We start from the raw sequence: 56,717 nt of genomic DNA, 5'->3' as shown, positions 1-56,717 counted from the left end.
CTGGTTCTTCAAGGGCGTCCCCTCGCGTCTCGGCTACCTGCTGGACCTGGCGCCGAAGGACCTGGAGAAGGTCATCTACTTCGCCGCCTACATGATCACGTCGGTCGACGACGAGGCGCGCCAGGAGGACCTGCCCAACCTGCAGAACGAGATCGACCTCGAGAAGAAGGAGATCACCGACCGCAGGGACAACGAGATCAATGCCCGGGCCACCAAGCTCGAGCAGGATCTCGCCGAGCTGGAGGCCGAGGGCGCCAAGGCCGACGCGCGCCGCAAGGTCCGCGACTCCGCCGAGCGTGAGATGGCCCAGCTGCGCAAGCGGGCGGACCAGGAGCTGGACCGCCTGGAGCAGGTCTGGGACCGCTTCAAGAACCTCAAGGTCGCCGACCTCGAGGGCGACGAGCTGCTCTACCGCGCCCTCCAGGACCGCTACGGCACGTACTTCGAGGGTGCCATGGGCGCGTCCGCGATCCAGAAGCGCCTGGAGACCTTCGACCTGGAGGCCGAGTCCGAGGCGCTGAAGGAGACCATCCGCACCGGCAAGGGCCAGCGCAAGACGCGTGCGCTCAAGCGTCTGAAGGTCGTCAACGCGTTCCTCACCACGACGAACTCGCCCACGGCCATGGTGCTCGACGCCGTCCCGGTGATCCCGCCGGACCTGCGCCCGATGGTGCAGCTCGACGGTGGCCGCTTCGCGACGTCGGACCTGAACGACCTCTACCGCCGCGTGATCAACCGGAACAACCGCCTCAAGCGGCTCCTGGACCTGGGCGCGCCGGAGATCATCGTCAACAACGAGAAGCGGATGCTCCAGGAGGCCGTGGACTCGCTGTTCGACAACGGCCGTCGTGGCCGGCCCGTCACGGGTCCGGGCAACCGTCCGCTGAAGTCGATCTCCGACATGCTCAAGGGTAAGCAGGGCCGGTTCCGCCAGAACCTGCTCGGCAAGCGCGTCGACTACTCGGGCCGTTCGGTCATCGTGGTCGGCCCGCAGCTCAAGCTGCACCAGTGTGGTCTGCCCAAGCAGATGGCCCTCGAACTGTTCAAGCCGTTCGTGATGAAGCGCCTGGTCGAGCTGAACCACGCGCAGAACATCAAGTCGGCCAAGCGCATGGTCGAGCGCACCCGCCCCGTCGTGTGGGACGTGCTCGAAGAGGTCATCACCGAGCACCCGGTGCTGCTGAACCGTGCGCCGACGCTGCACCGTCTGGGTATCCAGGCGTTCGAGCCGCAGCTCGTCGAGGGCAAGGCCATCCACCTGCACCCGCTCGTGTGTGCCGCGTTCAACGCGGACTTCGACGGCGACCAGATGGCGGTGCACCTGCCGCTGAGCGCCGAGGCGCAGGCCGAGGCCCGCATCCTCATGCTGTCCAGCAACAACATCCTCAAGCCGTCGGACGGCCGTCCGGTGACCATGCCCTCCCAGGACATGATCATCGGTCTGCACCACCTGACGAGCGACCGTCCGGGCGCCGTCGGCGAGGGCCGGGCGTTCGCGTCGGTGGCCGAGGCCCTCATGGCCTTCGACCACCACGAGCTGGACATCAACGCCGTCATCAAGCTGCGTATCGACGACCTGGTGCCGCCGAAGGGCTTCGAGACCCCGGAGGGCTGGGAAGAGGGTCAGCCGATCCTCTTCGAGACGACGCTCGGGCGCTACCTGTTCAACGAGACGCTGCCGGTCGACTACCCGTACGAGAACGGCGTGGCCGACAAGAAGCGCCTCTCGGCGATCGTCAACGACCTGGCGGAGCGCTACCCGAAGGTCGAGGTCGCCGCGGCGCTGGACGCGCTGAAGGACGCCGGCTACTACTGGGCCACGCGCTCGGGCGTCACGATCGCGATCAGCGACGTGGCCGCGCCCGAGGAGAAGGTCGCCATCCTCGACGAGCACGAGGCTCGCGCCCTGAAGGTGCAGCAGCAGTTCGAACGCGGTCTGATCACCGATGACGAGCGCCGTCAGGAGCTCATCGAGCTGTGGACCCAGGCGACCGACAAGGTTGCGCAGGTCATGCGGGAGAACCTCGAGTCGGACTCGCGCAACACCGTGCTGCGCATGGTCGGGTCCGGTGCGCGTGGTAACTGGATGCAGGTGCGTCAGATCGCGGGTATGCGTGGTCTCGTGGCGAACCCGAAGGGCGAGATCATCCCTCGCCCGATCAAGTCCAACTACCGTGAGGGTCTGTCGGTCCTCGAGTACTTCATCGCGACGCACGGTGCCCGCAAGGGTCTGGCCGACACGGCCCTCCGTACGGCGGACTCGGGCTACCTGACCCGTCGTCTGGTGGACGTCTCGCAGGACGTCATCATCCGCGAGGAGGACTGCGGCACCCAGCGCGGCCTGACCCACCCGGTCGCCGAGAAGCTCGACGACGGTTCGCTGATTCCGCACCCGCTGGTGGAGACGAGCGTCTACGGCCGCACGTTCGCGACCGATGTGCTCGACTCCGACGGGAACGTCGTGGCGGGTGCCGGCGAGGACTGCGGCGACGTGGCCATCGCGGCCGTCGTCGCGGCGGGCGTCGCGGACGTCAAGGTCCGCTCGGTGCTGACCTGCGAGTCGCGTGTCGGTGCCTGCGCCAAGTGCTACGGCCGCTCCCTGGCCACGGGCAAGCTCGTGGACATCGGCGAGGCCGTCGGCATCATCGCCGCGCAGTCCATCGGTGAGCCCGGCACCCAGCTGACGATGCGTACGTTCCACACCGGTGGTGTGGCTGCCGCGGAGGACATCACCCAGGGTCTGCCGCGTGTCACCGAGCTCTTCGAGGCACGTACCCCCAAGGGTGAGGCGCCCATCGCGGAGTTCACCGGTACGGTCGAGATCGAGGACACGGAGCGGACGAGGCACATCGTCCTCAAGCCGGACGACGGCGCCGAGGAGATCAAGTACCCGGTCACCAAGCGCGCGACGCTGCTCGTGCACGACGGCGACCACGTGGCGGTCGGTACCCAGTTCGTCAAGGGTGCCGTCGACCCGAAGAAGGTGCTGCGCATCCTCGGTCCGCGTGCCACGCAGAGCCACCTGGTGGAGCAGGTCCAGGAGACCTACCGCTCGCAGGGTGTGGACATCCACGACAAGCACATCGAGGTCATCGTGCGGCAGATGCTGCGCCGCGTGACCGTGCTGGACTCTGGTGACTCCGAGCTTCTGCCGGGTGAGCTCGCCGAGCGCATGCGGTTCGAGGACGCGAACCGCAAGGCCGTGGCGGAGGGTGGCCAGCCGGCCGCCGGCCGCCCGGAACTGATGGGTATCACCAAGGCCTCGCTCGCCACCGACTCGTGGCTCTCGGCGGCCTCCTTCCAGGAGACCACCCGCGTGCTCACCGAGGCGTCGATGAGCGGCCGGCGCGACCCGCTGCTCGGCCTCAAGGAGAACGTCATCATCGGTAAGCTCATCCCCTCCGGCACGGGCCTGTCCCGTTACCGGAACGTGGAGGTCGAGCCGACCGAGCAGGCGAAGGCGGAACTGTACCCGAGCTTCGGGTACGACGACATCGACTTCCCGACCCTCGGTATGGGTTCGGGCGAGGCGATCCCGCTGGAGGACCTGGACTTCGGCGACTTCCGCTGACCCGTCATTGCACCGTTCGACGGCGGTCGGGGGGACGTTCCGTACGGAACGTACCCACGGCCGCCGTCGGCCGTCCGAGGTCATGGATCTCACAGTCAATTCGTTTTGACCGCCCGCGAGGCCGCGGGTAGCCTTGTTCAACGTGCCAGCGCCGTCTGGCCGCATCATTCTGCGGGTCGCCTTGCCGCGACCTCGCCGGAGCGGCAGACGTGAGTGCGCAGGCATCCCGGAGACGTCTCCCGCAGCACGCGTGCTGCCGGTGAGATCGACCGGGCCATCGAGCCGGTGGTAGGTGGCGTTGCGGACCCGTGAGGGCCGCGGGTGCCGCGTGCGATCGGCACGCACCAGCCACAGACCAACGAAGGGCGTCGGCGGCACCCGCCGGCACCACCAGCTCGAGAGACGACGGAGACGTAGTGCCTACGATCCAGCAGCTCGTCCGCAAGGGCCGGAGCTCCAAGGCCGGGAAGTCGAAGACCCCGGCGCTCAAGGGTTCCCCCCAGCGGCGCGGCGTGTGCACCCGCGTGTACACCACCACCCCCAAGAAGCCGAACTCCGCCCTCCGCAAGGTCGCGCGCGTGAAGCTCTCCACCGGCATCGAGGTCACCGCGTACATTCCCGGTGTCGGCCACAACCTGCAGGAGCACTCGATCGTGCTCGTCCGCGGTGGCCGTGTGAAGGACCTCCCGGGTGTTCGTTACAAGATCATCCGTGGTGCCCTCGACACGCAGGGCGTGAAGGGCCGCCAGCAGGCGCGCTCCCGCTACGGCGCCAAGAAGGAGAAGAGCTGATGCCCCGCAAGGGACCGGCCCCGAAGCGGCCGCTCATCGTCGACCCGGTGTACGGGTCCCCGGTTGTCACGCAGCTGATCAACAAGGTGCTGCTGGACGGCAAGAAGTCCACCGCCGAGGCGATCGTCTACGGCGCCCTCGAGGGCGTCCGTGACAAGACCGACCAGGACCCTGTCGTCGTGCTCAAGCGCGCGCTCGACAACGTCCGTCCTGCGCTCGAGGTCCGCTCCCGCCGCGTCGGTGGCGCCACCTACCAGGTGCCTGTCGAGGTGCGCCCCTCGCGCTCCACGACCCTCGCGCTGCGCTGGCTCACCGACTTCTCGCGGGCTCGCCGCGAGAAGACGATGACCGAGCGTCTGATGAACGAGATCCTCGACGCGTCGAACGGTCTCGGTGCGGCGGTCAAGCGTCGCGAGGACATGCACAAGATGGCTGAGTCCAACAGGGCGTTCGCGCACTACCGCTGGTAATTGTTGCTCCGAACGGCCCCGGTCACCACCGGGGCCTTCGGTGGATCCGCCTCGGCGGACCCGACCCACAGAGGGGTAAGAGACCGTGGCACTCGACGTGCTGACCGACCTGAAGAAGGTCCGCAACATCGGCATCATGGCCCACATCGATGCCGGCAAGACGACTACGACAGAGCGCATCCTGTTCTACACGGGTGTGAACTACAAGATCGGTGAGACGCACGACGGCGCCTCGACGATGGACTGGATGGCCCAGGAGCAGGAGCGCGGCATCACGATCACGTCCGCCGCGACGACGTGCTACTGGAACGACAACCAGATCAACATCATCGACACGCCCGGCCACGTCGACTTCACGGTCGAGGTGGAGCGCTCGCTTCGCGTGCTCGACGGCGCCGTCGCGGTGTTCGACGGCAAGGAGGGCGTGGAGCCGCAGTCCGAGACGGTGTGGCGCCAGGCCGACAAGTACGACGTGCCGCGCATCTGCTTCGTCAACAAGATGGACAAGCTCGGTGCGGACTTCTACTTCACCGTGAAGACGATCGTGGAGCGCCTCAAGGCGAAGCCGCTCGTGATCCAGCTGCCGATCGGCGCGGAGAACGACTTCGAGGGCGTCGTCGACCTCATCGAGATGAAGGCGCTCACCTGGCGCGGCGACACGAAGATGGGCGAGGAGTACGAGGTCGAGGACATCCCGGCCGATCTCCAGGAGCGGGCCGAGCAGTACCGCGAGGAGCTCGTCGAGGCCGTCGCCGAGGCGGACGACGAACTCATGGAGAAGTACCTCGGTGGCGAGGCGCTGACCAAGGACGAGATCAAGGCGGGCATCCGCAAGCTGGTCATCTCGTCCGAGGCGTTCCCGGTCCTGTGCGGTTCGGCGTACAAGAACAAGGGCGTCCAGCCCATGCTCGACGCCGTGATCGACTACCTGCCGTCCCCGCTCGACGTGCCCTCGATCCAGGGTCACGACGTCAAGGACGCGGAGAAGATCGTCGAGCGTCACGCCGACGCCACGGAGCCGTTCTCGGGTCTGGCGTTCAAGGTTGCGACCCACCCGTTCTTCGGGAAGCTCACGTACGTGCGCGTTTACTCCGGCAAGGTCTCCCAGGGTGCCCAGGTGTACAACACCACCAAGGGCAAGAAGGAGCGCATCGGGAAGATGTTCCAGATGCACTCCAACAAGGAGAACCCCGTCGAGGAGGCCCAGGCGGGCCACATCTACGCGTTCATCGGCCTCAAGGACGTCACCACCGGTGACACCCTGAGTGACCCGAGCAACCAGGTCATCCTGGAGTCGATGTCCTTCCCGGAGCCCGTCATCGACGTGGCGATCGAGCCGAAGACGAAGGCCGACCAGGAGAAGATGTCCACGGCGATCCAGAAGCTCCTCGACGAGGACCCGACGTATCGCATCTCGCTGGACGAGGAGACCGGCCAAACCGTCGTGGGCGGTATGGGCGAGCTCCACCTCGACATCCTCGTGGACCGTATGCGTCGCGAGTTCAAGGTCGAGGCCAATGTCGGCAAGCCTCAGGTGGCGTACCGCGAGACGATCCGTCGCAAGGCGGAGAAGATCGACTACACGCACAAGAAGCAGACGGGTGGCTCGGGCCAGTTCGCAAAGGTCCAGGTGACCTTCGAGCCGCTGGAGACCACGGAGGGCGAGCTCTACGAGTTCTCCAACGAGGTCACCGGTGGGCGGATCCCGCGCGAGTACATCCCGTCGGTGGACGCCGGTATCCAGTCGGCCATGGAACAGGGTGTCCTGGCCGGGTTCCCGGTGGTCGGCATCAAGGCGACGCTGCTCGACGGCGCGTACCACGACGTCGACTCCTCGGAGATGGCGTTCAAGATCGCCGGCTCGATGGTGTTCAAGGAGGGTGTGCGGCGGGCCGACCCGGTGCTGCTCGAGCCCGTCATGGCCGTCGAGGTCCGTACCCCCGAGGAGTACATGGGCGACGTCATCGGCGACCTGAACTCGCGTCGTGGGATGATCCAGTCCATGGAGGACGCCACCGGTGTCAAGGTCGTTCGTGCCAACGTACCGTTGAGCGAGATGTTCGGGTACATCGGCGACCTTCGGTCCAAGACCCAGGGGCGTGCCGTGTACTCGATGCAGTTCGACAGCTATGCCGAGGTTCCCAAGGCGGTTGCCGACGAGATCATCAAGAAGACCCGGGGCGAGTAAGTCCCCACAGGTCGAACCGTACTACCAACCTGTAGGAAGCCCGACGCCCCGCGGTTGTAGGCTCGTTGGCCGACACCCGCAACGTTCGGAACATCTACCCAAGTCCCAGGAGGACCCAAGTGGCTAAGGCCAAGTTCGAGCGGACCAAGCCGCACGTCAACATCGGCACGATCGGTCACGTCGACCACGGCAAGACGACGCTGACCGCCGCGATCTCGAAGACCCTCGCGGACAAGTACCCGGACCTTCCGGCGAACACGCAGCGCAACTTCGACGAGATCGACGCCGCGCCGGAGGAGAAGCAGCGCGGTATCACGATCAACATCGCGCACATCGAGTACGAGACGCCGAAGCGCCACTACGCGCACGTTGACGCGCCCGGTCACGCCGACTACATCAAGAACATGATCACCGGTGCCGCCCAGATGGACGGCGCGATCCTGGTGGTCGCCGCGACCGACGGTCCGATGGCCCAGACGCGCGAGCACGTGCTGCTCGCCCGCCAGGTTGGCGTGCCCTACCTGCTCGTGGCGCTGAACAAGGCCGACATGGTCGAGGACGAGGAGCTCCTCGAGCTCGTCGAGATGGAGGTCCGCGAGCTGCTGTCGTCGCAGGAGTTCCCCGGCGACGACGTCCCGGTGATCCGGGTCTCCGGCCTCAAGGCCCTCGAGGGTGACCCCGAGTGGACCGAGAAGATCGTCGAGCTGATGGACGCGGTCGACGAGAACGTCCCCGAGCCGCAGCGCGACCTGGACAAGCCGTTCCTGATGCCGATCGAGGACGTCTTCACGATCACGGGTCGTGGCACCGTCGTCACCGGCAAGGTGGAGCGCGGCACGCTCGACATCAACTCCGAGGTCGAGATCGTGGGTATCCGCGAGCCGCAGAAGACCACGGTCACCGGTATCGAGACGTTCCACAAGCAGATGGACCAGGCGCAGGCCGGCGACAACACCGGTCTGCTGCTGCGCGGTACCAAGCGCGAGGACGTCGAGCGTGGCCAGGTCGTCGTGAAGCCGGGTTCGATCACGCCGCACACCAACTTCGAGGCTCAGGTCTACATCCTGGGCAAGGACGAGGGTGGCCGTCACAACCCGTTCTTCTCGAACTACCGCCCGCAGTTCTACTTCCGCACCACGGACGTCACCGGCGTCATCACGCTGCCCGAGGGCACCGAGATGGTCATGCCGGGCGACAACACCGAGATGACGGTCGAGCTGATTCAGCCGATCGCCATGGAAGAGGGCCTCGGCTTCGCCATCCGCGAGGGTGGCCGCACGGTCGGTTCCGGCCGCGTCACCAAGATCCTCAAGTGATCTTGGTCTGACTGCCAGCGAAGGGCCCGGACGCCTCGGCGTCCGGGCCCTTCGTCGTGGGCGTGCCATATCACACCGGCTCCGCTTGGAATTCCGCGGATCTGTGTGGCAGACTTGAGCAGTTGCCTGTTACGGGCGCGCTCTTTCTTGTGTCGAACAGTGTGCGAAGCCGCAGCCACGAAGTTGGCTGGGCGGTCCTCTCCCCAGGAGAGGCTGCGGGGTTTTGCGTCTGAGTTTCGACGCCAGGAATGCACCCCGCGGAGCACACGCCGTCGGTTTTCACCGATGGCGCTGTTCTGAGCAGGCTCGGCAAACGTCGTGGTCCGAGCGAGATATCTCGCAGGAGATCACTTCCCAACGGCCCCGCACCGGGTAGGTGCGTGTGCACGGTTGCGTCGCACAGCGCGACACGCCCGAGCGCGGGGGTCGGACAGTAGCGGTTCGAGAGAGAGAGTCAGACGACGCCATGGCGGGACAGAAGATCCGCATCCGGCTCAAGTCCTACGACCACGAGGTGATCGACAGCTCGGCGCGCAAGATCGTCGACACGGTCACTCGCGCTGGTGCGACGGTCGTGGGCCCGGTGCCGCTGCCGACGGAGAAGAATGTCTTCACCGTCATCCGGTCGCCTCACAAGTACAAGGACAGCCGCGAGCACTTCGAGATGCGTACGCACAAGCGGCTCATCGACATCGTCGACCCGACGCCCAAGGCCGTCGATTCGCTCATGCGTCTCGACCTGCCTGCGGACGTGAACATCGAGATCAAGCTCTGAGGCTGGAGGACATCATCATGACCAACCAGCAGAAGAACGTGACCGCGGTGCTCGGGACGAAGCTCGGCATGACCCAGACCTGGGACGAGGCCGGTCGCCTCGTGCCGGTGACGGTCGTGTCGGTGGGCACGAACGTCGTGACCCAGATCCGTACCGAGGAGGCGGACGGCTACGCCGCCGTCCAGCTCGCGTACGGGCAGATCGACCCTCGCAAGGTCACCAAGCCGATGAAGGGCCACTTCGACAAGGCCGGCGTGACGCCGCGCCGTCACGTGGCCGAGGTGCGCACCGAGAACTCTGCCGAGTTCGCGCTGGGTCAGGAGATCACCGCCGAGGCCTTCGAGGCCGGCGTCGTGGTCGACGTGACCGGCACGACCAAGGGCAAGGGCACCGCGGGTGTCATGAAGCGCCACGGGTTCTCCGGTGTCGGCGCCTCGCACGGCTCGCACCGCAACCACCGCAAGCCCGGTTCGATCGGTGGCGCTTCGACGCCGTCGCGCGTGTTCAAGGGCCTGCGCATGGCCGGTCGGATGGGCAACGCCCGCAAGACCGTCCAGAACCTGACCGTTCACGCGGTCGACGTCGAGAAGGGGCTGCTGCTCGTCAAGGGCGCGGTTCCCGGTAACAAGGGCGGCGTCGTCCTCGTCCGTACCGCCGCGAAGGGAGCGTGACGCCACCATGTCTGCTCAGACCGCACTGTCGGTGGACATCCTCGACGCGAAGGGCGAGAAGTCGGGCACGGCGGAGCTTCCCGCCGACGTCTTCGACGTCGCCGTGAACGTCCCGCTGATCCACCAGGTCGTCGTCGCCCAGCGCGCGGCGGCCCGTCAGGGCACGCACTCCACCAAGACCCGCGGCGAGGTCCGCGGTGGTGGCAGGAAGCCGTACAAGCAGAAGGGCACCGGCCGCGCCCGCCAGGGTTCGACGCGCGCCCCGCAGTTCGCCGGTGGTGGCACCGTCCACGGCCCGCAGCCGCGCTCGTACGACCAGCGCACCCCGAAGAAGATGAAGGCCGCCGCGCTCCGCGGTGCCCTGTCGGACCGTGCCCGTGCGGGCCGCGTCCACGTCGTGGCCGGTTTCGGTGTCGACGGCACGCCGTCCACGAAGAAGGCGCTCGCCTCCCTCAAGTCCCTGACTCCCCGCGAGCACGTGCTCGTCGTGCTGGACCGCTCGGACGAGGTGTCGCGCAAGTCACTGCGCAACGCGCCTGAGGTGCACGTCCTGGTCGCAGACCAGCTGAACACCTACGACGTGCTCATCTCCGACGACGTCGTCTTCACCGAGTCCGCGCTGTCGGCCTTCCTGGCCGGCCCTGCCACGGGCAAGGGCGCGAAGGCCGTCGCCACCGAGTCCGAGGCTGCCGAGGAGGGCTCCAAGTGACCACCGTGCAGAAGGACCCGCGCGACATCCTGATCGCGCCGGTCGTCTCCGAGAAGAGCTACAACCTCCTCGACGAGGGCAAGTACACCTTCATCGTGGACCCGAACGCCAACAAGACCGAGATCAAGATCGCCATCGAGAAGGTCTTCGATGTCAAGGTCGCCTCGGTGAACACGATCAACCGCAAGGGCAAGACGCGGCGCACGCGTTACGGCCTTGGCAAGCGCAAGGACACCAAGCGTGCGATCGTCACCCTCCGTGAGGGGTCGATCGACATCTTCGGCGGGCCGGTCGGCTGAGCCGGACGAGAGCAGATTGAGGACAGGCTTCCATGGGAATCCGTAAGTACAAGCCGACGACGCCGGGGCGCCGCGGCGCAAGCGTCGCCGACTTCGTCGAGATCACGCGCTCGCAGCCGGAGAAGTCGCTGCTCCGCCCGCTGTCCAAGACGGGTGGTCGCAACAACTCCGGCCGCATCACGACGCGTCACAAGGGCGGCGGTCACAAGCGCGCGTACCGCGTCATCGACTTCCGTCGCCACGACAAGGACGGCGTGCCGGCCAAGGTCGCTCACATCGAGTACGACCCGAACCGCACCGCTCGTATCGCGCTGCTGCACTACGCGGACGGCGAGAAGCGCTACATCGTTGCCCCGAACCGACTGAGCCAGGGCGATGTCGTCGAGGCCGGGGCCGGCGCGGACATCAAGCCGGGCAACAACCTGCCGATGCGCAACATCCCGACCGGTACGGTCATCCACGCCGTCGAGCTGCGGCCCGGTGGCGGTGCGAAGATCGCCCGCTCGGCCGGCGCCTCCGTGCAGCTCGTCGCGAAGGACGGCCCGTACGCGCAGCTGCGCATGCCGTCCGGCGAGATCCGGAACGTCGACCTGCGCTGCCGTGCCACGGTCGGCGAGGTCGGCAACGCCGAGCAGTCGAACATCAACTGGGGCAAGGCCGGCCGCAACCGTTGGAAGGGCAAGCGCCCGACCGTCCGCGGTGTGGTCATGAACCCGATCGACCACCCGCACGGTGGTGGTGAGGGCAAGACCTCCGGTGGCCGTCACCCGGTGAGCCCGTGGGGTCAGCCCGAGGGCCGTACCCGCCGCCCGAAGAAGGCGAGCGACAAGCTGATCGTCCGCCGTCGCCGCACCGGCAAGAAGCGCTGATAGGAGCCTGACTGATGCCTCGTAGCCTGAAGAAGGGCCCCTTCGTCGACGACCACCTGCAGAAGAAGGTGGACGCCCAGAACGATAAGGGGACCAAGAACGTCATCAAGACCTGGTCCCGTCGGTCGGTCATCACGCCCGACTTCCTGGGCCACACATTTGCCGTGCACGACGGTCGCAAGCACGTCCCGGTGTTCATCACCGAGGCGATGGTCGGCCACAAGCTCGGCGAGTTCGCCCCCACGCGGACCTTCCGCGGCCACGTGAAGGACGACAAGAAGGGTCGTCGCCGCTGAGCGGAGGGCATTGCCCCTCGTGCAGCGAAGCGACAACCCCGACTGTCTGAGAAAAGGAAGCAGGACAGCAATGGAAGCCAAGGCGCAGGCGCGGTTCGTCCGTGTCACGCCCCAGAAGGCCCGGCGCGTCATCGACCTCATCCGTGGCAAGCAGGCCCAGGAGGCCGTTGCGGTGCTGAAGTTCGCGCCGCAGTCGCCTGCCGAGCCGATCCGGAAGGTCGTCGAGAGCGCCATCGCGAATGCGCGTGTGAAGGCCGACCGGGACAGTGTCCGGTTCGTCGAGGACGAGCTGGTCATCAAGGAGGCGTTCGTGGACGAGGGCCCGACGCTCAAGCGGTTCCGGCCGCGGGCGCAGGGTCGTGCGAACCGGATCCTCAAGCGCACGAGCCACATCACCGTGGTGCTCGCCGACAAGGAAGGGGCCTGACAGTGGGTCAGAAGGTACACCCGCACGGGTACCGCCTGGGCATCACCACCGACCACAAGTCGCGGTGGTTCGCCGACAGCACGAAGCCCGGTCAGCGGTACCGCGACTACGTCCGTGAGGACGTCGCGATCCGCAAGCTGATGAGCACCGGCCTCGAGCGGGCCGGTATCGCGAAGGTCGAGATCGAGCGCACCCGCGACCGCGTCCGCGTGGACATCCACACGGCGCGCCCGGGCATCGTCATCGGGCGCCGCGGCGCCGAGGCCGACCGCATCCGGGGCGAGCTCGAGAAGCTCACGGGCAAGCAGGTTCAGCTCAACATCCTCGAGGTCAAGAACGCCGAGATCGAGGCCCAGCTGGTCGCGCAGGGTATCGCCGAGCAGCTCGCGAGCCGCGTCTCGTTCCGTCGGGCCATGCGCAAGGGCATCCAGTCCGCGCAGCGCGCCGGCGCGAAGGGCATCCGCGTGCAGGTCTCCGGCCGCCTGGGTGGCGCGGAGATGAGCCGTTCGGAGTTCTACCGCGAGGGGCGCGTGCCGCTGCACACGCTTCGCGCGTACATCGACTACGGCTTCTTCGAGGCGCGTACGACCTTCGGCCGCATCGGCGTGAAGGTGTGGATCTACAAGGGCGACACCACCGAGAAGGAGTTCGCCGCGCAGCAGGCCGCTGCCGCGCCCCGTCAGGGTCGTGGCCGGGGTGGCGAGCGTGGCGACCGCCGCGGTGGCCGCCGCAACGAGCGTTCGACCGAGCGCAAGTCCGAGGCCGCTCCTGCCGCTGCTGCGGCGGAGGCTCCGGCGGCGCCGGCCGCAGAGTCCGGAACGGAGGCCTGACCATGCTGATTCCGCGCAAGGTCAAGCACCGCAAGCAGCACCACCCCAAGCGCGGTGGTGCCGCCAAGGGCGGTACGCAGATCGCCTTCGGTGACTTCGGTATCCAGGCTCTTGAGCCGGCCTACGTCACCAACCGCCAGATCGAGGCGGCGCGTATCGCGATGACCCGTCACATCAAGCGTGGCGGAAAGGTCTGGATCAACATCTACCCGGACCGTCCGCTGACCAAGAAGCCCGCCGAGGTCCGCATGGGTTCCGGTAAGGGCTCGCCCGAGTGGTGGGTCGCCAATGTCAAGCCCGGTCGCATCGTTTTCGAGCTGGCCGGTGTCGATGAGGAGCTGGCGCGCGAGGCCATGCGTCGCGCGATGCACAAGCTCCCGATGAAGTGCCGTTTCGTGGTGCGCGAGGGGGGTGCGATCTGATGGCAGTCGGTACGAAGGGCATGCAGCCCGTCGACCTCGACGGTATGGACGACGAGACTCTCGCCGCCAAGCTGAAGGAGTCGAAGGAGGAGCTCTTCAACCTCCGCTTCCAGTCGGCCACGGGTCAGCTGGAGAGTCACGGTCGGCTCAAGGCCGTGCGCCGCGACATCGCGCGGATCTACACGATCCTGCGCGAGCGTGAGCTCGGCATCCGTACGGCTCCGAGCGTGAGTGAGTGAGGCAAGGATGAGCGAGAACACCGAGGTCAAGGCGACCACAGAGCGCAACACGCGCAAGGTGCGCCGCGGCTACGTCGTCAGCGACAAGATGGCCAAGACCATCGTCGTCGAGGTCGAGGACCGCAAGAAGCACCCCCTCTACGGCAAGGTCCTGCGCACCACCACCAAGGTGAAGGCGCACGACGAGGAGAACACCGCCGGTATCGGCGACCTGGTCGAGATCATGGAGACCCGGCCCCTGTCCGCCACCAAGCGGTGGCGGCTGGTGTCGGTCCTGGAGAAGGCCAAGTAACACCTTCGCGAGGCCGTCGGCGGTAGGAGCAGTTCTGCCGCCGGCGTCCACCGAAGGAGCCACACAGTACTTATCCGTTCGGCAAGGCTCACCGTCCCCGGTGAGAACCAGCACGACGCAAGGAGATCACTCAAATGATCCAGCAGGAGTCGCGACTTCGTGTCGCCGACAACACGGGTGCCAAGGAGATCCTGTGCATCCGCGTTCTCGGTGGCTCGGGCCGTCGCTACGCCGGTATCGGCGACACGTTCGTCGCCACCGTCAAGGACGCGATCCCCGGCGGGAACGTCAAGAAGGGCGAGGTCGTCAAGGCCGTCGTCGTCCGCACCGCCAAGGAGCGCCGTCGTCCGGACGGTTCCTACATCAAGTTCGACGAGAACGCCGCCGTCATCCTCAAGAACGACGGCGAGCCTCGTGGCACCCGCATCTTCGGCCCCGTGGGCCGCGAGCTGCGCGACAAGCGTTTCATGAAGATCATCTCGCTGGCTCCGGAGGTGCTCTGACCATGGCGAAGATCAAGAAGGGCGACCAGGTCCTCGTCATCTCGGGCAAGGACAAGGGCAAGACCGGTCGTGTGCTCGAGGTCATCACCGACCGCGACCGCGTCGTCGTCGAGGGCGTCCAGCGCGTCACCAAGCACACCAAGATGGGCCAGTCGCAGCGCGGCACCCGGACGGGTGGTATCGAGACGGTCGAGGCGTCGATCCACGTGAGCAACGTGATGGTCGTCGACCCGGAGACCAAGAAGGGCACCCGCGTCGGGTACCGCCTCGAGGAGGTCGACCGCGACGGCCGCACCAAGACCGTGCGCGTCCGCGTGGCCAAGCGCTCCGGGAAGGACATCGACTGATGAGCGAGACCACGATCGAGGCCCCGGCCCTGCCGCGCCTCAAGCAGAAGTACCGCGAGGAGATCCTCTCGGCGCTGGTCGAGGAGTTCGGCCACAAGAACATCCACCAGGCGGGCGGTCTGAGCAAGATCGTCGTCAACATGGGTGTCGGCGACGCCGCCAAGGACTCGAAGCTGATCGAGGGCGCCATCCGCGACCTGACCGCGATCACCGGTCAGAAGCCGCAGGTCGCTCGCGCGAAGAAGTCGATCGCGCAGTTCAAGCTTCGTGAGGGCATGCCGATCGGCGCGCACACGACGCTCCGCGGTGACCGCATGTGGGAGTTCCTCGACCGCCTGCTGTCGATCGCGCTGCCGCGTATCCGCGACTTCCGCGGCCTGTCGCCGAAGCAGTTCGACGGCAACGGGAACTACACGTTCGGCCTCACGGAGCAGTCGATGTTCCATGAGATCGACCAGGACAAGATCGACCGTGTCCGTGGCATGGACATCACGATCGTGACCACGGCGACGACGGACGACGAGGGCCGGTCCCTCCTGCGCCGTCTCGGCTTCCCCTTCAAGGAGAACTGACATGGCGAAGAAGGCCCTGATCAACAAGGCGAACGCCAAGCCCAAGTTCGCCGTGCGCGCCTACACCCGGTGCCAGCGGTGCGGTCGTCCGCACTCCGTGTACCGCAAGTTCGGCCTGTGCCGGATCTGCTTGCGGGAGATGGCCCACCGCGGCGAGCTCCCCGGCGTCACCAAGAGCAGCTGGTAACAACTACGCCGTAGGTCCGCACCGTGCCAGGCGCGGTGCGGATACCCCGGCGAGGAAGGGCAAGTGCCCGATGACTATGACCGACCCGATCGCAGACATGCTGACCCGTCTGCGGAACGCGAACTCGGCTCACCACGACATGGTCTCCATGCCGTCGTCGAAGCTGAAGTCGAACATCGCGAAGATCCTCCAGGCCGAGGGCTACATCACGAGCTGGAACGTCGAGGACGCCCAGGTGGGCAAGACCCTCACGCTCCAGCTGAAGTACGGCCAGAACCGCGAGCGTGCCCTCTCGGGCGTGCGCCGCGTGTCGAAGCCCGGCCTGCGTGTCTACGCGAAGTCCACCAACCTGCCCAAGGTCCTGGGTGGCCTCGGCGTGGCGATCCTGTCCACGTCCTCCGGCCTCCTGACGGACCGGCAGGCCGAGTCCAAGGGCGTCGGCGGCGAAGTGCTCGCCTACGTCTGGTAATCGGAAGGGAGAAAGAAGCATGTCTCGTATCGGCAAGCTCCCCGTTCCGGTCCCGGCCGGCGTGGACGTCACCATCAGTGGTGCGCTCGTGACCGTCAAGGGCCCGAAGGGGACCCTGGACCACACGGTCGCCGCACCCATCACTGTCGCTCTGGACGACGGCGCCCTGACGGTGTCCCGCCCGGACGACGAGCGGCTCTCCAAGTCGCTGCACGGCCTCACCCGCACGCTGATCGCGAACATGATCACCGGCGTCACGAACGGCTACGAGAAGAAGCTGGAGATCGTGGGCACGGGTTATCGCGTGCTGGCGAAGGGCTCCAACCTCGAGTTCGCGCTCGGCTTCTCGCACCCGGTCGTCGTGGAGGCGCCCGAGGGCATCACGTTCAAGGTCGAGGGCGCGAACAAGTTCTCCGTCTCCGGCATCGACAAGCAGCAGGTCGGCGAGGTCGCGGCGAACATCCGCAAGATCCGCAAGCCCGAGCCCTACAAGGGCAAGGGTGTGCGCTACGCCGACGAGCACGTCCGGCGCAAGGTCGGAAAGGCTGGTAAGTGACGATGGCCATCAAGATTCTTGGCAAGGGCAAGGCTGTTGCCCGCAAGCGCCGTCACGCGCGCGCTCGCAAGAAGGTCACCGGCACCGCCGTCCGGCCCCGCCTGGTCGTGACCCGCTCCTCGCGGCACATGGTCGCCCAGGTCGTGGACGACACCGTCGGCAAGACCGTCGTGTCGGCCTCCACGCTCGAGGCGGACCTGCGCTCGTTCGACGGTGACAAGACGGCCAAGGCACGCAAGGTCGGCGAGCTGGTCGCCGAGCGCGCCAAGGCCGCCGGCGTCGAGACCGTGGTGTTCGACCGCGGTGGCAACAAGTACCACGGTCGGGTGGCGGCAGTCGCCGACGGGGCTCGCGAAGGCGGGCTGACCCTGTGACGACCGACGCACGGAAGAAGAGGACTCTCTGATGGCTGCAGGGCAGCGCAGCGGCGCCCCCCAGGGTGCCGCCAACGGGAACGAGAAGAAGAACGACGGCCGTCGTTCGGGCCGCCGTGACGACCGCCGCGGTGGCGGCCGGGGCGAGGACAAGAGCGCCTTCGTCGAGCGCGTGGTGACCATCAACCGTGTCGCCAAGGTCGTCAAGGGCGGTCGCCGCTTCAGCTTCACCGCGCTCGTCGTGGTGGGCGACGGCGACGGCACTGTCGGTGTCGGCTACGGCAAGGCCAAGGAGGTGCCCTCGGCGATCGCCAAGGGCGTCGAGGAGGCGAAGAAGAACTTCTTCCGCGTCCCTCGCATCCAGGGCACCATCCCGCACCCCATCCAGGGTGAGGCCGCCGCCGGTGTCGTGTTCCTCCGTCCGGCCTCGCCGGGTACCGGTGTGATCGCCGGTGGTCCGGTGCGCGCCGTGCTGGAGTGCGCCGGCATCCACGACGTGCTGAGCAAGTCGCTCGGTTCGTCGAACGCGATCAACATCGTGCACGCCACGGTCGCGGCGCTCCGCGGGCTCGAGCAGCCCGAGGCCGTCGCCGCGCGTCGCGGTCTGCCGCTGGAAGACGTGGCCCCCGCCGCGCTCCTCCGGGCCCAGGCTGCCGGCATCGCGGCGGCCGCCGAGGCGAAGGCAGGTGCGTGATGGCTCGACTGAAGGTCACCCAGGTGAAGTCCACCATCGGTGGCAAGTTCAAGCAGCGTGAGACGCTGCGGACCCTCGGCCTCAAGCGGATCGGCGACACCGCCGTGAAGGAGGACCGTCCGGAGGTTCGCGGCATGGTCAAGACGGTGTCGCACCTTGTCACCGTCGAGGAGGTCGAGTGATCATGGCGGACAGCAAGCCGCTGAAGGTCCACCACCTTCGTCCGGCCCCGGGCGCCAAGACCGCCAAGACCCGTGTGGGTCGTGGTGAGGCGTCGAAGGGTAAGACGGCGGGCCGTGGTACCAAGGGCACGAAGGCCCGTTACCAGGTTCCGGCGGGCTTCGAGGGCGGGCAGGTTCCCCTGCAGATGCGCCTTCCGAAGCTTCGGGGCTTCAAGAACCCGTTCCGCGTCGAGTACCAGGTCGTGAACCTGGACAAGCTCTCCGAGCTGTACCCCGCCGGTGGCTCCGTCACCGTCGAGGACCTCGTCGCCAAGGGCGCGGTTCGCAAGAACCAGCCGGTGAAGGTTCTCGGGAACGGTGACGTCACCGTCAAGCTCGAGATCGCGGTCGACCGCGTCTCGGCGTCGGCCAAGGAGAAGATCCTGGCGGCCGGCGGCTCGGTGGCCGAGCCCACCGAGGACTGAGCAGGCCGTACACGGGGCCGGCAGCGCACTCGCGCGGCCGGTCCCGTGTCGTCTACCAGGGCTGATGACGGCGCTACGCGCGCGTCCCGTGGTGGTGTCGCGCGGAAAGTCGGGCAGACTGGGCAGATGCGTGGTCCGAAGTACCCCGCAGGCAACGTAGAATCCGACAGGTCCCGCACGTCGACGGAGAACGGCGGTGGGCGACGACGACATCTCGCCGGAGAGATCCGGCGACACGAGACCCCGCGCACGCGGGCCAGGAGGACAGGGTGCTCAGCGCATTCGGCCGGGCTTTCCGGACGCCAGACCTGCGGCGCAAGCTGCTGTTCACGATTGCGATCATGGCGCTGTTCCGCGTCGGGTCGTTCATCCCCACCCCAGGCGTGAACTACGCGAACGTCCAGCAGTGTATCGAGGGGCAGCAGAACGACTCGCTGCTCGGGCTGATCAATGTGTTCAGCGGCGGCGCGCTCCTGCAGCTGTCCGTGTTCGCGCTGGGGATCATGCCGTACATCACGGCGAGCATCATCGTCCAGCTGCTGCGTGTGGTGATCCCCCGGTTCGAGGCTCTGCACAAGGAGGGCCAGTCGGGGCAGTCGAAGCTGACGCAGTACACCCGCTACCTGACGATCGCACTGGCGATCCTGCAGTCCACGACGGTCATCACGACGGCTCGCCAGGGTCTGCTGCTGCGGTGCGATCTCCCGATCATCGCCGACGACACGGTGCTCACGTCCATCCTCATGGTCATCACCATGACCGCCGGTACCGGCCTGGTCATGTGGCTCGGCGAGCTCATCACCGAGCGCGGCGTCGGCAACGGCATGTCCCTGCTGATCTTCACGTCCATCGCGGCGAGCTTCCCCACGGCGCTCTGGTCGATCGCGGGTGGCGCCAACGGCGTCGTGAACTTCGCGATCATGATCATCGTCATCGTCCTGGTGGTCGGCCTGGTCGTGTTCGTCGAGCAGTCGCAGCGCCGCATCCCGGTGCAGTACGCGAAGCGCATGGTGGGACGCCGCATGTACGGCGGAACCAGCACGTACATCCCGATCAAGATCAACATGGCCGGCGTCATCCCCGTGATCTTCGCGGCGTCCATCCTCGCGCTGCCGGGTCTGATCGCCCAGTTCGGGGACCAGCAGGCCGAGTGGGTCATCTGGATCTCGAACAACCTGGTCCAGCCGTCCGAGCCGCTGTACATCGCGCTCTACACGCTGATGATCATCTTCTTCTGCTTCTTCTACACGTCGATCACGTTCAACCCGGACGAGGTCGCGGACAACATGAAGAAGTACGGCGGCTTCATCCCGGGTATCCGGGCGGGCCGGCCCACCGCGGAGTACCTCGACTTCGTGATCACCCGGATCACCTCCGCGGGTTCCCTGTACCTCGCGCTGGTCGCGCTGATCCCGACGCTGGTGCTCGTCTTCCTGGGCGTCACCACCAACCTGCCGTTCGGCGGCAGCTCGATCCTCATCGTGGTCGGCGTCGGGCTCGAGACGGTCAAGCAGATCGACTCCCAGCTCCAGCAGCGTCACTACGAAGGATTCCTCCGTTGAGCCAGACTCCCACCACCTCTCGCAGCGACCTGCACGTCCACGAGGGTCCGGAGGGGCGTATCACACGCCTCGTCATCATGGGCCCGCAGGGCGTCGGCAAGGGCACGCAGGCTGCCCGGCTCGCCGAGACGTTCGGCATCGTGGCGATCTCCACCGGCGACATCTTCCGCGCGAACATCAAGGGCGACACCGAGCTGGGCCGCACGGTCAAGGCGTACTCCGAGAAGGGTGAGCTCGTCCCGGACGAGGTCACGAACGCCATGGTGCGGGACCGGCTCGGTCAGGGCGACGTCGTGGGGGGTTTCCTGCTCGACGGATATCCCCGCAACGCGGCTCAGGTGGCCGAGCTCGACGTCATCCTGTCGGACCTCGGATGGGAGCTTGACGGCGTCATCCAGCTGACCGCGGACCGGGACGAACTCATGGCGCGACTGGCGAAGCGTGCCGAGGAGGAGGGGCGCACCGACGACACCCCCGAGACGATCCGGAAGCGCCTCGAGATCTACGACGCCGAGACCGCACCGCTCACGGCCGCGTACGCGGAGCGTGGGCTGCTGGCCGAGGTGGACGGTGTGGGCGACATCCCCGAGGTCACGGACCGCATCGTGACGTCGCTCGCCGCGCAGCTGGGCTGAACGGCATGCTCGGACTCGGGCGGGAGCGCATCGAGTACAAGACGCCTGAGCAGGTGCGCGTCATGCGCCGCGCCGGGCTCGTGGTTGCCGAGGCTCTGGCCGCGGTCCGCGAGGCGGCTCGCCCGGGCATGAGTACCGCCGATCTCGACGACGTCGCGTCGGACGCCATCCGTGGCGCCGGCGCGACGCCGTCGTTCCTGGGGTATGAGGGCTTCCCCGCCACGATCTGCGTGTCGGTCGGGGACGAGGTGATCCATGGCATCCCGGGCGGACGGGTGCTGGGGGTCGGCGATCTGGTCTCGGTGGACTGCGGGGCGATCGTGGACGGCTGGCACGGTGACTCGGCCGTGTCCTTCCTCCTCGGGGACACCGGCGCCCTGCCGGCGGACGCCCCGGACGACGTCGTGGAGGCGGCGGGCGGTTCCGCGGCCCACGCAGGCCTGGTCCGCGCCACCGAGGCGGCGATGTGGGCCGGGATCGCCGCGCTGGACGGCGGACGCCGCCTGAACGACGTGGGTCGCGCGGTCGAGGCCAGTGTGGAGCTCGCGGGCGGCCTGGTGGGTGCCGAGTACGGGATCGTCGAGGAGTACGTGGGCCACGGCATCGGGACCGCCATGCACCAGCCGCCGGATGTCGTGAACTACCGCGTGCGCGACGCCGGTCCACGGCTCAGGCCGGGGATGTGCCTCGCGATCGAGCCGATGGTGACGCTGGGCAGCGGTGACACCCACGTGCTCGACGACGGGTGGACGGTCGTCACGGCGGACGGGTCGCGTGCGGCGCACTGGGAGCACAGTGTGGCGCTTCTCGACGGCGGCATCTGCGTGCTGACCGCCCCGGACGGGGGAGCGGCCCGGCTGGGCGAGCTCGGCGTGGACGTGGTGCCGCTCGATTGACCGGGGCGACTTCCTCCCGTTGCCGCCTGTGTCTCCGGCGTTGCCGCGGGTGTCTCCGGGCTCGTGGGACCACCCGAGTCAGATGCCGGTTTCTCGGAGCAGGTCTTACTTAGTCGGGGTCAGTTAGCTATGCTCTCGAGGCATGACCGATGACGCTCATGCTCTCCGGCGACCTTTGTCGCCCCGAAGGAACCCAGAGCGCGTGGATCCTGGGCGCGTGGAGTCCGGCCTCGCGGAGTCCGGGCGGGTGGGCTCAGAGCGGGTGGGCTCCGGACTCGTCGCCTCCCGACCTGCGGACTCCGGGCATGCCGGCACGCGGCGGCCGAGGCACCGGGGTGCGGCGGTCGCCGGAGGTGTGTTCGCACGGTTCGGCGGGTGGCTGGGTCGCTGGGCGCGGAGGCTGGTGTTCGGGGTCTGGTTCTGGGCCGGCCTCGTGATCGGGTTCGCCACGTCGTTGCAGTTGTGGGAGTCCACGCTCCTGCTGGCCGTCGCGGGCTGGATCGCCGGGGCCTGGCTGTGGCGGGGGAAGGGGCGGCTGGAGGTGGTCGCCGTGTCGGTGGGTGTCCTGCTCGGCTGGGTGCCGATGCTGATTGTGTTCGTCGGTGTCCTGCCGCACACGATGATCGGGCCGCCCGGAGTCAAGTACGACCTCTGATAAGATGACTCGTTGGGTGTAGTCCGCGCTCCCGGCGCTTCAGGACGCAGTCCTCACGGGTTCGGCCTCCAGGTGTGTTTCGGCAGGTCGATCGCTGGCGGCTCGGTCTTGGTCGGGTGCCGGTTCCGTCATCGGGCCGGTGTCTGCGGCTGCACACGACATCCTCGTCCTGACGGAGGCGTGCTTCCCGCGCGCCCGGGGTCGGGTGCGAAGAACAGGCCGACGAGAGTTAGCGGAGGATATGGCTAAGAAGGACGGTGTCATCGAGATCGAGGGCAGTGTGGTCGAGGCTCTGCCGAACGCGACGTTCCGCGTGGAGCTGGAGAACGGTCACAGGGTACTCGCCCACATCTCGGGCAAGATGCGGCAGAACTACATCCGAATCCTTCCCGAGGACCGGGTCGTGGTCGAGCTCAGCCCGTACGACCTGTCCCGCGGCCGGATCGTCTACCGCTACAAGTAGCCGGAACGGGCGGAGCCGGGTCGCTGGACCCGGGGAACGCCACGTTTCAAGACAGTCAGAGGAAACCATGAAGGTCAAGCCGAGCGTCAAGAAGATCTGCGACAAGTGCAAGGTGATTCGCCGGCACGGTCGCGTCATGGTGATCTGCGACAACCTGCGCCACAAGCAGCGCCAGGGCTGATCACCTCCCGGGACGCCCCGGGTTCGGTGGCTACGGCCACCACCAGCGCACCACCTCGAACCCGCCCCAGCGGCGGGGGAACCCTCGGTCCGGAGGCCGGGGCCCGCGAACCTCGCGGGATGGCGGTGCGGCAGACCTCCGGACGAGAAGTACAGGAGCCGTAAGGCACATGGCACGTCTTATCGGTGTCGACCTCCCCCGCGAGAAGCGGGTCGAGATCGCGCTCACCTACATCTTCGGTGTCGGGCGGACCCGCGCCAAGGAGACCCTTGCCGCGACCGGGATCAGCCCCGACGTCCGCGTGAAGGACCTCGGCGACGCCGAGCTCGTCGCGCTTCGCGACCACCTCGAGGGCAGCTACCAGCTCGAGGGTGACCTCCGCCGTGAGGTCGCGTCCGACATCCGCCGCAAGGTGGAGATCGGCACCTACCAGGGTCTGCGTCACCGTCGCGGCCTGCCGGTGCGCGGTCAGCGCACCAAGACCAACGCGCGTACCCGCAAGGGCCCCAAGCGCACCGTCGCCGGCAAGAAGAAGGCCCGCTGACAAGCAGTAGTCCGAGGTGCGGGCAGCGCCCCACGGCGAAGCGCCCGCCCCGGTCCGACCAGACCAGGAGATAGAGAGCACGTATGCCTCCCAAGACCCGTAAGCCGCGCCGCAAGGACAAGAAGAACGTCCCGCTCGGCCAGGCGCACATCAAGAGCACGTTCAACAACACGATCATCTCGATCACCGACCCCTCGGGCGCCGTGGTGTCGTGGGCGTCCGCCGGCCACGTCGGCTTCAAGGGCTCCCGCAAGTCGACGCCCTACGCCGCGCAGCTCGCCGCCGAGTCGGCCGCTCGCCGCGCCCAGGAGCACGGCGTGAAGAAGATCGACGTCTTCGTCAAGGGCCCGGGTTCCGGTCGTGAGACCGCCATCCGCTCCCTGCAGGCGACGGGCCTCGAGGTGGGCTCGATCCAGGACGTGACGCCGCAGGCGCACAACGGCTGCCGCCCCCCGAAGCGTCGCCGCGTCTGACCCCCCTCGTCGCGCCTGGCGCGCCTCCACCCTTCGGTCGGGGCGCGCCGGCCGCGACAACTGCTCACCTGCCAGGTGAGCGTCTTCGCCCGGCGAGCGGACAGAGTCTCACCGGGCCGCGAGAGATCGCGATCCGTGATGCGTCATATAGCGGGCGCACGCTGAAAGGACACCCACAGTGCTTATCGCACAGCGACCCACGCTGACCGAAGAGGTCATCTCGGAGCACCGTTCCCGGTTCTCCATCGAGCCGCTCGAGCCAGGCTTCGGCTACACGCTCGGCAACTCGTTGCGCCGCACGCTGCTGTCGTCCATCCCGGGCGCGGCCGTGACCTCCATCCGCATCGACAACGTGCTGCACGAGTTCAGCACGGTGTCGGGCGTGAAGGAGGACGTCACCGAGATCATCCTCAACATCAAGAACCTCGTGGTCTCCTCGGAGAACGACGAGCCCGTCGTGATGTACCTGCGCAAGCAGGGCGCCGGCGTGGTCACCGCCGCGGACATCGTGCCGCCGGCAGGGGTCGAGGTGCACAACCCCGACCTGCACATCGCCACGCTCAACGACAAGGGGAAGCTCGAGATCGAGCTGACCGTCGAGCGAGGCCGTGGGTACGTGTCCGCCGCGCAGAACAAGTCGTTCGACGCGGAGATCGGCCGCATCCCGGTCGACTCGATCTACTCGCCCGTTCTCAAGGTCACGTACAAGGTCGAGGCCACCCGAGTCGAGCAGCGCACCGACTTCGACAAGCTCATCGTCGACGTCGAGACCAAGTCGGCCATCGCGCCGCGTGACGCGCTCGCCTCGGCCGGCAAGACGCTCGTCGAGCTGTTCGGCCTTGCCCGTGAGCTGAACGTCGAGGCTGAGGGCATCGAGATCGGCCCGTCGCCCACGGACACCGCGCTCGCGGCGGACCTGGCGCTGCCGATCGAGGAACTCAACCTCACCATCCGGTCGTACAACTGCCTCAAGCGCGAGGGCATCCACCAGGTCGGTGAGCTCGTCGCGCGCAGCGAGGCGGACCTGCTCGACATCCGCAACTTCGGTGCGAAGTCGATCACCGAGGTGAAGGAGAAGCTCGCGGAGCTGAACCTGAGCCTGAAGGACTCGCCGCTGGACTTCGACTCCGGGGCGAACTACTTCGGCGGTGACGACGCCGCGCCGACCTACAGCGGCGGCGACGAGCAGTCGTACTGACACCCGTGCCGCGGGCGCGCTCCGGTCGCACGGAGCGCGCCGCGGTGGCGGTACATCCCTAAGGAGCACATGCAATGCCTACCCCCACCAAGGGTGCGCGCCTCGGCGGTAGCCCGGCTCACGAGCGTCTGATCCTCGCGAACCTGTCCACCGCGCTCTTCGAGCACGGCCGCATCACGACCACCGAGACGAAGGCGAAGCGCCTGCGCCCCCTGGCCGAGCGCCTCATCACCTTCGCCAAGAAGGGTGACCTGCACGCGCGTCGCCGGGTCCTGCGTGTCGTGCGCGACAAGGGCGTGGTGCACACGCTGTTCACCGAGATCGCGCCGACCATGGCGGAGCGCAACGGTGGCTACACGCGCATCACCAAGATCGGCCCGCGCAAGGGCGACAACGCGCCGATGGCCGTCATCGAGCTCATCACCGAGCCCGTGAGCCCGAAGCAGGCCGTGGTCAAGGAGGCGACGAAGGCTGCCGAGAAGGCCGCGCCCGCCGAGAAGGCCGCGCCGGCCGAGCCCGAGGTCGAGGAGACTCCGGAGGCTCCGGCCGCCGAGGCCGGGACCGAGGAGCAGAAGGAGTCCTGAGGACCCTCTTCCTCCTGCCGCGGAGCCCCCGTCACATCCTTTGATGTGACGGGGGCTCCGCCGCGTCCGGCGCCCTGTTCGCGCGGGCCCGCCGGAGAGGAACATTCTCCCGACGTGCCCGGCGTGCCCGGCGTGCCCGACGTGCCTGGCGTGCCCGGCGTGCTGGAACGCCGCGACAGTCGCCGCGCACGGCGCTCACGACTGCGGCGCCTCCGGAAGCTCCCAGGCCCTGGCCCCGCCGATCAGGCCCGCCGAGTTCGGCACGACGACGACGTCGTCGCCCAGACGGGCCAGCGCCGACGCGGTGATGTTGCGGGAGTTGCCCCGCCCAGGTACAGACGGTCCCAATGGAACACGGGCCGTAGGCCCTCGACCACGTTGACCACTCGGCGCGACCAGAGGCCGTCGCCGAGCCGACGGCGCTCCGGTTCACCGATGTACTCGTCGTAGGTGAGGCTGCGCCGGATCGGCGCCCGGGACCACTCCAGGTGCGGGGCCAGCTTGCCGCCGTGGAAGTGTGCCGACCCCAGGCCCGTCCCGAGAGTGAGCACCAGCTCCAGCCCGGAGGCCGCCACGACGCCCGCGCCGTGCACCTCGGCGTCGTTCAGCACGAGGGCGGGCATGCCCAGTCGCTCGGCCACGGCCGCCTGCATGTCGAAGTTCACCCACGCGGCGGCCAGTGTCGGATCGACGCGCGAGCGCGGCCCGGATCGCGTGATGTAGTGCGGTGTATGCACGACGACGCCGCTGCGGATCATTCCCGGCATTCCCACGGTGACCCGCTGCGCGGCCGGGAGGTCGGTGGCGATCTTCGCGATCACGTCCACCAGTAGTTCCGGAGGGAGCGGGTACGGTGTCGGGACACGCACGGATTGAGCGTGTGCCGTCCCTGCCGCGTCGAGCACGGCGGCCTTGATCCCGCTGCCGCCGCAGTCCACGGCCAGCGTCAGTACGTCGGTCACGCCCCAACGGTACGCACCGGATCGGCGCACCGGTGCCTGGCGGCCACACGGAACCGGACGCCGAGTCCTCGGGCGGAACCGGCTTCCGCCGACCGGTGCGGCGCGGAGGGGAGAATGTGACCGTGGACGACTGCATCCGGATCAGGCTCGATCTCGCCTACGACGGCACCAAGTTCTCCGGCTGGGCCCGCCAGCCCACCGAACGCACCGTCCAGGGCGTCCTCGAGGAGGGGCTTGCGACGATCCTGCGCACCGAGCCTCTCGGGCTGCCCGCGCCTCGCCTCACGGTCGCCGGACGTACCGACGCCGGTGTCCACGCGCGCGGCCAGGTCGCCCATGTGGACGTCCCCGTGAGCCGGTGGGAGCAGATGCCCGGACGGTCCGATCGCTCCCCGGGGGACGCGATGGTGGCGCGCCTGGCCGGGGTGCTTCCCGCCGACGTCGTCGTGCATCGTGCTGCCCCGGCCCCGGACGGGTTCGACGCGCGGTTCTCCGCGCTGCACCGGCGGTACGCCTACCGCATCGCCGACGACCCCTCCCGGCGCGACCCGCTACGTCGCACCCACGTGCTCCTCAGCAGGAAGCCCCTCGACGTCGCGGCCATGGACGCGGCCGTGCGGCCGCTCGTCGGGCTGCACGACTTCGCGGCCTACTGCAAGCCGCGCCCCGGCGCGACGACCATTCGTGAGCTGCTCGACGTCGGCTGGGAGCGTCCGGCATCGGGGGCGGACGAGGGACTCGTCGTCGCGCGGGTCGTCGCGGACGCGTTCTGCCACAACATGGTGCGCGCGATCGTCGGTGCCTCGATCGCCGTGGGGGAGGGGCGGCGTCCCGTCGGGTGGCCCGCCGAACTGCTGGCGAACCGGAAGCGGACCGCGGGGGCCGCGGTCGTGCCGCCGCAGGGCCTCGTGCTGGAGGAGATCACCTATCCGGCCGACGACGAACTGGCCGAGCGGGCGGAGCGAATCCGCGCCAAGCGCATGGACGAGGAAGTGCTCGGCTAGATCGAGCGCGTCTCAGGGGCCGTCCGGAACGATCACCCGGCCGACGCCGACCACGTCGTTCCGGTCGACGTGGAGGGCCGGCTCAGGGCTCCTCCACCCAGTGGACGGCCGCTTCCTCCGCGCTCGCGGCGGCGCCGTCGATGCCCGCGTCGTCGCCGTACAGATCGTTCTGGCGTCCGCCGTCCTCACCGGGATCGGCGTCGTCGTCGGCGACGAGCCGGCCCGACCGGGAGGAGTCGGGGCGGGTGAGCGGGTCGCCCTCCCAGCTCTCCGGCTCCTCCTCCGCGAGTCGCTGGTCGAGGGACTCGCCCCGGGACTCCTCCCACGCGGTCTCGCCCCAGTGGTTCTTGCGGGGGTAGTCGGGCGGGGAGTAGCCCTCGTCGAGCACGTCCGGCGTGCCTCGGTCGACCAGCGTGTCCTCCTGCTGCAACTGGTCAGTGTCGCCCTCGGCGCCGTACTCAGGATCCGGCGACGTGGCGGTCGTATCGCCGCTCATGGGTCTACGGTTGCACAATCGGCGCCGCCAGGCGAGGGGGTGTCGAACACCACGTGAGTGGCAGGCCCCCTTCGCTTTGACCCTGCTCGGAACGCACGGGTATTCTGGGTCGTCGTTGTGCTATGTCTCCGACGTCCTGCACCGGTAGCGCCCCACTCGCACGCCGATGTCTGGCCCGGACGTCACCATGAGCTCCCGCGCACAATGATCCTGACTCATCGGGCGCCGCTTCTCGCCCGACGACACCGAGAACAGAAGGTTACGAACCGTGCGTACGTACACCCCCAAGCCCGGCGACGTCCAGCGTGACTGGCACGTCGTCGACGCGACCGACGTCGTTCTGGGCCGCCTGGCGTCCCAGATCGCCACGCTGCTGCGCGGGAAGCACAAGCCGACCTTTGCTCCGCACGTGGACGGTGGCGACTTCGTCATCGTCATCAACGCGGAGAAGGTCGCCCTCAGCGGCAACAAGCGCGAGAACAAGATGGCGTACCGCCACTCCGGCTACCCGGGCGGTCTCACCGCTACGCCGTACGGCGTGCTGATCGAGAAGAGCCCGCGCAAGGCCATCGAGAAGGCCGTCCGCGGGATGCTCCCGAAGACGACGCTCGGCCGCGAGCAGATCAAGAAGCTCAAGGTCTACGCGGGTGCCGAGCACCCGCACGCGGCGCAGCAGCCGAAGCCGTTCGAGATCACCCAGGTTTCGCAGCAGGCCTGAGGCCGCTGCCGGATCGCAACGCGAAGGACGCGAGGACTACACAGTGGCTGAGACCACCGTCGACACCGAGCTGGACGAGACCACGCCCAGCACCTACACCAGCGAGACGGTCGCCCCCGCGACGGGCGGCTCGTCCCTCACCGCGCCCGGCCAGGCCGTCGGGCGCCGCAAGGAGGCCGTGGCGCGCGTGCGCCTGGTCCCCGGAACCGGCCAGTGGAAGATCAACGGCCGCACCCTCGAGGAGTACTTCCCGAACCGGGTGCACCAGCAGCTGGTCAACGACCCGCTGAAGCTGGTCGAGGTCGAGGGCCGCTTCGACGTGATCGCTCGCATCAACGGCGGCGGCAGCTCCGGCCAGGCCGGCGCGCTGCGCCTGGGCATCGCCCGTGCGCTGAACGCGATCGACGCCGAGTCGAACCGCCCGGCGCTCAAGAAGGCCGGCTTCCTCACGCGCGACGACCGCGCGGTCGAGCGCAAGAAGGCTGGTCTCAAGAAGGCCCGCAAGGCGCCGCAGTACAGCAAGCGCTGACGAACGAGTACTTCGGACAGCGGACGCTGGCCAGGGCACAGCGCCTTCCGGTGGCCCCGCACGGCACTGCCGTGCGGGGCCGCTGCGTTTTTCACCTTCTTCATGTGCCCACTAACGTGGGTCGCACATCGTTCGGCACGGAAGGACATGACACATGGGCAGGCTGTTCGGCACCGACGGCGTGCGAGGGCTCGCGAACCGCGACATCACGGCGGAGCTCGCGCTATCGCTGGGCAGCGCGGCGGCGCGGGTGCTGACCGCCCAGGGCGAGATCCTGGGCCCGCGCCCGCGAGCGGTGGTCGGGCGGGACCCGCGAGCATCCGGCGAGCTGCTCTCCGGAGCCGTCGCCTCCGGTCTTGCCTCGGCGGGTGTCGACGTGATCGACCTGGGGGTGCTGCCGACCCCGGCTCTTGCCTACCTGGTCAGCGAGTTGGACGCGGACCTGGGCGTCATGGTCTCGGCATCGCACAACGCGATGCCGGACAACGGCATCAAGTTCTTCCGGCGGGGTGGACTCAAGCTGGAGGACGCGGTCGAGGACGCGGTCGCCGCCGTGCTGGACGACCAATGGGAGCGCCCCGTCGGCGCCGATGTCGGGCGCATCCGCCTCGATCCAGGGCTCGCCGCCGCCCAGTACGTCAAGCACCTCACCGAGAGCATCGGCACCACGCTGGAGCACCGTCCGCTCGAGGGCCTGCGGATCGCGCTGGACTGCGCGAACGGCGCCGCCAGCGAGGTGGGGCCGCGGGCACTGCGCGATGCCGGTGCCGACGTCGTCGTCATCAACGCCAGTCCCGACGGGCGGAACATCAACGAGAAGTGCGGTTCCACCCATCCGGAGCAGCTGCAGGCGGTGGTCGTGGCATCCGAGGCGGACTTCGGTGTGGCGTTCGACGGCGACGCCGACCGGTGCATCGCCGTCGGGCACACCGGGGAGATCGTCGACGGGGACCAGATCCTCGGCATCCTCGCCACGGCCCTCAAGGAGGAGGAGCGTCTGCCGGAGAGCACCCTGGTCGTCACCGTGATGTCCAACCTCGGGCTGATCCTCGCGATGCGGGCCGCCGGGATCCACATCGTGCAGACCGCCGTCGGGGACCGGTACGTGCTGGAGGAGATGCGGGCGAAGGGGTACGGCCTGGGCGGGGAGCAGTCCGGGCACATCATCCTCGCCGACCATGCCACCACGGGAGACGGCGTGCTCACGGCGCTGCACCTGGCGGCACGTGTGAAGTCGGCCGGCCGGCGTCTCGCCGAGCTGGGCGCAGACATCCAGCGGCTGCCGCAGACTCTCGTGAACGTCAAGGACGTGGACAAGTTGCGCGCCGGCAGCGACGAGGGCCTCAAGGACGCGGTGGCCCGCGCGGAGGAACGCCTCGGCGACACCGGCCGGGTGCTGCTGCGGCCCAGCGGCACGGAGCCCCTGGTCCGGGTGATGGTCGAGGCGGCCACGCAGGACCAGGCGGAGGCCGAGGCGGAACGCCTGGCGTCAGTGGTGCGCGAGCGGCTGTCGCTCTGACGGACGATCGGGCGCTGACCGGCGATCGGGCGCGTCGGGGGTCGGGGAAGTATTGGTAGGGGTCTGCGTCAGGGGCACAAATCAGGGACCAACCTGGTGACAACCAGGGTGCCCTGCTGCTTACGCTTGGCACGTGCTGGAACCGATCTACGCCTTCCTGGACGCCCTGGGGCTCTGGGTCCTCGACCTGGCGGCATCGCCCTGGGTGTATGCCGCCATGTTCGGGTTCGCGACCGTGGACGGCTTCTTCCCACCGCTGCCGAGCGAGTCCGTGCTCATCACGCTCGCCGTGTCGGCGCACAGTACCGGCGTCCCGTGGCTGCCGCTGGTCCTGCTGATGGGTGCCCTCGGTGCGTGGGCGGGCGACCAGATCGCCTACCAGATCGGGCGGATGATCGGCACGCAGCGGGTGCCGTTCCTGCGTTCCGCGCGCGGCCGGCGCGCCGTGGCCCGAGCGGAGCGCCTGCTGGCACGGCGTGGCGCGTCGTTCATCCTGGCGGCGCGATACGTCCCGATCGGGCGGGTCGCGGTGAACATGACGGCGGGAGCCGTCCGATACCCCAGGCGCCGCTTCATGATCATCGCGGCGATCGCGTCGGTGATGTGGGCGCTGTACTCGGTGGGCATCGGAATCATGGCGGCGGCGTGGTTCGGGCACAATCCGCTGCTTGCGATCGGCGCCGGGATCGTCTTCGGGGTCGTGGCAGGCTTCGCCATCGACAAGATCGTGATGTGGTTCCAGCGCCGCGGCGGGGGCGACGATGACGACGATGACGACACGGTCCCGGCCGGCGCGACGGCGTCCGGCGAGCGTACGGCGGCCTGACGGCGAGCGTACGGCGGCCTGACGGCGAGCGTACGGCCGGCCGAACGGCGCGGCGGCCCGACGAACGGCGCGCGGCCCGGCGGAGGGCGTGTGAGCCAGTGCGCGAGCTGGTCCGTGCGCGTGCCGGGCGACGCCACCGGCACGCGGGTCAGAGCTTGCGCAGGCGTACCCGCTGCACCTTGTGGTCGGCGCCCTTGGTCAGGACGAGGGTGGCGCGGCCGCGGGTGGGCAGGATGTTCTGCTCCAGGTTCGGTGCGTTGATGGAGTCCCAGATGCTCTGGGCCCGGGCGATCGCCTGGTCGTCGGAGAGGTCGGCGAACTTGCGGAAATAGGACTCCGGGCGCTGGAACGCCGTACGGCGCAGTTGCAGGAACCGGTCGACGTACCACTGGCGGATGTTCCGGGTGCGGGCGTCCACGTAGATCGAGAAGTCGAAGTAGTCGCTGACGGCCACCGTCGACTCGTCGATCGCGGACGGCCGGGCCGGCTGGAGCACGTTGAGGCCCTCCACGATCAGGACGTCCGGCTTGCGGATGACGACCTCCTCACCGGGAACGATGTCGTAGATCGTGTGCGAGTAGCGCGGCGCGCGCACCTCGTCCTGGCCGGCCTTGATGCGTGACAGGAAGCGGATCAGGGCCCTTCGGTCGTACGCCTCGGGGAAGCCCTTGCGCTCCATGAGGCCACGTCGGGCCAGCTCGGCGTTCGGGTAGAGGAAGCCGTCGGTGGTGATGAGCTCGACACGTGGGGTGGACGGCCAGCGGGCGAGCATCTCGCGCAGGATGCGTGCGGTGGTGGACTTCCCGACGGCGACCGAGCCGGCGACTCCGATGACGTACGGCGTGCGCGGCGGCTGCTCGTGCAGGAACGCGGCCGTGGCTCCGTGCAGCCCGGTGACCGCGTTCACGTAGAGGTTGAGCAGACGGGAGAGCGGACGATAGACGGCGTCGACCTCGTCCAGGTCTATCGGGTCGCCGAGCCCGCGGAGCCGGTTGACGTCCTCGTCGGTCAGCGGCAGGGGGGTGGATGCGGAGAGCCGGCTCCAGGCCGTGCGGTCGAGGTCCACGTACGGCGATGCCGGCGCCAGTGCCAGCAGGTGCTCGGGCGTCGTGGTCGAAGACTGGTGTGCCACGCGCACGATTCTGCACCACGCGCGGGTGTGCCCGGCGCACCGCCTTCGTGGGGTGAAAGGCGCCCTCTCCTATTGTAAGGAGAGCGTACTTATGGTAGGGGCGCGCAGGTAGACTCGCGGCCATGTGCGGAATCGTCGGGTACACGGGTCTGAGCGGCGTCGCCGCGGACGATGGCGACGCAGGAATCGGCCGGGGTGCGGAGGGGACGGCGACACCGCTGGACGTCGTGCTCGAGGGACTGCGGCGCCTGGAGTACCGCGGGTACGACTCGGCCGGCGTGGCTCTCGTGGGGCCCGGGATCGACGGGGTCGCCTCGGCGAAGAAGGCCGGAAAGCTCGTCAACCTGGTGGAGGAACTCGAGCTGCGGCCGCTCCCGGCGGCGACGTCGGCCATCGGTCACACCCGCTGGGCCACGCACGGGGGGCCGACGGACGTCAACGCCCACCCCCACCTCGCCGACGGCGACCGGCTCGCCGTGATCCACAACGGGATCGTGGAGAACTTCAGCGAGCTGCGTGCCGAGCTCGCGTCCGAGGGCGCGCGCTTCCGTTCCGAGACCGACACCGAGGTCGCCGCCCATCTCGTGGCGCGGGAGTATCGCGCGACCGGTGACCTGACCCGTGCCATGGGACGTGCGGCGACCCGCCTGACCGGGACGTTCACCCTCCTCGCCGTCCACGCCGACGAGCCCGGGAAGGTGGTGGGCGCGCGCCACGACTCACCGCTCGTCGTCGGGATCGGCGAGGGGGAGAACTTCCTCGGGTCGGACGTGGCGGCATTCATCGCGCACACGAAAGAAGCCATGGAGCTCGGTCAGGACCAGGTCGTGACGATCACGCCGTCGTCGGTCGACGTGACGGACTTCGCCGGAAACCCCGCCGAGGCCAAGCGGTACACGGTGGACTGGGACGCGGCGGCCGCGGAGAAGGGCGGCTTCGACTCCTTCATGGACAAGGAGATCCACGACCAGCCGCAAGCCGTCGGGGACACGCTGCTCGGCCGGACCGACTCCACGGGCCGTCTCGTCCTGGACGACCTGCGGATCGACGAGTCGGTGCTGCGCGCCGTGAACAAGATCATCGTGATCGCCTGCGGGACGGCCGCCTACTCCGGGCACGTGGCCAAGTACGCGATCGAGCACTGGTGCCGCATCCCCGTGGAGGTGGAGCTCGCCCACGAGTTCCGCTACCGCGACCCGATCGTCGACGAGAGGACGCTCGTGGTCGCCGTCACCCAGTCCGGCGAGACCATGGACACGCTGATGGCCGTGCGGCACGCACGCGAGCAGGGCGCCAAGGTGATCTCCATCGTCAACACGCACGGCTCGACCATCCCGCGTGAGTCCGACGCCGTGCTCTACACCCACGCCGGGCCCGAGATCGCCGTCGCCTCCACCAAGGCCTTCCTGGCCCAGATCACCGCCGCCTACCTCCTGGGGCTGTACCTGGCGCAGCTGCGCGGCAACAAGTTCCCCGACGAGATCGCCGAACTCCTGGACGACCTGCGGGACATGCCGCGCAAGATCCACACCGTCATCGAGCGCGGCGAGTACGTGCGTGCCACGGCCCGCTCGATGCGGGCGAACGACAAGGTGCTGTTCCTGGGCCGGCACGTCGGCTTCCCGGTGGCGCTGGAGGGCGCGCTCAAGCTCAAGGAGCTGGCCTACATCCACGCCGAGGGGTTCGCCGCGGGCGAGCTGAAGCACGGGCCGATCGCGCTGATCGACTCCGGTCAGCCGGTGTTCGTCGTCGTGCCCTCGCCGCGCGGACGCGACTCGCTGCACTCCAAGGTGGTCTCGAACATCCAGGAGATCCGGGCACGCGGCGCGCGCACGCTCGTCATCGCCGAGGACGGCGACGACGAGGTGCGCAAGTACGCCGACGAGGTCTTCTGGATCCCGAAGGCACCGACGCTCCTGCAGCCGCTGCTGGCCGTCGTGCCCCTGCAGATCTTCGCGATGGCCCTGGCCACGGCCAAGGGCCTCGACGTGGACCAGCCACGCAACCTGGCCAAGTCCGTCACCGTCGAGTGAGCTGAGGCCGATCCGTCCCCGCGAGGCGGCGGGCGGTCGAACCACGGTTCACGCCACCAGGACGCGGCTGCCGGGCCTCGGTCCGACCGGAGCCCGGCAGCACCACGCTCAGCCCTCGGCGATCACCATCGCCGAGGAGATCCCCGCGTCGTGCGAGATGGTCAGGTGCCAGTGCCGGACCCCCAGTTCGGCCGCGCGCGCCGCGACCGTCCCGATGAGCTCCACCTCGGGCGGCCCTCCGACCACGCGGTGCACCGTCGCGTCGTGCCACCGCAGGCCGTCCGGGGCGCCGAGCGCCTTCGCGATCGCCTCCTTCGCGGCGAACCGCGCCGCGAGCGACGACGGCGGCAGGTCGCGTTCGGCCGGCGTGAACAGCTTCTCGCGCAGGCGCGGGGTGCGCTCCAGCGTCGCCATGAACCGTTCGACGTCGACGACGTCGATACCTACCCCGACGATCACTGCAGCTCCGGGATGACCTGCTTCTCGAACAGCTCGATGCCCGACTGGTCCCAGGCGGCCTCCAGGAAGTACGTGATGGCGTAGGTCATGCCGAGCTTCTCGAGGCCGTGCAGCTTCTCGGCGATCTGCTCCGGGGTCCCGCTCAGGTAGCTGTTGCGCCACCCGTCGATCTCGCGGTCCGCCCGCTCCGGCGCCCACCGGCGCAGGTGGTCCTCGATCCAGCCGAGCCGGTCGGCGACCTCCTTCTCGGTCTCGCCGATCACGACGTTGTAGTTGGCCGATCGGGTGATCCGGCCGAAGTCACGGCCGAGATCGTCGCAGTGCCCCCGCAGCACGGAGGACTTGTGCGTGAACCCCTCCGGGTCACCGGCGAAGTTCGTGTACTGCGCATGCTGCGCTGCGATGCGCAGCGTCTTCTTCTCGCCGCCGCCGGCGATCCACAGCGGGATGCTCGGCACCTCGGCGCCGTCGTCCCCCACCGGGAGCCGTTGCAGCGGCTGCGGGTGGCATCGCGCGCCGTCCACCTGGTAGCGCTCGCCGTCGAACGTGCCGGACGTGCCGGTGCGCCACATGTTCGCCATGATCTGCACGCCCTCGTCCAGGGCGCGCAGGCGTTCGCCCGCCGTCGGGAAGCCGTAGCCGTAGGCACGCCACTCGTGCTCGTACCAGCCGGCGCCGATGCCCATCTCGGTCCGCCCGCCGGAGATCGCGTCGACCGTCGAGGCGACCTTCGCCAGATACGTGGGCTCCCGGTAGGCCATGCACGTGCACATCTGTCCCAGGCGCACGCGCTGGGACGCCGCCGCGAACGCCGCCATCAGCGTCCAGGCCTCGTGCGTCGCCTCCTGGGTCGGTAGCGGCACCGTGTGGAAGTGGTCGTACACCCAGGCGGATTCCCAGGCGAAGCCGCCGCCGGGGACGGCCTCACCCGCCGCCTGGTTCTCGGCGCGGTGGAGCAGCGACAGCATTGTCGACCAGTGGTCCTCCGGGGCAATGCCGGCCAGGTCGAGCCGCCAGCCCTGCGGGATGAAGAGTCCGAATCGCATGCCCTGAGCCTAGGAGGTCGCACGAGCAGGTGTCGCCTGTTGTCCACACCGTTCGCACCGCCGAACGCCGCGATGGGGACGCACCGGAACGTTGCCTTACCGAACCGTGACAAAGAGCAGGCATCATAGGGCGCGTGATCGAGGCATGGACGGCAGATGAGATTCGCGCGGCGGAGAAGCCGCTGCTCGACGCGGGAACACCCCTCATGGACCGCGCCGCACGGGCACTCGCCCGGACGGTGCTCGCGGACGTGGCCCGCCGGCGGTCCGCCGGCGGAGCCCCGCCGAGGGTCCGGTTCGCGGGCTCCCTCGCCTCCGACGGCCTGTCAGGTACGGGGCGCGTCCGGCCCGCTCGCCGGTCCCGCGCGGTAGGCCGCGCCGCACAGGGTGTGCGTGTGGTCCTGCTCGTCGGCCCCGGGAACAACGGCGGCGACACCCTGTTCGCCGGTGCCCACCTGGCGACGGCGGGCGCACGCGTCACCGCCTTCCTCGTCGCCGGTACCGTGCACGGCCCGGGTCTGGCGGCGCTGGAGGCGGCCGGCGCCGAGGTGATCGCCCGGTCCGAGCTGCGCGTCCCGGCCGTCGTCGAACACGTCTCGGCGGCGGACGTCGTCCTCGACGGTCTCGTGGGTATCGGCGCGCGCGGCGCGCTCCGGCCCCCGTCCGGCGGGATCGTCCGGGCGCTCGTCGAGGCACGGGCGGCCGCGGAGGTGGCCGGATCCCCGTGGCCGTGGGTCGTCGCGGTCGACACCCCGAGCGGCATCGGGGTCGACGACGGCTCCGTGCCAGGGCCGGTGCTGGCGGCCGACCGGACGGTGACGTTCGGCGCCTACAAGCCCGGGCTGCTCCTCCCGCCGGCCGCCCACCTCGCCGGTGCGGTGGAGGTGGCCGACGTGGGCCTGCGGCGGGAGCACGGGCCGCAGGTCGCGGGCACGCTGCGGTTGCAGGACGGTGAGGTGTCCGCGGTGCTGCGGGCTCCCGGCGTGCGTGACCACAAGTACACCCGCGGCGTGGTCGGCGTCGTGGCGGGCACCGACAAGTATCCGGGTGCCGGAGTCCTCGCCACCGCAGGGGCGGTGCGGGCCGGCGCGGGCATGGTGCGCGCGCTCGGCCCGGCGGGTGTCACCGACCGGATCCTCGACCGCCATCCCGAGGTGGTCACCGCTGGGGGGCGCGTCCAGTCCTGGGTGCTCGGCCCGGGCATTCCGTCCGACGGGTCCGATGCCGGGCAGGACCGGCGGGTGTACGGCGCGCTGGCGGCCGTGACGGGCGTCCTCGACGCGGAGGTGACCGGCGGTGTCGTGCCCGCCGTCATCGACGCAGGCGCCATGGCGATGCTCGAGCACCGGCTTCCGGAGATCGCCGTCCTCACTCCCCATGCCGGGGAACTGGCCGACCTGATGCGTGGCCTCGGGCACGAGGTCGGCCGGGCCGACATCGAGGCCGAACCGGTGCGATGGGCCCGCGCCGCGCAACGTGCGACGGGTGCGACGGTCCTGCTGAAGGGTGCCGTCACGGTGGTCGTCGGTTCGGGCGTGACCTTCACGCAGGCCGACGCACCCGCCTGGCTCGCCACGGCGGGCGCCGGCGACGTCCTCTCGGGGATTCTCGGTGCGCTGCTCGCGGCGCGGGCCGGCGACGTGCTCGCGGATCCCGCGCTGACGAGCCGCATCGCGGCGGCCGCCGCCGTGCTGCACGGCCGTGCCGCGACGCTGGCCAGCGCAGGCGGGCCGACGACGGCGTCGGCCGTGGCGGACGCCGTGCCACGGGTGATGGCGGGTCTGCTGGCGGGATGACCGCGTCCGTGCGGTCCGCTGCTGGAAGGTCGGCTTGAGGAATTTTCCTCAAGTGGTGTGACATCTGGCGATCTCTCGCGTCTTGGGTGCATGAGTATGGATGCGGAGTCCCAGTTCCACGAGATCGTCGACCGTTTCGCCCGCCTGGACAGCCTTGCTCTGCGCATCCAGAACGATGCGGTCGAGATCGCCCCGGGGAACGGGGACGCCGGGCCGATCCGGGTCGACACCCTGACCGTCCATGTCACCTTGAGCGACCCCGGCGCCGCGGGACGCCTGGTCGCCCGGCACCGTCTCGTTCCGGGTCCGAGGTCGCCCCTGGAACTGAGCCGGACCTGGTGCGGCTGGCTTCCCGAGGCGTCACGTCTCCGGCCTGTCTCGGTTCGGTTGACCCTGGTATCGGGCGGATGAGGAAGCGGGGGATGCCTGCGCACAATTCCGGCAAGCGAACATTAATCCCACCCGCACCACTTGCGTAAACCAAGCAAGATCTCATTTTCGTCATACACTCGCATCGCACCCCCGGGAAAAGTAACCGCTGCCACAAAAAGGGGGTGGGTGCGCGTGAGGACCCGGACTGTACCGACTCGAGTGCTCGATGGTGAGCCTCGACAGACCGTCGACCTGTCGACAGAGAACCTGCGCGAATACGCGCTTCACGGAAGAGACCGGGAAACGCGGACGATCGCCGGGGTCGCCGGAGAGATCGATCCACGTACCTTGATGGTGATCGGCCCGAGCGGTTCCGGGAAGACGGCGACGGTCATGCACGCGCTGCGCGGTCTGGGCCCGGACGTCCCGGTGCTGCGGGTGCAGCGGATCTGGTCCCGCCGTCCGCATGCCCGGTTCCTCGGCCCGACCGAACGATCGGACCTCGTGGTCCTGCCCTCGGACGCCGACGGGAACGTCGCGACCGGCTTCTTCGAGAGCGTCACCGAGAACCTCGGCGGGAAGATCCCGCGCGTCGTCTTCGTCGACGACGCGGGAGTGCTGACGGAGAAACGCCTCGCCTGGCTGCAGCGCCTGGCCGACGAGGCGTTCGCACTGGACTGCCGGGTCGTCGTCGCCGCGGAGGAACTGGCGCCGGACGTGCTCCCGGACGAACTCGACGTCCTTCGCCTGGGGCCTCTCGGGGCGCCCGCGCTGCGCGCCTTCCTCACCGACGCGCTCGGCCTGTCGATCGCCGCGGACGTCGTCGAACGGATCACCTGGTGGAGCGAGGGGAACCCCCGGCTCGCCCTCGAACTGGCCCAGGAGCTCTCGGTGGCGCAGCTGCGCGGCGGCGCGCTCTGGCACGGGCCCGACGCGGCAGGCACCGCCGCCCGCCGGACCTACCGCCACCTCCTCGAGAGGGTCGACGAGTCCGGCGCCGACCTGCTCGCCTCCTTCGTGCTGCGCCAGGCCGGGTCGTGTCTCGGCGAGGAGCCCTGGGACGGGGCTGCCGGGCTCGGGGACGACCCGTCGTTGCGCGTGCTCGCCGGCCTCGGCCTCACCGAGGCGCACGACGGCACGTGGTTCCTGCGCCATCCGCTCGTGGCCGTGCTGTGCGCGGAGCGGAACAAGGCCGAGCCCCCTGCCGCGCCGACCGCCGAGCGCAGGAGCGAGGCGATGCTCCGCGGCCTGCACATGCAGGAGCTGAACCCGGTGCTGCGAGCAGGCCCGTTGTCCGTGGCGTGCCCGAAGAACCGTGCCCTGGCGTTCACGGTGTCGGTGCTGGCCGGCCAGACCTGGGGCGTGCCGCGCGCAGGTGCGTCGGGAGACGTTGACTGCCGGGAATGGGCCGACCACGTCTGGTGGCGGGCCGCCACCGGGATCCCCGAGCCTGCCCGCGAGTCGTCCCGGCGCCTGACGGCCGCCGCACTCCGGGTCGAGTCCGAGGGGGTCGTGCGTGACCCGGCCCGGCTCCGTGCCGACCTGGAGGCGGTGGGGGAGACGCCCGGCCAGCACTGGCTGGGACTTCAGCTGCAGATCAGGATGCGGCTCATGCTCGGGGACGTGTCGGGCGCCCGCGCGCTCGTGGCCGCGCACGTCGACGACGATGCTCGCGGGGTCGCGGAGCAGGTGGCCCGGAGCCTCAGCGTGGCCATGGTCGCCGCGGTCGAGGGCCAGTTCCACGACGTGCGACGGCAGCTCGATATCATCCGCAGGCTCCGTCCGGGGTGCGACGGCTGGCTGGTTCCGCGCGGGCTCACGGCGCTCGCCGACGCGGCCATCGACGGCCGGGTGCCGGATGTGGGTGTGCCGGACGCGCTCGGCAACTGGTCGGCACGTGCGGCCGCGGAGTTCGCCGCCGACGTCGGGGCCGCCCACCTCCTGCTCGGCCGTGCGCGCGAGGCGGTGTCGTTGCTGGCGGTGTCGGCCGAGCAGTGCCGGTGGCCGTACCAGTGCCCGGTCATGGTGCGGGCCGACCTGGTGGACGCGGCGGTGTCCGCGGGCGAGGTCCAGGCGCTGTCGGCGGCGATCGGGGGCAGCGCGGTGAACGACTGCGGAGCCCTGTCTGCGGACCTGCGGGCGGCCGCCGCGCGCGGGGCGGCCCTGCTCGCGGACGGCGAGCGCGCACTGGCCGCCTTCGACGAGGCGGTTCGGGCCTCGACGCCCCCGGCGTCGATCCGCCAGCACGTGCGGACCCTCGTCGCGTACGGTCGCTTCCGGGCGGCGCGGGGGGATGCGGGAGTGGCGGTGGCGGCCTTCGACCGGGGCCGGACCCTCGCGCAGCTGGCCGGGCTGGCGGGCTGGACACGTGGCATCGACACGGCGCAGACCGCCTCCGGCGGTGCGGTGGCGAGCAATCGGTGGGAGGGGCTTCGCCGGGACGAGAGGACGATGGTGCGCCTGGCGCTGAAGGGCGCGACGAACTCGAAGATCGCCGAGTCGGTGTTCGTCTCCGAACGCACGGTGGTGAACCGGCTGCGGCAGGTGTATCGCCGCCTCGGCATCCGCGACCGCAGGGATCTCATCCGCCTGGCCGAGGAGTGCCCGCCGCGGTGGGCCGCCGCCGAGGTGTAGCCGCCGGAGCCCGAGGGTGCGAAAGATCAGAATATTTCAGTCTTAGCTCAACTGAAATGTATTGAGTGCTCCATGTTGCGCTCGCCTGCGTTGGGGCATATCTGATGACAGAGCATGCATATGCTCAGAATCTTGTGTTCGCTGAACGTGGGACTCGTGTGTTTTTCACGTTCCCGCCGTAATTCCGGCGCCGCCCAGACGGCGAAACCTATGAGGAGTGAATTCCTTTGAGGCGAACACAGTTGTCTTCACGACGACGCCGATTGCGAGGTGGCGCGAAATGGCAGCGTCCTGTCGCGATCGGTGCAGGCGCCGCGCTTTGCGTCGCAGGGTTGAGCGTCCCCGCACAGGCGCTCGACACCTACCCTGACGACCCCGCGGAGGCCGGGGCCGGTGTGCTGATGTCTGAGCTCATGGAACAGGAGCTCGTCGGTGCGGCGACCTCGGACGCGGGCTGGGACACCGACGCGGGTCCCAACACCCAGAACCTGGACGCCGATCTGCTCGGGTCCCAGCTGCTGCAACTCGGGGACGTCGCGCTGCCCGTCGACCAGTTCATGGATCTCGGCCAGCTGGGAGCACTCGCCAGCACCAGTGAGGCCACCTCGCCGTTCGACGGACGGGCGGCCTCCGGGCTGATCGGTCCCGACGGCGGCGTCACGATCGACGGAACTGCCGAGGGCGACTGGGGGACGACGACGCTCGACCTCCTGGCCCTCGCGGACACGGCGGGCGTGGCCGGCATCACCGACGCGGTGGCCGACCGGCTCGACCTGCAGCTCGGCGCCATGGGCTCCGAGGTGATCGCCGAGGACGGCGTGTTCCTGGATCCGGACGGTGGGGTGACCGGCCCGGGGCAGTACGTCCTGGGTGATGCCTCGCTGCTGCTGCACTCGCCGGCGATCGAGGATGCCGCGGCGCAGATCTACGACCTGGGCGGTCAGATCGATACGACGGTCGAAGACCTGGTCAACCAGGTCTTCGACGTCACCGATCTGATCAGCGTGCTGGACGTTCCCGGCCTTCCCGCGCCGGACTGCTCGGTCGACTCCAACATGCAGGAGACGATCGTCAACGCCGTGGTGGGTGAGCCGCTCACCTCGGCCAACCAGCTCGTCACCATCGACTTCTCCACCGGTGAGGCGCAGATCCACCTGGAGCACCTGGTTGAGGGCAACGACCCGTGGGCCGGGGGCGACGACGCCGGCATGAACGGCCTCGCTCCCAACACCGAGGTCATCGACGACCAGACCTACCCGCAGGTCGCCGAGGGCGTGCACGAGCTGATCGAGGAAGCCATCCAGATCATGGCGACCGCGATCGACGAGTCGCTGAGCGCCGTCACGATCAGCTGCCAGTGGTACCAGGAGGGCCCGCTTCCCGGCGACGTCATCGATGTGTCGTGGACGGTCAACCTGGCGGACGCGGCCGGCGGGAACTTCCCGCCGGTGGAGCAGAACTGCACGGGTGCCACCGCCTCGATCATCTGCACCGCCCTGGCGACGACGGTCAACACCGCGGGCGTGCTGCTGACCCCGGTGTTCGCCACCGTGTACGACTTCCTCGTCAGCGACGAGGGGCACGCGGTGTTCGACCTGCTCATCACCGACATCAAGACAGGGTTGGTCACACAGACCGTCGGGAACGCCCTGTCACCGGTGTTCGACGTGGTCACGCAGTTCGTCTCGCTGCAGATCAACCACCAGGAGACGACGACCTGCACGACAGACGCCGGTGACGAGTCCCTCGACTCGCTCCAGGTCTCGGCGCTCTGGCTGGGCCTGGCGCAGGGCGACCTGGGCAGCATCGGTCTGGGCAACTCGGCCGTCCGGGTCGACGCCTGCGGGTTCACCGCCGTGACACCGGCACTCTCGGCCGCCCCGGCGCAGGTCGTGGCCGGCGACTGCACGGTGGTGTCGGGCGAGGGGTACACCCCGAGCTCGACGGTGACGGTGCAGCTGACGGACGCCGACGGCAACCCCGTGGGTGACCCGGTCATGGTCGACACCGACGCGAACGGCGCGTTCACGGTCGAGGTCTGCCCGGCCGCGGACGCGTCGCCGGGTGACTACACGGTCATCGGCACCGACGACACGACCGGAACCCCGGCCGAGACCCCCGTCATGATCCAGCCGGCTCCGATGGAGCCGTCGGTCTCGGTGGATCCGGGCGAGGTCGCACCGGGCGAGACCACCGACGTGACCGGCGACGGCTACACGCCGAACTCGACGGTGACGGTGCAGCTGACCGATGCCGACGGCAACCCCGTCGGAGACCCGGTCACGGTTGACACGGACGATACGGGCATGTTCACCACGCCGGTGACGGTCCCGGCGGATGCCGAGCCGGGTGGCTACACCATCACCGGCACGGACGACGCCACGGGTGCGGTGGCGGACGATCCGCTGACGGTGACCCCGGTGGACGTGGTCGCGCCGTCGGTCTCGGTGGATCCGGGTGAGGTTGTTCCGGGTGACTGCGCGGTGGTGTCGGGTGAGGGGTACACGCCGAGCTCGACGGTGACGGTGCAGCTGACGGACGCCGACGGCAACCCCGTGGGTGACCCGGTCATGGTCGACACCGACGCGAACGGCGCGTTCAGTGTGGAGCTGTGTGTTCCGGCAGGCGCGGAGCCTGGTGACTTCTCGGTCATCGGTACCGACGACGAGTCCGGCACCCCGGCACAGACCCCGCTGACCGTGACACCCGAGCCGGGGATGTCGCCGACGATCGTCGTCGATCCGGACGTGGTGGCGCCAGGCGATGCCACGGAGATCGTCGGCGCCGGGTACACGCCCGACAGCACTGTCACGATCCAGCTGGTCGGCCCCGACGGCAACCCCGTGGGCGGTCCGGTGACGACCGTCTCGGACGAGATGGGTGGCTTCACCCTTCCCGCCGTGATCATGAAGGAGACCGAGCCGGGCGACTACACCATCACCGGCACGGACGACACCACCGGCGCCGCGGCACAGACCTCGTTGACGGTGACTCCGCCGCTGGACGCGGTCGCGCCGGCGGTCTCGGTGGACTCCGCCGAGGTCGTTCCGGGTGACTGCGCGGTGGTGTCGGGTGAGGGCTACACGCCGAGCTCGACGGTGACGGTGCAGCTGACGGACGCCGACGGCAACCCCGTGGGTGACCCGGTCATGGCTGACACGGATGCGGATGGTGCGTTCAGCGTGGAGCTGTGTGTTCCCGCAGGCGCGAAGCCTGGTGACTTCTCGGTCATCGGAACCGACGACGAGTCCGGCACCCCGGCACAGACCCCGCTGACGGTGGCGCCGAGCGAGTCGAACGAGCCGGACGTCCCGGGCGAGATCGACCCGGTGCTCTCGGCCGATCCGTCGCAGACGGAACCGGGCGGGAGCACCGACGTGACGGGTGAGGGCTACACGCCCGACAGCACCGTCACGGTCCAGCTGACCGACGCCGACGGCAACCCCGTCGGTGATCCGGTCGCCGATGTCCCGACGGACGCGGACGGCATGTTCACCACGCCGCTCGTGGTTCCCGAGGACGCCGAGCCGGGTGACTTCATGGTGACCGGTACCGACGACACCACGGACACGGCGGTGCAGGCCCCGCTGACCGTGACCGACGGTGGTGACACGGGCGAGATCGACCCCGCGGTCACGGCCGAGCCGGTCGAGGTCGAACCCGGTGCCTCCACGGACATCACGGGTACGGGATACACGCCGAACGGCATGGTGACCCTGTACTTGACGGACGCGGACGGGAACGTGCTCGGCGAACCCGAGCCGTTCGAGGCGGAGGCGGACGGAACGTTCGTCATGGCGCTGAACGTCCCGGACGACGCCGAGATCGGCGTGCACACCGTCGTCGGGGTCGACGAGGCCACCGGTCTCGAGGCCACCACCATGGTGTACGTGGTCTCGGACGGTCAGGGTGGCGGCGCATGCTCCGCCCCGACCATGTTCGCCACCACGGAGACCGTGATGGCCGGCGGCGACGTGGTCGTCACCGGTATGGGCTTCACGGCCGGTACCGAGGTCGAGGTGCAGCTCACCGGTCCGGACGGGGAGCCCCTGGGCGAACCGGTCATGGCCACGGTGAACGACCGGTGCGGTTTCCAGGTGACGGTCGCGGTGCCCGAGGGCTCGGACCCGGGGCTCTACGAGATCCTCGCCACGCCGGAGGACGGCAGCGACGGTGCCTCGGTGCCGATCGCGGTCTGTGGTCCGGACGGCATGGACCGTGTGCTGAAGGCCTGGTTCGAGGAGGGCACGGTCTCTCCGGGTGACACCCAGACGTTCTACGCCTCGGGCTTCGACCCCGGCGAGCTCGTCATCGGGGAGATCCACGGGTCGGACATCACGTTCAAGGCGACCGCGGCGGACGAGGACGGTGTCGTCAGCTGGACCTTCACGATCCCGTCCGACTTCACCCCGGAGATCCACGTGGGCGTCGCCACGAGCGCCGTCAATGGTGACCGGGCACTGGCCAGCTTCTTCGACCCGCCGGCTCCCGGCGGCGATGAGTCGGCAAGCCCGGACGGGGCGGGCGACGACGGCGCCGGTGACGGCGCCGGCGGAGGCCGGCTCGCCGCGACCGGCTCGGAGGCATGGCGGTACGCCGCCCTGTCGTTCCTGCTGCTCGCAGCAGGTGCGGTGCTGATCCGCCGACGGAAGGTGATGCGCCTGGGATGACGAACCGGCCGTAGCGCCGACCGCCTGACGGTCGGCGCCACGGAGAGAACCGCGGCCGGCCCGGCGTGACGCAAGTCGCGCCGGGCCGGTCCGTGTCTGAAGATCGGTGGGGGCCAGGGGGCTCACCAGCGATTCTCAGGGGGTGGAAGGGTGCCGGATCAGAGCGGTGCACGACGTCGGGGCGGGATCGGTGGTCGAGTACGGCCGCTGAACGGCCGCAGTGCCGTGGCAGCGGTCCTGGTCGCCGTCGGGGCGGTGACGGCGGCGCTGATCGTGTTCCTGGGCGGACCGACCACGGGTGGCGAGCCGGGACCGCGTGGGCTCTCCGCGCGGTCGTCCGCCGTGCAGGAACCGGACTGCGCCGAGAACGAGCCGATCACAGAGACTCTCGGCAACGGTTCGGCGTGGACGATGTGCTGGAGGGTCGACCACAATGCCGGGCTGGTGCTGGAGGACGTGAGTTTCGCCCCGGCGGGGCACGCACCGCTGCAGGTGCTCGCGTCACTCACGCTCGGGCAGCTCGAGGTGCCGTACGACACCGGCCTGCGGAACACGGAGGACATCACGTCCCAGGGGTTCGGCGGACGGTCGATGCTGACGCTCACCGCCCGGTCGTGCGGCGGGGAGCGGCTGACCACCCCGGTGCCCACGATCGGTGACGGCAGCGTGGGAAGCGTCGAGCCGCGCGAGGTGCTGTGCCGGGAGACCGTCGACGGCGGCATCTCGTACCACGCGACCGGGGAGGAACCCGGGGACGAGCCGCTCGTGGAGCGGCGGACGGACCTGCGGCTCTCGACCATCTCGAAGGTGGGCTGGTACGAGTACGTCACCCAGTACACGTTCGGGGCGGACGGGTCGATCACGCCGGAGCTCGGGGCCACCGGAGACCTGTCGCCGGCGGACTACACGGACGCCGCGCACGGCTGGGCGGTCGGGGAGGGCGACCACGACCACGCGGCCAGCCACTCGCACAACGTGGTGTGGAAGATGCACTGGGCCCTCGGCGGCCGCGGCGGGCAGCGCGTCGAGCAGTACGACGCCGCGGACACCGACGAGATGGGGCCGAAGTCCCGTGTGGTGTCGGGAAGCCTGACCGGCATCGGCCGGGAGGACACCCGGACGATGACCGACCGCCGCTGGTGGCGGGTGGTGAACCCGGACCGCCGGAACGACGACGGCCACCCGGTCAGCTACGAGATCGACCTGGGGGCGTCGTCGTCGTTCACGTTCACGCGGGACGACGGGCACGAGCACGGCGGCTACGACATCGCGTTCACCGAGGCGTCGGACTGCGAGCTGTTCGCGACGGCGAACCGGGACGGCCACTGCGGACGCGGGGTACCGGACTACGTGGCGGACCGCCAGGAGCTGGACGACGTCGTGGCGTGGGTGGCGATCGGGTTCCACCACGTGCCGCGCGACGAGGAGCAGAGTCCGATGGAGTCCCACTGGCAGGGGTTCACGATGATTCCTCGCGACGTCACGGCGACCCGTCCGGACGCGCCGCCGTCCCGCGAGACCGTCAACGGCAGCCCGCCGCCCGCGGAGTGAGGGCGCCGGTACGGGGCGACAGGGTGGCCGGGCGACAGGGCGCGACGCGTCGTACCCGTCGTGGCGGGGATCAGCGGGGCAGGTGCGCCTCGATCTGCTCGACCACTTCCGGGGAGTCCGGGACGGTGCGCGGCTCGAAGCGCCGCACCTCGCCGCCGGGCAGGACGAGGAACTTCTCGAAGTTCCACCGCACCCGGCCGGAGTGCCCGCCCGAATCCGCGGTCTTCTTCAGCTCGGTGTACAGCGGGTGCGTGTGGCGTCCGTTCACCTTGACCCGGTCGACCACGGGAAAGGTCACGCCGTAGGTGGTGGAGCAGAACTCGGCGACCTTGTCGTTGCTGCCGAGCTCCTGGAAGAACTGGTTGCTGGGGAAGCCGATCACGGTGAAGCCGCGCTGGGCGTAGGTCTTCTGGAGCTGCTCGAGCGCCGTGTACTGCGGTGTGAGACCGCAGCGGGACGCGACGTTGACGACAAGGACGACGTCGTCGGCATGGTCGGCGAGCGTGGTCTCGCTGCCGTCCATCCGGCGGAAGGGGATGTCGTAGAGGCTCATGCGCCCATCCTGGCACCAGGGGACACCTGTCCGGAACCGGGTGAATGGTTCTTCACGCGCCGGCTGAGTCACCGCGCGGACCGCGCCGCGAACCGCGGTGGTCTCACGGTGCGGCGAACTCGCCGAGCGACAGGCGGGACTCGAAGCGGCGCGGGTCGCCGGTCAACGGGTCGCGGAACTCCAGCGAGCGAGCCAGCAGCTGGAGCGGGCGGTCGAAGTCGTCCGCGGCGTCCTCGCGCAGCACCGGCCAGAACGGGTCGTGCAGGATCGGCACACCCAGCGACGCCATGTGCAGCCGGAGCTGGTGCGTCTTCCCGGTGCGCGGTTCGAGGCGGTACCGGCCCAGGCCGCGAGCATCGTCGCGGGCTACGAGCGTGATCAGCGACTCCGCATTCGGCTCGCCCGGCAGCTCTTGTGCGGGAGCGGTGCCGCGATGCTTCTCGATCCGGGAGCGGATCGTGACGGCCTGCCCGTCCGCCAGCCGGCGGATCACATCGGCGTCCGACGGCGGGTCGCCTGCCGCGCCGTTCGCCTCTGCCGCGCCGCAACCGCCGTTTGCGTGATCCGCACCGTCCGCGTCCGCCGCGCCGCGACCGCCGTCGTCCACCGACAGTGATCTGAGCCGTGGCAGCGGCGCGACCGCCTCGTAGACCTTCCTGACCTGCCGCTCCTGGAAGAGCATCTGGTACGCGCCCCGCACCTCCCGGCGGACGGTCAGAACCAGCACCCCGGCCGTGGGCCGGTCGAGCCGGTGCACGGGACTGAGCTCCGGCAGGTCGAGCGACGCCCGCAGCCGAACCAGCACGGTGTTCCGGATCCAGCGGCCCCGCGGCATCGTGGCCAGGAAGTGCGGCTTGTCGACCACAAGCAGGTCGTCGTCGCGATGCAGGATCTCCGGTTCGAACGGAACGGCCGGCTCGTCCGCCGGCGGGTCGCGGTACAGGAACAGGAAACCCCGCGGCCGGTACGGGGTGCCGGGAGTGATCGGCTCACCCCGCTCCGTCACGACCTCACCCCCGGCGACCTTCTCGCGCAGGCGGACGGCGTCGTCGGGGAACCGCTCGAGCAACCACGCGTACGACGTCGGGTACAGCGCGACGGTCGCCGCGTCGTGGGGCAGCACGAGCCGCGTGGGGTTGAGTCCGTCGCGCACGGGCAGGGGTGAGCGCACGCCTCACCGTAGCCCGTGCGCGATCCGGATCCACCCGCCCGTCCCGGACCTCTCGCACGCGGCCGCCCACGCGGTGGGAGAATCGCCTTCGTGAGCACCACCCCGCCCGCCGGTGTCCTGCCCGGGTTCGATCCCGAGTACCCCGCCCGCGCTGTCGTCGACCTGACCGCCATCCGCGACAACGTGCGAGCGCTGCGCGGCGCGGCCCCGGGTGCCGCGCTCATGGCCGTGGTCAAGGGCGACGCGTACGGCCACGGGCTGCTGCCCACCGCGCGGGCGGCGCTCGCGGGCGGAGCGACCTGGCTCGGCGCGGCGCAGACCGGTGAGGCGCTGCGGCTGCGTCACGGCGGTGTCACCCCCGCCGATGCGCGCATCCTCACCTGGCTCTACGCGCCCGGTGCACCCCTGGAGGACCTGCTGGTCGCGGACATCGACATCGGCGTCGCGGCGCCGTGGGGACTGGACGCGGCGGCCGATGCCGCCCGCTCCTCCGGGCGTCCCGCACGGGTGCACCTCAAGGTCGACACCGGGCTCGGGCGCAACGGGATCACCCCGTCCGACCTGCCCGGCGTGCTGGCGCGCGCCGCCGAACTGCGCGGGCTGATCGAGGTGACCGGCGTCATGTCGCACTTCGCGTGCGCCGACGAGCCGGGCCATCCCAGCATCGACGCCCAGGCCAAGACGTTCGAGGACACCGTGAGCGCCGTCGAGCGCGCCGGGTTCGCACCCGAGGTGCGCCACCTCGCCAACTCCGCCGCGACGCTCACGCGGCCGGACACGGCCTGGGACCTCGTGCGGACAGGGATCGCCATGTACGGCCTCACGCCCGTGCCGCAGATCAGCGTCCCGAGCAGCTACGGGCTCCGGCCCGCGATGACGCTGGAGGCGCGACTCGCGACCGTGAAACGGGTCCCCGCCGGCAGCGGGGTCTCCTACGGGCTGCACTACGCGACGTCCCAGGACACCACCCTCGGCGTGATCCCCCTCGGGTACGCGGACGGCATCCCGCGCCACGCCAGCGGCGGAGCGCTCGGACCGGGAGGGCCCGTGCTGGTGGGCGGCGGCGTGGGCGACCTCGCCTCACGGGAGGCAGGCCCCGGCGCCGCGCGCGTCGTCCGGGTCGCGGGCCGGGTCTGCATGGACCAGATCATGGTGGACCTCGGCCCGTACGCGACCGAGCGGGCCGGGGACGTCGTTACCCTGTTCGGGCAGGCCGACGGCGTCGAGCACGCCGGGGCGCCCAACGCCGAGGACTGGGCGCAGGCCGCAGGCACCATCAGCTACGAGATCGTCACCCGTATCGCGGCGCGCGTCCCGCGCGTCTACGCCGGTACGCAGGACGTGGGTGCGGACGGCGCGATCCTCGGCGCGCCGGCCGGCCGGGGAGCATGGTCATGAGCGGGAGAACGGTGACGCCGGGAAACGGCGCGACGGCGGGCGCGGGCTCGACATCGCAGACGGGCACGACGCCCCAGGACGGCGCGCCCGCGAAAGGCAGCGATGCGGACGCGGTGGCGGCGTCGACCGTCCGCGCCGCGGTGCGGGCACTCGGAGCCGGTGCCGGATCCGTGACGCTGGAACTGCCCGACGCCGACGCGACACGCGCCCTGGGAGCCACGCTCGCGGAACTGCTGCGCGCGGGCGACCTCGTGATCCTCACCGGAGATCTCGGAGCCGGGAAGACGACCCTCACGCAGGGGCTCGGCCGCGCACTCGGCGTGCGCGGGCAGGTCGCCTCGCCCACCTTCATCATCGCGCGCGAGCACCCGCCGCTCCCGCGCCAGGACGGGACACGCGGCCCGGCTCTGGTGCACGTGGACGCCTACCGGCTGGGCGGTCTCGGCGAGCTCGACGCCCTGGACCTGGACTCCTCGCTGGACGAGTCGGTGACGGTCGTCGAGTGGGGTCGCGGCCTCGCCGAGGCCCTCACGGAGGACCGGCTGGAGATCGACCTCGCCCGGCCGCGCGGAGGAGAGCCCGATCCGGACGACCCGGAGTCCGGCGTGCGGCGCGCGACGATCCGCGGCGTCGGAGAGCGGTGGACGGGCCCGCGCGCCTGACCACGCAAGATCCTGGCCCGGCGGACACGAATCGAGGGAGTTTCACGTGGGTACCCGTCGCCCGCCGGTGGTCGTCGTGGTCGTCGCAGTCGTCGCGGCCGCGGTGCTGGGACTGGCCGCCCTGGCCGTACCCGGCCTCGTGACACCGGCAGACCCCACCAGCACTTCACCGGATCCCGCCACGCCGGTCGCGGCGAACGGCAGCCTCCACGTGTGCGGCGTGAACCTGTGCAACGAGCACGACACACCGATCCAGCTGCGCGGCATGAGCACGCACGGCACGCAGTGGTACGCCCGGTGCGTGAACGACGCCTCGCTCGACACCCTCGCGGACGACTGGAACGCCGATGTCCTGCGGATCTCCACCTACGTGCAGGAAGGAGGCTACGAGACCGATCCGGAGAGGTTCACCGACCTCGTGGACACCTACATCGACATGCTCACGGCACGAGGCATGTACGCGATCGTCGACTGGCACCTGCTCGACCCGGGGGACCCGACCGTGAACCTGGAGCGCGCCAGGACGTTCTTCACCGCCGTCGCCGAGCGTCACGGCGACCAGGACAACATCATCTACGAGGTCGCGAACGAGCCGAACGGCGTGTCGTGGCAGACCGTGAAGAACTACCACGAGCAGATCGTGCCGGTGATCCGCGAGCACGCCCCCGACGCCGTCGTGCTGCTCGGGACGCCGGGATGGTCGTCCTTCGGCGTGTCCGACGGCTCGGACGAGTCCGAGGTGGTGAACGACCCGGTCGACGCCTCGAACGTGATGTACACCTTCCACTTCTACGCCGCGTCGCACGGCCAGGAGTACCTGGACGCCCTCTCCCGCGCCGCGGACCAGGTCCCGGTGTTCATCACCGAGTTCGGCACCCAGGACTACGCGGGCGAGGGCGCCGACGACTTCGCCAGGTCCCAGCAGTACCTCGACCTCGCGGCGGAGAAGAAGATCAGCTGGGTGAACTGGAACTTCTCCGACGACCACCGGTCGGGTGCGGTCTTCACGGAGGGAACCTGCTCGGGCGGGTCGTACGGGACCGGCTCCCTCAAGGAGGCCGGGCGCTGGATCCGCGACCGGATCCGCACGCCGGACGACTTCTGAGCCGGTCGCGGCCCGCCGGACACCCCGAGTTCTGGGTTCCGCCGTCCCGAACTACGCTGGCCTCGTGCCAGTCCTCGCCATCGACACCTCCGCCGCCGTGTCCGTCGCGCTCGTGAGCGAGACCGGCGGTCGTCTCGCCGCCCGCTCGTCCGGCGAACGGCGGCGGCACGCCGAATCCCTCGCGCCGCTGATCACCCAGGTCCTCGACGACGCCGGGACCGACCGCACCGCGCTGACCGCCGTCGTCGCCGGGACCGGGCCGGCGCCGTTCACCGGGCTGCGGGTCGGGCTCGTCACCGCACGGACGCTGGCGCTCGCGGTGGGGATCCCCGTGCTCGGTGTGCCGAGCCTCGACGGTCTCGCGGCGCAGGCGGTGAGCGATCTCGGGCTCGATCCCGACGACGAGGTACTGGTCGCCTCGGACGCCCGGCGCAAGGAGGTCTACTGGGCCCGCTACCGGGTCGTCGCGCACGAGGGGCCTCATGGCGTGCCCGTGGTCCGGACCGTCGCAGGGCCCGAGGTCGGCCGTGCGGCGGCGGTCGCGGAAGCGCAGCCCGGCGCCGTGGCAGGTCCGGCGACGGGCGTTGCGGGCGCCCGGGCCGTCGTCGTCGGCGAGGGGGCCGCGCTGTATCCCGACGTCCTGCCCCTCGACGACGACGCCCCGCTCCTGCCCGACGCCACCGTCCTTGCCCGGCTCGCCCTCGCGCGCCGCGACGCCGGCCTGGCCCTGCCGACCGAGCCGCTCTACCTCCGGCGCCCCGATGTGCAGGAACCGGCGCCGCCGAAGTCTCCCGCGCTCGGCTGACCGGGCCTATCCTGGTGATATGCCCGAGTTCCACGTGCGCCCGCTCCGCAGCTCCGACTTCGATCGCGTGCTGTGGCTGGAACGCGAACTCTTCGGGGCGGGTGCCTGGACCTACGGCATGCTCGCCGACGAGCTCGCTGCGCTCGGCCGCTGGTACATCGTCGCCACCGTGGACGAACCGGGGTCGATCGGCCCCGATCCCGTCATCGGGTACGCCGGGCTCTGGTTCGACGGGGACGACGCGCAGGTCATGACCATCGGTGTCGCCAGGGCCTTCCAGCGCAGCGGTGTGGGCCGCCTGCTGCTGGACGAGCTGATCGCGCACGCGAGGAAGCTGAAGGCGAACGCCGTCCTGCTGGAGGTGCGGGTGGACAACGAGCCCGCCCTCGCGATGTACCGTCGTTCCGGTTTCGAGGTGCTGGCGGTGCGCAAGCGCTACTACCAGCCCGAGAACAAGGACGCCTACACGATGCGGCTGGACCTGCGGTCCGAGCCGCGTGCCGCCGCGGACGACGGCGACGCCGCCTGAACGGCCCCGCGAACGGGGGCCAGGACGCGAACCGGGCGCCGCGCGCGCTCGGCGGCAGTGATCGCCGTGCCAGGAACCGGGCCTGCCGCCGAGGCGGGCCCGGTGTGACGAGAGGAGCGCTGACGTGCGGGAAGACGTCTTGATCGAGGCCGGAGAGCTGGCGTCGGACCTGGGGGCCACCGGTGGGCCGCCCGGCGATCCCGCGGCGGGGACACCCGTGGTGCTCGACGTGCGCTGGGCGCTCGGGATGACCGACGGCGCCGACCGCTACCGCGCGGGGCACCTTCCCGGGGCGGTCTACGTGGACCTCGAGACCGAGCTCGCCGCGCCCGCGTCACCCGCCGCCGGGCGGCACCCGCTGCCGTCGCCGGCCGCCTTCCAGGAAGCCGCCCGTCGCTGGGGCGTGCACCAGGACTCCCACGTGGTCGTGTACGACGGCGTCGGCGGGACGTCGGCGGCACGGGCCTGGTGGCTGCTGCGCTACTTCGGGCTGGAGGACGTCCGCATCCTCGACGGCGGGCTCGACGCGTGGAACGCCGCCGGACACGCGCTCGAGGCCGGTGACGTGACGGCCGAGCCGGGAGACGTCGTCGTGCGGCCGGGCGGCATGCCGGTCCTCGACGCCGACGGCGCTGCCGCGCTGGCCGGCGGTGACGGCGCACTCCTGGACGCACGAGCAGGGGAACGCTTCCGGGGTGAGGTCGAGCCGGTGGACCCGCAGGCCGGGCACATCCCGGGGGCGTTGTCCGCACCCACGACAGGAAACCTCGCCGAGGACGGCCGGTTCCTGGACGACGCCGGACTGCGGGAGCGGTTCGCCGCACTGGGCCTTCATACTGACGGTGCCGCCAGGTCGGACGAGCCCGGTCAGGCCCACGGCGTCGGCGTCTACTGCGGCTCGGGTGTCACGGCATCGCACGAGGTCGCCGCGCTCGCCGCGACCGGGATCGTGGCCTCGCTCTTCCCCGGCTCGTGGTCCCAGTGGTCCAACGACCCCACCCGTGAGGTGGCGACGGGGCCAGGCCGCCCGGTCACACCGTGATCGTCTCCAGCGGCATCGACGAGTCCACGGGAATGTCCAGGCCGCTGGGGGCCACGCCGGCGCGGACCACCGCCGAGCCCAGCGCGGCGATCATCGCGCCGTTGTCCGTGCAGTGGCGGATGGGCGGGATGCGCAGCGTGATCCCGGCCTCGGCGCAGCGCTTGGCGGCCATCTCGCGCAGCTGCGAGTTCGCGGAGAACCCGCCGCCGATGACGAGGGTGTCGACGTCGTGCCGCCGGCAGGCGGCGATGGTCTTGGCGGTCAGTACGTCGGCGACGGCCTCGGCGAACGACGCGCACACGTCCTCGACCGGGATGTCCTTGCCCGCGTCGGTCCGGGCCTCGACCCAGCGGGCGACGGCCGTCTTCAGGCCGGAGAAGCTGAAGTTGTAGGCGTGGCGCTCCTGGTCCTTCGGGGCGGTCAGGCCACGCGGGAAGCGGATCGCCGTCGGGTCGCCCTCCCGCGCCAGCCGGTCGACGTGCGGGCCACCCGGGTAGGGGAGGCCGAGCAGCCGGCCCACCTTGTCGAAGGCCTCGCCGGCGGCGTCGTCCAGCGTGGAGCCGAGTTCGGTGACATCGGTGGCGATGTCGTCCACGAGCAGCAGGGAGGAGTGCCCGCCGGAGACCACGAGGGCCATGACGCGGTCGGGGAACTCCCCGCCCGAGAGCTGGTCCACGCAGGCATGGCCGATGACGTGGTTCACGCCGTACAGGGGCTTGCCCAGGCCGATCGACAGCGCCTTGGCGGCCGACGTCCCGATGGTCAGCGGTCCGACCAGGCCGGGCCCCGCCGTGACGGCGACGGCGTCGACGTCCGAGAGCGTGACCCCCGCCTCGTCGAGAGCTCGCTCGATCGTGGGCACCATCGCCTCGAGATGGGCGCGGCTGGCGACCTCGGGAATGATCCCGCCGAAGCGCGCGTGCTCCTCCATCGAGGACGCGACGGCGTCGAACAGCAGATCGTTGCCGCGTACGAGAGCCACACCGGTCTCGTCGCAGGAGGACTCGATGCCGAGGACGAGCGGTTCGCCGGAAGACGTCATGGGGCCAGGCTAGTTCGCGCACGGGCCGGCTCGCGCCGGAGTCAGCCGGCGTGACCCGGGCTGCGGGAGGCCTGCCGGATTTGTTCTGCTTCGGACGGTGTTCCCGCCAGTTCGGCGCTATCGTGACACCACGGTGTGCGCGGAGTCACGGTTGAATCTTGAACTATTCTGCCTCGCGGCGTTGTTGAGCCGGGCATGACCGAGACACTAGAAGCCGCCGCGCCCCTCGCCATCGACGACGCCACGGCCGACCGTCTGTTCCGCACCGCTCGCTCGGTCACGGAGTGGACCGACGCCGAGGTGACCGACGCGCACCTCCAGGCCGCCTGGGACCTGGCCAAGTTCGGCCCGACGGCGATGAACACCCTGCCGCTGCGCTTCGTCGTCCTGCGCTCGCCCGAGGCGAAGGCACGGCTGCTGAAGCACCTGCCCGACGGCAACAAGTCCAAGGTCGAGGCGGCTCCCGCCACGCTCGTCCTGGCCCACGACGCGGGCTTCCACGAGCACCTGCCGCGCCTGTTCCCCGTCTACCCGGGCATCAAGGAGCAGCTCGACCCCGCCGCCGACGTCCGCGACGGGATGGCCCGTTCGAACGCGCTGATCCAGGCGGGATACCTGATCGTGGCCCTGCGCTCGGTCGGCCTGGCGCTCCGCCCGATGAACGGCATGGACTTCGAGGCCGTGGACGCGGAGTTCTTCGCCGAGACGGGCTACAAGTCGTTCATGATGATCGCCGCCGGAGTGGCCGACGGCGCCGGCACGCCGCACGGGCGCATGCCCCGCCTCGCCCTGGACGAGGTCGCCCAGACCCTCTGACGCCCCGCTCGCTCGCTTCCCTCCCTCCCTCCCTCCCTCCTTCCTTCCTTCCTTCCTTCCTTCCCTCCCTCCGGCGACCTTCCTCGGCGACGAGAACGACAAGAACTGTCTCTTATACACATCTGACGCTGCCGACGATAAGG

The 56,717-nt window shown here is 69.7% G+C and carries 61 protein-coding genes and 1 pseudogene (1 of these 62 running past the window's edge); 54 read left to right on the top strand and 8 right to left on the bottom strand.

Annotation, left to right across the window (positions count from 1 at the left end):
• The 36 genes from HGK34_RS03625 to rplQ all read left to right on the top strand — a co-directional run.
• On the top strand, positions 1–3,571 hold the 3' portion of the coding sequence (locus HGK34_RS03625; protein WP_201845213.1) for a DNA-directed RNA polymerase subunit beta'. The gene continues 311 nt to the left of window position 1, outside the view; only the last 3,571 of its 3,882 coding nucleotides appear in the window; its start codon lies beyond the left edge, outside the window; it ends in the stop codon at positions 3,569–3,571.
• 416 nt (positions 3,572–3,987) lie between these two features.
• On the top strand, positions 3,988–4,362 hold the full coding sequence (gene rpsL, locus HGK34_RS03620) for a 30S ribosomal protein S12 (protein WP_123815741.1): 375 nt from the start codon (positions 3,988–3,990) through the stop codon (positions 4,360–4,362).
• On the top strand, positions 4,362–4,832 hold the full coding sequence (gene rpsG / locus HGK34_RS03615) for a 30S ribosomal protein S7 (protein WP_201845212.1): 471 nt from the start codon (positions 4,362–4,364) through the stop codon (positions 4,830–4,832). Before rpsL ends, rpsG begins: the two co-directional genes overlap by 1 nt.
• An 85-nt stretch (positions 4,833–4,917) precedes the next feature.
• A complete protein-coding gene (gene fusA / locus HGK34_RS03610) occupies positions 4,918–7,020 on the top strand; it encodes an elongation factor G (RefSeq protein ID WP_201845211.1) in 2,103 nt (700 codons plus the stop codon).
• A 119-nt stretch (positions 7,021–7,139) separates the two neighbouring features.
• Positions 7,140–8,336 (top strand): elongation factor Tu, encoded by a 1,197-nt coding sequence (gene tuf / locus HGK34_RS03605; protein WP_201845210.1) that lies wholly within the window; start codon positions 7,140–7,142, stop codon positions 8,334–8,336.
• A 466-nt stretch (positions 8,337–8,802) separates the two neighbouring features.
• Entirely contained in the window at positions 8,803–9,111 is a 309-nt protein-coding gene (rpsJ, locus tag HGK34_RS03600; protein WP_043498203.1) for a 30S ribosomal protein S10, read from the top strand.
• Between the two features lie 17 nt (positions 9,112–9,128).
• Positions 9,129–9,782, top strand: coding sequence for a 50S ribosomal protein L3 (rplC, locus tag HGK34_RS03595; RefSeq protein ID WP_201845209.1), 654 nt, complete (start codon positions 9,129–9,131; stop codon positions 9,780–9,782).
• Positions 9,783–9,789: 7 nt separating this feature from the next.
• Positions 9,790–10,491: a 50S ribosomal protein L4 gene (gene rplD / locus HGK34_RS03590; protein WP_201845208.1), complete on the top strand. Its 702-nt coding sequence runs from the start codon at positions 9,790–9,792 to the stop codon at positions 10,489–10,491.
• Positions 10,488–10,790, top strand: coding sequence for a 50S ribosomal protein L23 (gene rplW, locus HGK34_RS03585; protein WP_201845207.1), 303 nt, complete (start codon positions 10,488–10,490; stop codon positions 10,788–10,790). Before rplD ends, rplW begins: the two co-directional genes overlap by 4 nt.
• A 32-nt stretch (positions 10,791–10,822) precedes the next feature.
• Entirely contained in the window at positions 10,823–11,659 is an 837-nt protein-coding gene (gene rplB, locus HGK34_RS03580) for a 50S ribosomal protein L2 (protein ID WP_201845206.1), read from the top strand.
• Positions 11,660–11,673: 14 nt separating this feature from the next.
• Positions 11,674–11,955, top strand: a complete 282-nt coding sequence (rpsS, locus tag HGK34_RS03575; RefSeq protein WP_201845205.1) for a 30S ribosomal protein S19 — start codon at positions 11,674–11,676, stop codon at positions 11,953–11,955.
• A 70-nt stretch (positions 11,956–12,025) separates the two neighbouring features.
• A complete protein-coding gene (rplV, locus tag HGK34_RS03570; RefSeq protein WP_201845204.1) occupies positions 12,026–12,382 on the top strand; it encodes a 50S ribosomal protein L22 in 357 nt (118 codons plus the stop codon).
• Between the two features lie 2 nt (positions 12,383–12,384).
• Positions 12,385–13,212 carry a 30S ribosomal protein S3 gene (gene rpsC / locus HGK34_RS03565; RefSeq protein WP_201845203.1) on the top strand — a complete coding sequence of 276 codons (828 nt, stop codon included), beginning with the start codon at positions 12,385–12,387 and terminating at the stop codon, positions 13,210–13,212.
• A gap of 2 nt (positions 13,213–13,214) precedes the next feature.
• On the top strand, positions 13,215–13,634 hold the full coding sequence (rplP, locus tag HGK34_RS03560; RefSeq protein ID WP_123815730.1) for a 50S ribosomal protein L16: 420 nt from the start codon (positions 13,215–13,217) through the stop codon (positions 13,632–13,634).
• Positions 13,634–13,873 carry a 50S ribosomal protein L29 gene (gene rpmC, locus HGK34_RS03555; RefSeq protein WP_201845202.1) on the top strand — a complete coding sequence of 80 codons (240 nt, stop codon included), beginning with the start codon at positions 13,634–13,636 and terminating at the stop codon, positions 13,871–13,873. Before rplP ends, rpmC begins: the two co-directional genes overlap by 1 nt.
• Before the next feature lie 7 nt (positions 13,874–13,880).
• Positions 13,881–14,165, top strand: coding sequence for a 30S ribosomal protein S17 (gene rpsQ, locus HGK34_RS03550; RefSeq protein ID WP_123815728.1), 285 nt, complete (start codon positions 13,881–13,883; stop codon positions 14,163–14,165).
• A gap of 134 nt (positions 14,166–14,299) precedes the next feature.
• Positions 14,300–14,668 carry a 50S ribosomal protein L14 gene (gene rplN, locus HGK34_RS03545; RefSeq protein ID WP_123815727.1) on the top strand — a complete coding sequence of 123 codons (369 nt, stop codon included), beginning with the start codon at positions 14,300–14,302 and terminating at the stop codon, positions 14,666–14,668.
• Positions 14,669–14,670: 2 nt separating this feature from the next.
• On the top strand, positions 14,671–15,015 hold the full coding sequence (gene rplX / locus HGK34_RS03540; protein ID WP_201845201.1) for a 50S ribosomal protein L24: 345 nt from the start codon (positions 14,671–14,673) through the stop codon (positions 15,013–15,015).
• Complete coding sequence (rplE, locus tag HGK34_RS03535) at positions 15,015–15,587, top strand: 50S ribosomal protein L5 (RefSeq protein WP_280517835.1); 573 nt, start codon at positions 15,015–15,017, stop codon at positions 15,585–15,587. Before rplX ends, rplE begins: the two co-directional genes overlap by 1 nt.
• A 1-nt stretch (position 15,588) precedes the next feature.
• A complete protein-coding gene (locus HGK34_RS03530; RefSeq protein ID WP_013837851.1) occupies positions 15,589–15,774 on the top strand; it encodes a type Z 30S ribosomal protein S14 in 186 nt (61 codons plus the stop codon).
• A gap of 70 nt (positions 15,775–15,844) precedes the next feature.
• Positions 15,845–16,243, top strand: coding sequence for a 30S ribosomal protein S8 (gene rpsH, locus HGK34_RS03525; protein WP_201845200.1), 399 nt, complete (start codon positions 15,845–15,847; stop codon positions 16,241–16,243).
• A gap of 19 nt (positions 16,244–16,262) precedes the next feature.
• Positions 16,263–16,799 (top strand): 50S ribosomal protein L6, encoded by a 537-nt coding sequence (gene rplF / locus HGK34_RS03520; RefSeq protein WP_201845199.1) that lies wholly within the window; start codon positions 16,263–16,265, stop codon positions 16,797–16,799.
• A 2-nt stretch (positions 16,800–16,801) separates the two neighbouring features.
• On the top strand, positions 16,802–17,173 hold the full coding sequence (gene rplR / locus HGK34_RS03515; RefSeq protein ID WP_192860892.1) for a 50S ribosomal protein L18: 372 nt from the start codon (positions 16,802–16,804) through the stop codon (positions 17,171–17,173).
• 31 nt (positions 17,174–17,204) lie between these two features.
• On the top strand, positions 17,205–17,867 hold the full coding sequence (rpsE, locus tag HGK34_RS03510; protein WP_201845198.1) for a 30S ribosomal protein S5: 663 nt from the start codon (positions 17,205–17,207) through the stop codon (positions 17,865–17,867).
• Positions 17,867–18,049 carry a 50S ribosomal protein L30 gene (rpmD, locus tag HGK34_RS03505; protein WP_201845197.1) on the top strand — a complete coding sequence of 61 codons (183 nt, stop codon included), beginning with the start codon at positions 17,867–17,869 and terminating at the stop codon, positions 18,047–18,049. The genes rpsE and rpmD overlap by 1 nt, the downstream gene beginning before the upstream one ends.
• Before the next feature lie 2 nt (positions 18,050–18,051).
• Entirely contained in the window at positions 18,052–18,513 is a 462-nt protein-coding gene (rplO, locus tag HGK34_RS03500) for a 50S ribosomal protein L15 (RefSeq protein ID WP_210771931.1), read from the top strand.
• A gap of 269 nt (positions 18,514–18,782) precedes the next feature.
• Entirely contained in the window at positions 18,783–20,075 is a 1,293-nt protein-coding gene (gene secY, locus HGK34_RS03495) for a preprotein translocase subunit SecY (protein ID WP_201845196.1), read from the top strand.
• Between the two features lie 77 nt (positions 20,076–20,152).
• Positions 20,153–20,710, top strand: a complete 558-nt coding sequence (locus HGK34_RS03490) for an adenylate kinase (RefSeq protein ID WP_201845306.1) — start codon at positions 20,153–20,155, stop codon at positions 20,708–20,710.
• Between the two features lie 5 nt (positions 20,711–20,715).
• Positions 20,716–21,606 carry a type I methionyl aminopeptidase gene (gene map, locus HGK34_RS03485; RefSeq protein WP_201845195.1) on the top strand — a complete coding sequence of 297 codons (891 nt, stop codon included), beginning with the start codon at positions 20,716–20,718 and terminating at the stop codon, positions 21,604–21,606.
• A gap of 202 nt (positions 21,607–21,808) precedes the next feature.
• Positions 21,809–22,261 (top strand): hypothetical protein, encoded by a 453-nt coding sequence (locus tag HGK34_RS03480; protein WP_201845194.1) that lies wholly within the window; start codon positions 21,809–21,811, stop codon positions 22,259–22,261.
• 241 nt (positions 22,262–22,502) lie between these two features.
• Positions 22,503–22,724, top strand: coding sequence for a translation initiation factor IF-1 (gene infA, locus HGK34_RS03475; protein WP_201845193.1), 222 nt, complete (start codon positions 22,503–22,505; stop codon positions 22,722–22,724).
• A gap of 67 nt (positions 22,725–22,791) precedes the next feature.
• Positions 22,792–22,905, top strand: coding sequence for a 50S ribosomal protein L36 (gene rpmJ / locus HGK34_RS03470; RefSeq protein ID WP_003956441.1), 114 nt, complete (start codon positions 22,792–22,794; stop codon positions 22,903–22,905).
• A gap of 169 nt (positions 22,906–23,074) precedes the next feature.
• Positions 23,075–23,449 (top strand): 30S ribosomal protein S13, encoded by a 375-nt coding sequence (gene rpsM, locus HGK34_RS03465; protein WP_201845192.1) that lies wholly within the window; start codon positions 23,075–23,077, stop codon positions 23,447–23,449.
• A gap of 83 nt (positions 23,450–23,532) precedes the next feature.
• Positions 23,533–23,922, top strand: coding sequence for a 30S ribosomal protein S11 (rpsK, locus tag HGK34_RS03460; RefSeq protein ID WP_201845191.1), 390 nt, complete (start codon positions 23,533–23,535; stop codon positions 23,920–23,922).
• Between the two features lie 178 nt (positions 23,923–24,100).
• On the top strand, positions 24,101–25,120 hold the full coding sequence (locus HGK34_RS03455; protein ID WP_201845190.1) for a DNA-directed RNA polymerase subunit alpha: 1,020 nt from the start codon (positions 24,101–24,103) through the stop codon (positions 25,118–25,120).
• A 74-nt stretch (positions 25,121–25,194) separates the two neighbouring features.
• Positions 25,195–25,704: a 50S ribosomal protein L17 gene (rplQ, locus tag HGK34_RS03450; RefSeq protein ID WP_201845189.1), complete on the top strand. Its 510-nt coding sequence runs from the start codon at positions 25,195–25,197 to the stop codon at positions 25,702–25,704.
• A gap of 195 nt (positions 25,705–25,899) precedes the next feature.
• Here the strand turns inward: rplQ and HGK34_RS03445 are convergent.
• Positions 25,900–26,666: pseudogene (locus HGK34_RS03445) on the bottom strand (ROK family protein).
• 122 nt (positions 26,667–26,788) lie between these two features.
• Here HGK34_RS03445 and truA point away from each other — a divergent pair.
• The gene (truA, locus tag HGK34_RS03440; RefSeq protein WP_201845188.1) at positions 26,789–27,670 is read left to right on the top strand and encodes a tRNA pseudouridine(38-40) synthase TruA; all 882 of its coding nucleotides are present in this window, start codon (positions 26,789–26,791) and stop codon (positions 27,668–27,670) included.
• Between the two features lie 82 nt (positions 27,671–27,752).
• Here the strand turns inward: truA and HGK34_RS03435 are convergent, their stop codons facing one another.
• The gene (locus HGK34_RS03435) at positions 27,753–28,166 is read right to left on the bottom strand and encodes a DUF5709 domain-containing protein (protein ID WP_201845187.1); all 414 of its coding nucleotides are present in this window, start codon (positions 28,164–28,166) and stop codon (positions 27,753–27,755) included.
• Positions 28,167–28,434: 268 nt separating this feature from the next.
• On the opposite strand from HGK34_RS03435, the gene rplM reads away from it, so the two are divergent.
• From rplM to HGK34_RS03415, 4 genes are all read left to right on the top strand, one after another.
• Complete coding sequence (gene rplM, locus HGK34_RS03430) at positions 28,435–28,884, top strand: 50S ribosomal protein L13 (protein WP_201845186.1); 450 nt, start codon at positions 28,435–28,437, stop codon at positions 28,882–28,884.
• A 43-nt stretch (positions 28,885–28,927) separates the two neighbouring features.
• Complete coding sequence (rpsI, locus tag HGK34_RS03425; protein ID WP_201845185.1) at positions 28,928–29,413, top strand: 30S ribosomal protein S9; 486 nt, start codon at positions 28,928–28,930, stop codon at positions 29,411–29,413.
• Positions 29,414–29,567: 154 nt separating this feature from the next.
• Positions 29,568–30,932, top strand: a complete 1,365-nt coding sequence (gene glmM, locus HGK34_RS03420; protein ID WP_201845184.1) for a phosphoglucosamine mutase — start codon at positions 29,568–29,570, stop codon at positions 30,930–30,932.
• A gap of 133 nt (positions 30,933–31,065) precedes the next feature.
• Complete coding sequence (locus tag HGK34_RS03415) at positions 31,066–31,758, top strand: DedA family protein (protein WP_307815710.1); 693 nt, start codon at positions 31,066–31,068, stop codon at positions 31,756–31,758.
• A 148-nt stretch (positions 31,759–31,906) separates the two neighbouring features.
• Here HGK34_RS03415 and coaA read toward each other — a convergent pair whose 3' ends face one another.
• Positions 31,907–32,890: a type I pantothenate kinase gene (gene coaA / locus HGK34_RS03410; protein ID WP_307815708.1), complete on the bottom strand. Its 984-nt coding sequence runs from the start codon at positions 32,888–32,890 to the stop codon at positions 31,907–31,909.
• A 122-nt stretch (positions 32,891–33,012) separates the two neighbouring features.
• On the opposite strand from coaA, the gene glmS reads away from it, so the two are divergent.
• Positions 33,013–34,923 carry a glutamine--fructose-6-phosphate transaminase (isomerizing) gene (glmS, locus tag HGK34_RS03405; RefSeq protein ID WP_201845183.1) on the top strand — a complete coding sequence of 637 codons (1,911 nt, stop codon included), beginning with the start codon at positions 33,013–33,015 and terminating at the stop codon, positions 34,921–34,923.
• 108 nt (positions 34,924–35,031) lie between these two features.
• Here the strand turns inward: glmS and HGK34_RS03400 are convergent, their stop codons facing one another.
• A complete protein-coding gene (locus HGK34_RS03400) occupies positions 35,032–35,382 on the bottom strand; it encodes a holo-ACP synthase (protein ID WP_201845182.1) in 351 nt (116 codons plus the stop codon).
• On the bottom strand, positions 35,379–36,428 hold the full coding sequence (locus HGK34_RS03395) for an LLM class F420-dependent oxidoreductase (protein ID WP_201845181.1): 1,050 nt from the start codon (positions 36,426–36,428) through the stop codon (positions 35,379–35,381). Before HGK34_RS03395 ends, HGK34_RS03400 begins: the two co-directional genes overlap by 4 nt.
• Before the next feature lie 134 nt (positions 36,429–36,562).
• Here HGK34_RS03395 and HGK34_RS03390 point away from each other — a divergent pair, with 134 nt between their 5' ends.
• From HGK34_RS03390 to HGK34_RS03370, 5 genes are all read left to right on the top strand, one after another.
• On the top strand, positions 36,563–38,224 hold the full coding sequence (locus HGK34_RS03390) for a bifunctional ADP-dependent NAD(P)H-hydrate dehydratase/NAD(P)H-hydrate epimerase (protein WP_307815707.1): 1,662 nt from the start codon (positions 36,563–36,565) through the stop codon (positions 38,222–38,224).
• Positions 38,225–38,314: 90 nt separating this feature from the next.
• Positions 38,315–38,635, top strand: a complete 321-nt coding sequence (locus tag HGK34_RS03385; RefSeq protein WP_201845180.1) for a hypothetical protein — start codon at positions 38,315–38,317, stop codon at positions 38,633–38,635.
• Between the two features lie 315 nt (positions 38,636–38,950).
• The gene (locus tag HGK34_RS23425; RefSeq protein ID WP_201845179.1) at positions 38,951–41,230 is read left to right on the top strand and encodes a helix-turn-helix transcriptional regulator; all 2,280 of its coding nucleotides are present in this window, start codon (positions 38,951–38,953) and stop codon (positions 41,228–41,230) included.
• Positions 41,231–41,562: 332 nt separating this feature from the next.
• Positions 41,563–45,900, top strand: coding sequence for a choice-of-anchor G family protein (locus tag HGK34_RS03375; RefSeq protein ID WP_201845178.1), 4,338 nt, complete (start codon positions 41,563–41,565; stop codon positions 45,898–45,900).
• A 225-nt stretch (positions 45,901–46,125) separates the two neighbouring features.
• Positions 46,126–47,451, top strand: a complete 1,326-nt coding sequence (locus tag HGK34_RS03370) for a copper amine oxidase (protein ID WP_307815706.1) — start codon at positions 46,126–46,128, stop codon at positions 47,449–47,451.
• 70 nt (positions 47,452–47,521) lie between these two features.
• Here the strand turns inward: HGK34_RS03370 and HGK34_RS03365 are convergent, their stop codons facing one another.
• Positions 47,522–48,004 (bottom strand): glutathione peroxidase, encoded by a 483-nt coding sequence (locus tag HGK34_RS03365; protein ID WP_201845177.1) that lies wholly within the window; start codon positions 48,002–48,004, stop codon positions 47,522–47,524.
• Positions 48,005–48,107: 103 nt separating this feature from the next.
• Entirely contained in the window at positions 48,108–49,175 is a 1,068-nt protein-coding gene (locus HGK34_RS03360; RefSeq protein ID WP_201845176.1) for a pseudouridine synthase, read from the bottom strand.
• Positions 49,176–49,256: 81 nt separating this feature from the next.
• Here HGK34_RS03360 and alr point away from each other — a divergent pair, with 81 nt between their 5' ends.
• From alr to HGK34_RS03330, 6 genes are all read left to right on the top strand, one after another.
• A complete protein-coding gene (alr, locus tag HGK34_RS03355) occupies positions 49,257–50,573 on the top strand; it encodes an alanine racemase (protein WP_372433067.1) in 1,317 nt (438 codons plus the stop codon).
• Between the two features lie 140 nt (positions 50,574–50,713).
• Positions 50,714–51,235 (top strand): tRNA (adenosine(37)-N6)-threonylcarbamoyltransferase complex ATPase subunit type 1 TsaE, encoded by a 522-nt coding sequence (gene tsaE, locus HGK34_RS03350; RefSeq protein ID WP_307815734.1) that lies wholly within the window; start codon positions 50,714–50,716, stop codon positions 51,233–51,235.
• Positions 51,236–51,281: 46 nt separating this feature from the next.
• Positions 51,282–52,340, top strand: coding sequence for a glycoside hydrolase family 5 protein (locus tag HGK34_RS03345; protein ID WP_201845174.1), 1,059 nt, complete (start codon positions 51,282–51,284; stop codon positions 52,338–52,340).
• 64 nt (positions 52,341–52,404) lie between these two features.
• Positions 52,405–53,145 (top strand): tRNA (adenosine(37)-N6)-threonylcarbamoyltransferase complex dimerization subunit type 1 TsaB, encoded by a 741-nt coding sequence (gene tsaB, locus HGK34_RS03340; protein ID WP_201845173.1) that lies wholly within the window; start codon positions 52,405–52,407, stop codon positions 53,143–53,145.
• A 19-nt stretch (positions 53,146–53,164) separates the two neighbouring features.
• A complete protein-coding gene (gene rimI / locus HGK34_RS03335) occupies positions 53,165–53,674 on the top strand; it encodes a ribosomal protein S18-alanine N-acetyltransferase (protein WP_201845172.1) in 510 nt (169 codons plus the stop codon).
• Positions 53,675–53,798: 124 nt separating this feature from the next.
• Complete coding sequence (locus HGK34_RS03330) at positions 53,799–54,716, top strand: sulfurtransferase (RefSeq protein ID WP_201845171.1); 918 nt, start codon at positions 53,799–53,801, stop codon at positions 54,714–54,716.
• Here HGK34_RS03330 and tsaD read toward each other — a convergent pair.
• The gene (tsaD, locus tag HGK34_RS03325) at positions 54,706–55,758 is read right to left on the bottom strand and encodes a tRNA (adenosine(37)-N6)-threonylcarbamoyltransferase complex transferase subunit TsaD (protein WP_201845170.1); all 1,053 of its coding nucleotides are present in this window, start codon (positions 55,756–55,758) and stop codon (positions 54,706–54,708) included. The genes HGK34_RS03330 and tsaD overlap by 11 nt on opposite strands.
• A 195-nt stretch (positions 55,759–55,953) precedes the next feature.
• On the opposite strand from tsaD, the gene HGK34_RS03320 reads away from it, so the two are divergent.
• Positions 55,954–56,574 carry a malonic semialdehyde reductase gene (locus HGK34_RS03320; RefSeq protein WP_201845169.1) on the top strand — a complete coding sequence of 207 codons (621 nt, stop codon included), beginning with the start codon at positions 55,954–55,956 and terminating at the stop codon, positions 56,572–56,574.
• Positions 56,575–56,717 lie beyond the last annotated feature (143 nt).

This window comes from Myceligenerans indicum (assembly GCF_016742955.1).
Lineage (GTDB): Bacteria > Actinomycetota > Actinomycetes > Actinomycetales > Cellulomonadaceae > Myceligenerans > Myceligenerans indicum.
This window is presented reverse-complemented; position numbering and strand designations above follow the sequence as displayed.

Excerpts from the sequence above, each read along its gene's own strand:
- HGK34_RS03395 (WP_201845181.1), bottom strand. The coding sequence starts at position 36,428 with ATGCGATTCGGACTCTTCATCCCGCAGGGCTGGCGGCTCGACCTGGCC.
- rplN (WP_123815727.1), top strand. The coding sequence starts at position 14,300 with ATGATCCAGCAGGAGTCGCGACTTCGTGTCGCCGACAACACGGGTGCC.
- rpmC (WP_201845202.1), top strand. The coding sequence starts at position 13,634 with ATGGCAGTCGGTACGAAGGGCATGCAGCCCGTCGACCTCGACGGTATG.
- rplR (WP_192860892.1), top strand. The coding sequence starts at position 16,802 with ATGGCCATCAAGATTCTTGGCAAGGGCAAGGCTGTTGCCCGCAAGCGC.
- rpsE (WP_201845198.1), top strand. The coding sequence starts at position 17,205 with ATGGCTGCAGGGCAGCGCAGCGGCGCCCCCCAGGGTGCCGCCAACGGG.
- rplQ (WP_201845189.1), top strand. The coding sequence starts at position 25,195 with ATGCCTACCCCCACCAAGGGTGCGCGCCTCGGCGGTAGCCCGGCTCAC.
- rpsS (WP_201845205.1), top strand. The coding sequence starts at position 11,674 with ATGCCTCGTAGCCTGAAGAAGGGCCCCTTCGTCGACGACCACCTGCAG.
- rplV (WP_201845204.1), top strand. The coding sequence starts at position 12,026 with ATGGAAGCCAAGGCGCAGGCGCGGTTCGTCCGTGTCACGCCCCAGAAG.
- rplF (WP_201845199.1), top strand. The coding sequence starts at position 16,263 with ATGTCTCGTATCGGCAAGCTCCCCGTTCCGGTCCCGGCCGGCGTGGAC.
- glmS (WP_201845183.1), top strand. The coding sequence starts at position 33,013 with ATGTGCGGAATCGTCGGGTACACGGGTCTGAGCGGCGTCGCCGCGGAC.
- map (WP_201845195.1), top strand. The coding sequence starts at position 20,716 with ATGCTCGGACTCGGGCGGGAGCGCATCGAGTACAAGACGCCTGAGCAG.
- rplB (WP_201845206.1), top strand. The coding sequence starts at position 10,823 with ATGGGAATCCGTAAGTACAAGCCGACGACGCCGGGGCGCCGCGGCGCA.
- tsaD (WP_201845170.1), bottom strand. The coding sequence starts at position 55,758 with ATGACGTCTTCCGGCGAACCGCTCGTCCTCGGCATCGAGTCCTCCTGC.
- rplC (WP_201845209.1), top strand. The coding sequence starts at position 9,129 with ATGACCAACCAGCAGAAGAACGTGACCGCGGTGCTCGGGACGAAGCTC.
- rpsQ (WP_123815728.1), top strand. The coding sequence starts at position 13,881 with ATGAGCGAGAACACCGAGGTCAAGGCGACCACAGAGCGCAACACGCGC.
- rplP (WP_123815730.1), top strand. The coding sequence starts at position 13,215 with ATGCTGATTCCGCGCAAGGTCAAGCACCGCAAGCAGCACCACCCCAAG.
- rplE (WP_280517835.1), top strand. The coding sequence starts at position 15,015 with ATGAGCGAGACCACGATCGAGGCCCCGGCCCTGCCGCGCCTCAAGCAG.
- rpsM (WP_201845192.1), top strand. The coding sequence starts at position 23,075 with ATGGCACGTCTTATCGGTGTCGACCTCCCCCGCGAGAAGCGGGTCGAG.
- HGK34_RS03385 (WP_201845180.1), top strand. The coding sequence starts at position 38,315 with ATGAGTATGGATGCGGAGTCCCAGTTCCACGAGATCGTCGACCGTTTC.
- HGK34_RS03490 (WP_201845306.1), top strand. The coding sequence starts at position 20,153 with ATGGGCCCGCAGGGCGTCGGCAAGGGCACGCAGGCTGCCCGGCTCGCC.
- glmM (WP_201845184.1), top strand. The coding sequence starts at position 29,568 with ATGGGCAGGCTGTTCGGCACCGACGGCGTGCGAGGGCTCGCGAACCGC.
- HGK34_RS03435 (WP_201845187.1), bottom strand. The coding sequence starts at position 28,166 with ATGAGCGGCGATACGACCGCCACGTCGCCGGATCCTGAGTACGGCGCC.
- rpsK (WP_201845191.1), top strand. The coding sequence starts at position 23,533 with ATGCCTCCCAAGACCCGTAAGCCGCGCCGCAAGGACAAGAAGAACGTC.
- rimI (WP_201845172.1), top strand. The coding sequence starts at position 53,165 with ATGCCCGAGTTCCACGTGCGCCCGCTCCGCAGCTCCGACTTCGATCGC.
- rpsH (WP_201845200.1), top strand. The coding sequence starts at position 15,845 with ATGACTATGACCGACCCGATCGCAGACATGCTGACCCGTCTGCGGAAC.
- rpsJ (WP_043498203.1), top strand. The coding sequence starts at position 8,803 with ATGGCGGGACAGAAGATCCGCATCCGGCTCAAGTCCTACGACCACGAG.
- HGK34_RS03530 (WP_013837851.1), top strand. The coding sequence starts at position 15,589 with ATGGCGAAGAAGGCCCTGATCAACAAGGCGAACGCCAAGCCCAAGTTC.
- rplD (WP_201845208.1), top strand. The coding sequence starts at position 9,790 with ATGTCTGCTCAGACCGCACTGTCGGTGGACATCCTCGACGCGAAGGGC.
- rpmD (WP_201845197.1), top strand. The coding sequence starts at position 17,867 with ATGGCTCGACTGAAGGTCACCCAGGTGAAGTCCACCATCGGTGGCAAG.
- HGK34_RS03320 (WP_201845169.1), top strand. The coding sequence starts at position 55,954 with ATGACCGAGACACTAGAAGCCGCCGCGCCCCTCGCCATCGACGACGCC.
- rplX (WP_201845201.1), top strand. The coding sequence starts at position 14,671 with ATGGCGAAGATCAAGAAGGGCGACCAGGTCCTCGTCATCTCGGGCAAG.
- HGK34_RS03365 (WP_201845177.1), bottom strand. The coding sequence starts at position 48,004 with ATGAGCCTCTACGACATCCCCTTCCGCCGGATGGACGGCAGCGAGACC.
- rpmJ (WP_003956441.1), top strand. The coding sequence starts at position 22,792 with ATGAAGGTCAAGCCGAGCGTCAAGAAGATCTGCGACAAGTGCAAGGTG.
- infA (WP_201845193.1), top strand. The coding sequence starts at position 22,503 with ATGGCTAAGAAGGACGGTGTCATCGAGATCGAGGGCAGTGTGGTCGAG.
- rplO (WP_210771931.1), top strand. The coding sequence starts at position 18,052 with ATGGCGGACAGCAAGCCGCTGAAGGTCCACCACCTTCGTCCGGCCCCG.
- rpsG (WP_201845212.1), top strand. The coding sequence starts at position 4,362 with ATGCCCCGCAAGGGACCGGCCCCGAAGCGGCCGCTCATCGTCGACCCG.